Source organism: Mycobacterium sp. NPDC006124, assembly GCF_040614235.1.
Taxonomy (GTDB): domain Bacteria; phylum Actinomycetota; class Actinomycetes; order Mycobacteriales; family Mycobacteriaceae; genus Mycobacterium.
Genome location: NZ_JBEXUA010000006.1, coordinates 1 through 56,436 on the forward strand (window position 1 = coordinate 1; position 56,436 = coordinate 56,436).

Annotated in this window: 57 protein-coding genes and 1 tRNA gene (1 of these 58 only partly in view); 31 read left to right on the forward strand and 27 right to left on the reverse strand. The window is 68.5% G+C overall.

Going from position 1 to position 56,436, the window contains the following annotated elements; all coding sequences use genetic code 11:
- Nucleotides 1–118: hypothetical protein (locus tag ABZ195_RS13845; RefSeq protein ID WP_355219198.1), on the forward strand; the 118-nt coding region annotated here is incomplete at its 5' end.
- 559 nt (nt 119–677) lie between these two features.
- Here the strand turns inward: ABZ195_RS13845 and mobF are convergent.
- The 3 genes from mobF to ABZ195_RS13860 form a co-directional block, all read right to left on the reverse strand.
- Nucleotides 678–3,491: a MobF family relaxase gene (gene mobF / locus ABZ195_RS13850; protein ID WP_355219200.1), complete on the reverse strand. Its 2,814-nt coding sequence runs from the start codon at nt 3,489–3,491 to the stop codon at nt 678–680.
- 319 nt (nt 3,492–3,810) lie between these two features.
- Nucleotides 3,811–4,098 carry a HigA family addiction module antitoxin gene (locus ABZ195_RS13855; RefSeq protein ID WP_318972226.1) on the reverse strand — a complete coding sequence of 96 codons (288 nt, stop codon included), beginning with the start codon at nt 4,096–4,098 and terminating at the stop codon, nt 3,811–3,813.
- Between the two features lie 12 nt (nt 4,099–4,110).
- The gene (locus ABZ195_RS13860) at nt 4,111–4,392 is read right to left on the reverse strand and encodes a type II toxin-antitoxin system RelE/ParE family toxin (protein WP_355218572.1); all 282 of its coding nucleotides are present in this window, start codon (nt 4,390–4,392) and stop codon (nt 4,111–4,113) included.
- 153 nt (nt 4,393–4,545) lie between these two features.
- On the opposite strand from ABZ195_RS13860, the gene ABZ195_RS13865 reads away from it, so the two are divergent.
- The 4 genes from ABZ195_RS13865 to ABZ195_RS13880 all read left to right on the forward strand — a co-directional run bounded on the left by ABZ195_RS13865 (nt 4,546) and on the right by ABZ195_RS13880 (nt 7,123).
- Nucleotides 4,546–4,764: a helix-turn-helix domain-containing protein gene (locus ABZ195_RS13865; RefSeq protein ID WP_318972223.1), complete on the forward strand. Its 219-nt coding sequence runs from the start codon at nt 4,546–4,548 to the stop codon at nt 4,762–4,764.
- A gap of 32 nt (nt 4,765–4,796) precedes the next feature.
- Nucleotides 4,797–5,990 carry a tyrosine-type recombinase/integrase gene (locus tag ABZ195_RS13870; RefSeq protein WP_318972221.1) on the forward strand — a complete coding sequence of 398 codons (1,194 nt, stop codon included), beginning with the start codon at nt 4,797–4,799 and terminating at the stop codon, nt 5,988–5,990.
- A gap of 91 nt (nt 5,991–6,081) precedes the next feature.
- Nucleotides 6,082–6,747, forward strand: coding sequence for a DUF433 domain-containing protein (locus tag ABZ195_RS13875; RefSeq protein ID WP_355218575.1), 666 nt, complete (start codon nt 6,082–6,084; stop codon nt 6,745–6,747).
- Nucleotides 6,725–7,123: a hypothetical protein gene (locus ABZ195_RS13880; RefSeq protein ID WP_318972217.1), complete on the forward strand. Its 399-nt coding sequence runs from the start codon at nt 6,725–6,727 to the stop codon at nt 7,121–7,123. The genes ABZ195_RS13875 and ABZ195_RS13880 overlap by 23 nt, the downstream gene beginning before the upstream one ends.
- 159 nt (nt 7,124–7,282) lie before the next feature.
- Here ABZ195_RS13880 and ABZ195_RS13885 read toward each other — a convergent pair.
- A tRNA-Tyr gene (locus ABZ195_RS13885) sits at nt 7,283–7,365 on the reverse strand.
- Between the two features lie 103 nt (nt 7,366–7,468).
- Between ABZ195_RS13885 and ABZ195_RS13890 the strand changes: the two genes are divergently transcribed.
- Nucleotides 7,469–7,960 (forward strand): YajQ family cyclic di-GMP-binding protein, encoded by a 492-nt coding sequence (locus ABZ195_RS13890; RefSeq protein WP_355218577.1) that lies wholly within the window; start codon nt 7,469–7,471, stop codon nt 7,958–7,960.
- Nucleotides 7,961–8,033: 73 nt separating this feature from the next.
- Here ABZ195_RS13890 and ABZ195_RS13895 read toward each other — a convergent pair whose 3' ends face one another.
- Nucleotides 8,034–8,525, reverse strand: coding sequence for a hypothetical protein (locus ABZ195_RS13895; RefSeq protein ID WP_355218579.1), 492 nt, complete (start codon nt 8,523–8,525; stop codon nt 8,034–8,036).
- 211 nt (nt 8,526–8,736) lie between these two features.
- Here ABZ195_RS13895 and ABZ195_RS13900 point away from each other — a divergent pair, with 211 nt between their 5' ends.
- Nucleotides 8,737–9,762 carry an NAD(P)H-dependent glycerol-3-phosphate dehydrogenase gene (locus ABZ195_RS13900; protein WP_355218581.1) on the forward strand — a complete coding sequence of 342 codons (1,026 nt, stop codon included), beginning with the start codon at nt 8,737–8,739 and terminating at the stop codon, nt 9,760–9,762.
- 7 nt (nt 9,763–9,769) lie between these two features.
- Here ABZ195_RS13900 and ABZ195_RS13905 read toward each other — a convergent pair whose 3' ends face one another.
- The 3 genes from ABZ195_RS13905 to grcC1 all read right to left on the reverse strand — a co-directional run bounded on the left by ABZ195_RS13905 (nt 9,770) and on the right by grcC1 (nt 12,384).
- Nucleotides 9,770–10,312 (reverse strand): hypothetical protein, encoded by a 543-nt coding sequence (locus tag ABZ195_RS13905; RefSeq protein ID WP_355218583.1) that lies wholly within the window; start codon nt 10,310–10,312, stop codon nt 9,770–9,772.
- A gap of 103 nt (nt 10,313–10,415) precedes the next feature.
- Nucleotides 10,416–11,294: a zinc metalloprotease HtpX gene (gene htpX / locus ABZ195_RS13910; protein WP_355218585.1), complete on the reverse strand. Its 879-nt coding sequence runs from the start codon at nt 11,292–11,294 to the stop codon at nt 10,416–10,418.
- Nucleotides 11,295–11,376: 82 nt separating this feature from the next.
- Nucleotides 11,377–12,384, reverse strand: coding sequence for a nonaprenyl/(2E,6E)-farnesyl/geranylgeranyl diphosphat synthase (grcC1, locus tag ABZ195_RS13915; protein WP_355218587.1), 1,008 nt, complete (start codon nt 12,382–12,384; stop codon nt 11,377–11,379).
- Between the two features lie 21 nt (nt 12,385–12,405).
- Between grcC1 and menJ the strand changes: the two genes are divergently transcribed.
- On the forward strand, nt 12,406–13,626 hold the full coding sequence (menJ, locus tag ABZ195_RS13920) for a menaquinone reductase (protein WP_355218589.1): 1,221 nt from the start codon (nt 12,406–12,408) through the stop codon (nt 13,624–13,626).
- Between the two features lie 131 nt (nt 13,627–13,757).
- Nucleotides 13,758–16,520: an AAA family ATPase gene (locus tag ABZ195_RS13925; protein ID WP_355218591.1), complete on the forward strand. Its 2,763-nt coding sequence runs from the start codon at nt 13,758–13,760 to the stop codon at nt 16,518–16,520.
- A gap of 3 nt (nt 16,521–16,523) precedes the next feature.
- Here the strand turns inward: ABZ195_RS13925 and ABZ195_RS13930 are convergent, their stop codons facing one another.
- Entirely contained in the window at nt 16,524–17,210 is a 687-nt protein-coding gene (locus tag ABZ195_RS13930) for a demethylmenaquinone methyltransferase (protein ID WP_355218593.1), read from the reverse strand.
- 114 nt (nt 17,211–17,324) lie between these two features.
- On the opposite strand from ABZ195_RS13930, the gene ABZ195_RS13935 reads away from it, so the two are divergent.
- The gene (locus ABZ195_RS13935; RefSeq protein WP_355218595.1) at nt 17,325–18,149 is read left to right on the forward strand and encodes an SDR family oxidoreductase; all 825 of its coding nucleotides are present in this window, start codon (nt 17,325–17,327) and stop codon (nt 18,147–18,149) included.
- Between the two features lie 11 nt (nt 18,150–18,160).
- Here ABZ195_RS13935 and ABZ195_RS13940 read toward each other — a convergent pair whose 3' ends face one another.
- Nucleotides 18,161–19,471 carry a ClC family H(+)/Cl(-) exchange transporter gene (locus ABZ195_RS13940; RefSeq protein WP_355218597.1) on the reverse strand — a complete coding sequence of 437 codons (1,311 nt, stop codon included), beginning with the start codon at nt 19,469–19,471 and terminating at the stop codon, nt 18,161–18,163.
- Nucleotides 19,472–19,577: 106 nt separating this feature from the next.
- Complete coding sequence (locus ABZ195_RS13945; protein ID WP_355218599.1) at nt 19,578–20,705, reverse strand: glycosyltransferase family 1 protein; 1,128 nt, start codon at nt 20,703–20,705, stop codon at nt 19,578–19,580.
- Between the two features lie 88 nt (nt 20,706–20,793).
- Between ABZ195_RS13945 and ABZ195_RS13950 the strand changes: the two genes are divergently transcribed.
- Complete coding sequence (locus tag ABZ195_RS13950) at nt 20,794–21,501, forward strand: thioredoxin domain-containing protein (protein ID WP_355218601.1); 708 nt, start codon at nt 20,794–20,796, stop codon at nt 21,499–21,501.
- Here ABZ195_RS13950 and ABZ195_RS13955 read toward each other — a convergent pair.
- From ABZ195_RS13955 to ABZ195_RS13980, 6 genes are read right to left on the reverse strand one after another with little or no spacing between them, the layout of a single operon-like run.
- Nucleotides 21,462–22,010 carry a DUF3592 domain-containing protein gene (locus tag ABZ195_RS13955; RefSeq protein ID WP_355218603.1) on the reverse strand — a complete coding sequence of 183 codons (549 nt, stop codon included), beginning with the start codon at nt 22,008–22,010 and terminating at the stop codon, nt 21,462–21,464. The two genes, ABZ195_RS13950 and ABZ195_RS13955, sit on opposite strands and share 40 nt — an antisense overlap.
- Nucleotides 22,007–23,653, reverse strand: a complete 1,647-nt coding sequence (menD, locus tag ABZ195_RS13960) for a 2-succinyl-5-enolpyruvyl-6-hydroxy-3-cyclohexene-1-carboxylic-acid synthase (protein ID WP_355218606.1) — start codon at nt 23,651–23,653, stop codon at nt 22,007–22,009. The genes ABZ195_RS13955 and menD overlap by 4 nt, the downstream gene beginning before the upstream one ends.
- A gap of 12 nt (nt 23,654–23,665) precedes the next feature.
- On the reverse strand, nt 23,666–24,448 hold the full coding sequence (locus ABZ195_RS13965; protein WP_355218608.1) for an alpha/beta hydrolase: 783 nt from the start codon (nt 24,446–24,448) through the stop codon (nt 23,666–23,668).
- Between the two features lie 42 nt (nt 24,449–24,490).
- Nucleotides 24,491–25,453: an o-succinylbenzoate synthase gene (locus ABZ195_RS13970; RefSeq protein ID WP_355218610.1), complete on the reverse strand. Its 963-nt coding sequence runs from the start codon at nt 25,451–25,453 to the stop codon at nt 24,491–24,493.
- Nucleotides 25,450–26,694, reverse strand: coding sequence for an FAD-dependent oxidoreductase (locus tag ABZ195_RS13975; RefSeq protein WP_355218612.1), 1,245 nt, complete (start codon nt 26,692–26,694; stop codon nt 25,450–25,452). The genes ABZ195_RS13970 and ABZ195_RS13975 overlap by 4 nt, the downstream gene beginning before the upstream one ends.
- Nucleotides 26,695–26,702: 8 nt before the next feature.
- Nucleotides 26,703–27,317 carry a TetR family transcriptional regulator gene (locus ABZ195_RS13980; protein WP_355218614.1) on the reverse strand — a complete coding sequence of 205 codons (615 nt, stop codon included), beginning with the start codon at nt 27,315–27,317 and terminating at the stop codon, nt 26,703–26,705.
- A gap of 71 nt (nt 27,318–27,388) precedes the next feature.
- Here ABZ195_RS13980 and ABZ195_RS13985 point away from each other — a divergent pair, with 71 nt between their 5' ends.
- Nucleotides 27,389–28,210: a lysophospholipid acyltransferase family protein gene (locus ABZ195_RS13985; RefSeq protein ID WP_355218616.1), complete on the forward strand. Its 822-nt coding sequence runs from the start codon at nt 27,389–27,391 to the stop codon at nt 28,208–28,210.
- A gap of 5 nt (nt 28,211–28,215) precedes the next feature.
- Here ABZ195_RS13985 and ABZ195_RS13990 read toward each other — a convergent pair whose 3' ends face one another.
- The 3 genes from ABZ195_RS13990 to ABZ195_RS14000 form a co-directional block, all read right to left on the reverse strand.
- Nucleotides 28,216–29,778 (reverse strand): long-chain-fatty-acid--CoA ligase, encoded by a 1,563-nt coding sequence (locus ABZ195_RS13990; RefSeq protein WP_355218618.1) that lies wholly within the window; start codon nt 29,776–29,778, stop codon nt 28,216–28,218.
- 31 nt (nt 29,779–29,809) lie between these two features.
- On the reverse strand, nt 29,810–31,417 hold the full coding sequence (locus ABZ195_RS13995; protein WP_355218620.1) for an amidohydrolase: 1,608 nt from the start codon (nt 31,415–31,417) through the stop codon (nt 29,810–29,812).
- A 77-nt stretch (nt 31,418–31,494) separates the two neighbouring features.
- Complete coding sequence (locus ABZ195_RS14000; RefSeq protein WP_355218622.1) at nt 31,495–31,743, reverse strand: DUF3253 domain-containing protein; 249 nt, start codon at nt 31,741–31,743, stop codon at nt 31,495–31,497.
- Nucleotides 31,744–31,809: 66 nt separating this feature from the next.
- Between ABZ195_RS14000 and fadD8 the strand changes: the two genes are divergently transcribed.
- Nucleotides 31,810–33,411: a fatty-acid--CoA ligase FadD8 gene (gene fadD8, locus ABZ195_RS14005; RefSeq protein ID WP_355218624.1), complete on the forward strand. Its 1,602-nt coding sequence runs from the start codon at nt 31,810–31,812 to the stop codon at nt 33,409–33,411.
- On the opposite strand, the gene ABZ195_RS14010 is transcribed toward fadD8, so the two are convergent.
- Nucleotides 33,408–34,073 carry a FadR/GntR family transcriptional regulator gene (locus ABZ195_RS14010; protein WP_355218626.1) on the reverse strand — a complete coding sequence of 222 codons (666 nt, stop codon included), beginning with the start codon at nt 34,071–34,073 and terminating at the stop codon, nt 33,408–33,410. The genes fadD8 and ABZ195_RS14010 overlap by 4 nt on opposite strands.
- 86 nt (nt 34,074–34,159) lie before the next feature.
- Here ABZ195_RS14010 and ABZ195_RS14015 point away from each other — a divergent pair, with 86 nt between their 5' ends.
- From ABZ195_RS14015 to ABZ195_RS14060, 10 genes are all read left to right on the forward strand, one after another.
- Complete coding sequence (locus ABZ195_RS14015) at nt 34,160–35,374, forward strand: MFS transporter (RefSeq protein ID WP_355219202.1); 1,215 nt, start codon at nt 34,160–34,162, stop codon at nt 35,372–35,374.
- 102 nt (nt 35,375–35,476) lie between these two features.
- Nucleotides 35,477–36,157 carry an HAD family hydrolase gene (locus ABZ195_RS14020; protein ID WP_355219204.1) on the forward strand — a complete coding sequence of 227 codons (681 nt, stop codon included), beginning with the start codon at nt 35,477–35,479 and terminating at the stop codon, nt 36,155–36,157.
- Nucleotides 36,158–36,166: 9 nt separating this feature from the next.
- A complete protein-coding gene (locus ABZ195_RS14025) occupies nt 36,167–36,622 on the forward strand; it encodes a nitroreductase family deazaflavin-dependent oxidoreductase (protein WP_355218628.1) in 456 nt (151 codons plus the stop codon).
- Nucleotides 36,623–36,636: 14 nt separating this feature from the next.
- Entirely contained in the window at nt 36,637–37,551 is a 915-nt protein-coding gene (locus ABZ195_RS14030) for a 1,4-dihydroxy-2-naphthoyl-CoA synthase (protein WP_355218630.1), read from the forward strand.
- Between the two features lie 96 nt (nt 37,552–37,647).
- Nucleotides 37,648–39,732 (forward strand): thiamine pyrophosphate-dependent enzyme, encoded by a 2,085-nt coding sequence (locus ABZ195_RS14035; protein ID WP_355219206.1) that lies wholly within the window; start codon nt 37,648–37,650, stop codon nt 39,730–39,732.
- Between the two features lie 19 nt (nt 39,733–39,751).
- A complete protein-coding gene (locus ABZ195_RS14040) occupies nt 39,752–40,849 on the forward strand; it encodes a Zn-dependent alcohol dehydrogenase (RefSeq protein ID WP_355218632.1) in 1,098 nt (365 codons plus the stop codon).
- A 101-nt stretch (nt 40,850–40,950) separates the two neighbouring features.
- Nucleotides 40,951–41,400, forward strand: coding sequence for a hypothetical protein (locus ABZ195_RS14045; protein ID WP_355218634.1), 450 nt, complete (start codon nt 40,951–40,953; stop codon nt 41,398–41,400).
- The gene (locus ABZ195_RS14050) at nt 41,364–41,966 is read left to right on the forward strand and encodes a GNAT family N-acetyltransferase (RefSeq protein WP_355218636.1); all 603 of its coding nucleotides are present in this window, start codon (nt 41,364–41,366) and stop codon (nt 41,964–41,966) included. The genes ABZ195_RS14045 and ABZ195_RS14050 overlap by 37 nt, the downstream gene beginning before the upstream one ends.
- Nucleotides 41,963–42,835: an SDR family oxidoreductase gene (locus tag ABZ195_RS14055; RefSeq protein WP_355218638.1), complete on the forward strand. Its 873-nt coding sequence runs from the start codon at nt 41,963–41,965 to the stop codon at nt 42,833–42,835. The genes ABZ195_RS14050 and ABZ195_RS14055 overlap by 4 nt, the downstream gene beginning before the upstream one ends.
- Before the next feature lie 37 nt (nt 42,836–42,872).
- Nucleotides 42,873–43,358 (forward strand): VOC family protein, encoded by a 486-nt coding sequence (locus tag ABZ195_RS14060; RefSeq protein WP_355218640.1) that lies wholly within the window; start codon nt 42,873–42,875, stop codon nt 43,356–43,358.
- Nucleotides 43,359–43,424: 66 nt separating this feature from the next.
- Here the strand turns inward: ABZ195_RS14060 and ABZ195_RS14065 are convergent, their stop codons facing one another.
- Genes ABZ195_RS14065 through ABZ195_RS14075 form a run of 3 tightly spaced genes read right to left on the reverse strand, consistent with a single transcriptional unit; the run spans nt 43,425 to nt 45,293 of the window.
- Nucleotides 43,425–43,730, reverse strand: a complete 306-nt coding sequence (locus ABZ195_RS14065; RefSeq protein WP_355218642.1) for a DUF3349 domain-containing protein — start codon at nt 43,728–43,730, stop codon at nt 43,425–43,427.
- Nucleotides 43,731–43,741: 11 nt separating this feature from the next.
- Nucleotides 43,742–44,023: a hypothetical protein gene (locus ABZ195_RS14070; RefSeq protein WP_355218644.1), complete on the reverse strand. Its 282-nt coding sequence runs from the start codon at nt 44,021–44,023 to the stop codon at nt 43,742–43,744.
- Nucleotides 44,024–44,048: 25 nt separating this feature from the next.
- A complete protein-coding gene (locus tag ABZ195_RS14075; RefSeq protein WP_355218646.1) occupies nt 44,049–45,293 on the reverse strand; it encodes an inorganic phosphate transporter in 1,245 nt (414 codons plus the stop codon).
- Nucleotides 45,294–45,546: 253 nt separating this feature from the next.
- On the opposite strand from ABZ195_RS14075, the gene ABZ195_RS14080 reads away from it, so the two are divergent.
- The 5 genes from ABZ195_RS14080 (at nt 45,547) to ABZ195_RS14100 (ending at nt 49,094) form a co-directional block, all read left to right on the forward strand.
- Nucleotides 45,547–45,873, forward strand: a complete 327-nt coding sequence (locus tag ABZ195_RS14080) for a DUF3349 domain-containing protein (RefSeq protein WP_355218647.1) — start codon at nt 45,547–45,549, stop codon at nt 45,871–45,873.
- Between the two features lie 47 nt (nt 45,874–45,920).
- Complete coding sequence (gene menE / locus ABZ195_RS14085; RefSeq protein ID WP_355219208.1) at nt 45,921–47,018, forward strand: o-succinylbenzoate--CoA ligase; 1,098 nt, start codon at nt 45,921–45,923, stop codon at nt 47,016–47,018.
- Nucleotides 47,019–47,025: 7 nt separating this feature from the next.
- On the forward strand, nt 47,026–47,640 hold the full coding sequence (locus ABZ195_RS14090; protein ID WP_355218648.1) for a pyridoxamine 5'-phosphate oxidase family protein: 615 nt from the start codon (nt 47,026–47,028) through the stop codon (nt 47,638–47,640).
- 134 nt (nt 47,641–47,774) lie between these two features.
- Nucleotides 47,775–47,930 carry a DUF6131 family protein gene (locus ABZ195_RS14095; RefSeq protein ID WP_263996066.1) on the forward strand — a complete coding sequence of 52 codons (156 nt, stop codon included), beginning with the start codon at nt 47,775–47,777 and terminating at the stop codon, nt 47,928–47,930.
- A gap of 15 nt (nt 47,931–47,945) precedes the next feature.
- The gene (locus tag ABZ195_RS14100; protein ID WP_355218649.1) at nt 47,946–49,094 is read left to right on the forward strand and encodes an AI-2E family transporter; all 1,149 of its coding nucleotides are present in this window, start codon (nt 47,946–47,948) and stop codon (nt 49,092–49,094) included.
- Between the two features lie 34 nt (nt 49,095–49,128).
- Here the strand turns inward: ABZ195_RS14100 and ABZ195_RS14105 are convergent, their stop codons facing one another.
- Together ABZ195_RS14105 and ABZ195_RS14110 are read right to left on the reverse strand one after the other, a co-directional pair.
- Nucleotides 49,129–50,238, reverse strand: coding sequence for an acyl-CoA dehydrogenase family protein (locus tag ABZ195_RS14105; RefSeq protein ID WP_355218651.1), 1,110 nt, complete (start codon nt 50,236–50,238; stop codon nt 49,129–49,131).
- A gap of 7 nt (nt 50,239–50,245) precedes the next feature.
- Complete coding sequence (locus ABZ195_RS14110) at nt 50,246–51,421, reverse strand: acyl-CoA dehydrogenase family protein (protein WP_355218652.1); 1,176 nt, start codon at nt 51,419–51,421, stop codon at nt 50,246–50,248.
- A 190-nt stretch (nt 51,422–51,611) separates the two neighbouring features.
- Here ABZ195_RS14110 and ABZ195_RS14115 point away from each other — a divergent pair, with 190 nt between their 5' ends.
- The 3 genes from ABZ195_RS14115 to ABZ195_RS14125 are packed head-to-tail and all read left to right on the forward strand — an operon-like array spanning nt 51,612 to nt 55,913.
- Nucleotides 51,612–52,358 carry a beta-phosphoglucomutase family hydrolase gene (locus tag ABZ195_RS14115; RefSeq protein WP_355218654.1) on the forward strand — a complete coding sequence of 249 codons (747 nt, stop codon included), beginning with the start codon at nt 51,612–51,614 and terminating at the stop codon, nt 52,356–52,358.
- Nucleotides 52,355–54,715, forward strand: a complete 2,361-nt coding sequence (locus tag ABZ195_RS14120) for a glycoside hydrolase family 65 protein (RefSeq protein WP_355218656.1) — start codon at nt 52,355–52,357, stop codon at nt 54,713–54,715. The genes ABZ195_RS14115 and ABZ195_RS14120 overlap by 4 nt, the downstream gene beginning before the upstream one ends.
- Nucleotides 54,716–54,749: 34 nt before the next feature.
- On the forward strand, nt 54,750–55,913 hold the full coding sequence (locus ABZ195_RS14125) for an FAD-dependent oxidoreductase (protein WP_355218658.1): 1,164 nt from the start codon (nt 54,750–54,752) through the stop codon (nt 55,911–55,913).
- Between the two features lie 36 nt (nt 55,914–55,949).
- Here the strand turns inward: ABZ195_RS14125 and ABZ195_RS14130 are convergent, their stop codons facing one another.
- Nucleotides 55,950–56,436, reverse strand: partial view of a PhoU domain-containing protein gene (locus ABZ195_RS14130; RefSeq protein WP_355218659.1) — the 3' portion only. 173 nt of this gene lie beyond the right edge of the window; 487 of the gene's 660 nt are visible here — the last part of the coding sequence; its start codon lies beyond the right edge, outside the window — the gene reads right to left on this strand; its stop codon occupies nt 55,950–55,952.

Here is a 56,436-nt window from a genome sequence, read left to right on the forward strand (position 1 = left end):
CAGCGGCAAGATCATGCGACGCCTGCTCCGAGACGTCGCCGAAGGCCGCGAACTCGGCGACACCTCCACCCTCGTCGACCCCAGCGTCTTCGAAGTGATCAGATGCCGCCAAAGGTAGAATTTTCGGCTCGGCCGTCGAACCAAGTCCTGGTTCCGATCAAGTCATCAGCGCTCGCCACCTCAGCACTGTGCCGCGTACGCATCTGCATGTGCCGCAAAGACTCTCGGCTGTGCTCTACGGAAGGTCCTGGTTCGTCGAATTGCGTCTCAAACCATGCCCGCATGCAGACGCCAACTTTCGGCATGGACATGCGGACCGTCCTGTTGCGTTGACGCGAGACGGCAGTGCGGGGCACGCCTTGCCCGCGTTGGCCGTAGCCTCCGCGCCGGAAGAGATGGCGAGGAGTCCCACAATCTATTACGGTCGAAGTGTCGAGGAACGGTTTGCGCAATACCGATCGGAAGCTGAATCCGAATGCGCCCAGCAATCCGGGGCGGGCTCCCGGGCGTGCTTACGGGACTGATGGATAACGACTGTTATCCATCACCGGGGGTGCTCCGGTTGTAAAATACGACTATCAAGTGACTGTCTGCGCGGTCTCCCTGTAGCAACCGCCGCAGAGTGTGTTGCTGCTAGCTGAACACGCCATTGGCCGCTTGGTGGAACAGGTTGTCCCTCAGAGTTCGATCCCGCCGTCCCGGCTGTGGTTTCGGCTTCGGTCACTGGCGCGGAACCGTTCGCTTTCGTGCGCTCGTGCCATCGTCTCGTCCCATCCGTCGACGACGTCTTGCCATCGCGTGTGGACGATGTTGCGGTCCCTCAACTTCGCGCTCTGTCGGTCGAGCAGGCCTGCGACCATGTCCGGCAGAAGATGCCGCGGGGTGGCGGCGGCTACCTGGTGCGCGGTGACGGGCACGTCGTCATGGGCCTCGATGATGGAGCGCGCCAAAAGGCTGGCCTGAGCGCTGGTGCCGCGGTGCAGGACGTGCGGGCCGTCCGCGGGCGTGGATCCATACTCCTGTTCGATCGTGCGTTCGTAGAGATATGCAGTGTTGGCGTCGCGGGCGCGGGTCATGGCCACGTAGAGCATCGATCGTGTGGTGTTCTCCCCCAGGACGGCGTGGGTGGTGTCGGCGGTGACGCCTTGCGCAGAATGCACCGTGACGGCGTAACCGTGGCTGACATGCTCGGTCACGTAGTCGGCGTGAAATGCGGCGTAGGCACGGTCGGACAGTCGTTCGGCCGTAACCCGATTCGTACGGGGATCGACAGCTGCGACGCACCAGCGGTCACCGTTGCGCACCGGGTCCGCCGCCGCGCCGTGGTCATCGGCGCGTCGGACGTCGACGGTGGGATCGTTGCGCCGGGACAGGATCAGATCACCGACGGCGATGCGCTGCCCACGCACCGCGGTGACCGTGGGCGCGTCGTTGGGGATGGTGTCGTCGTGGATGCGGCGGTTCAGGGCGTCGGCCATCTCGGTAGTGTCGCAGAGCAGCAGCGCGTCCTTGCCGACCGCGACATCCTTCCGGTATCCGTCCAGGGCATCGGTGGCCATGGCGATCTGATCCCCGCACCGCAGCCGATCGTGGTTTCGGTACCAATCGACGGCCGTGCGGACCGCCGGCTCACCATCCCGCAACGCCAGCGAAGCAGTCCGCTCCTCCGGATCAGTCATCCGCCATACCTCCGAGAGGTGTCGGGTCCAGGGCAGATCCGTACACAGCTGGGCGAAAATCCCACCGCGGGCCTTCACCGGCGCCAACTGATGGGGATCACCGACCAGAACCGTCTTCACCCCCGCAGATGTGGTGGCGGTGAGGAGCCGGCATAGATCCTCGGTGCCCACCATTCCAGCTTCGTCCACCACCACCAACGTTCCGCGGTCGAACGTCAGGGCGCCGTTGCGAAGATCCTGTAGGGCCTTGGCGATGGTGAACCCTTCGTCGCCGGCGCCTTCGCGGACGGCGACGTCGACGGCCCGCCCGGTCGGGGCGAGTACTAAGACGTGGGCGTCGTGGCGGTGGTGCGCGGCGGCGCGCAGCGCGCGCAGCGAGGTGGTCTTGCCCGCGCCCGCCGGCGCGGACAACGGCTGCACCAACCATGGTGACCGACCAATGGCCTGCACCGCGGCCTTCTGATCCGCCGACAGACCGCGGGTGTCTTCCTCCTTCACCCACAGCTGTGTGCGGTCGTCCCGGGCGTCGGCCAGGTCCAGCACCGCGACTTCCTCGGCCAGGATCCGGGCCAGGGTGAACCGCTCGTAGCCCTCCCGTTGATGGCGTTGCCTGGGTGCGGTGAGGCGCATGCCGAGCTCGTCGACCGCGGCCTCCACCGCCTCCCGCGGCGACCGGTCCCCGTCCACCGGGAGTTGCGCGCCGACGATCTCCACCAGATCGGCCCGGGTGAACGCCGCCTTGCCGATCCGTTCCGCGGCGTCGGCCAAGCGCGCGCGATCCAGAGGAGCGCGCGCGGCGGCGCGGCGCTGTGCGCGCGCCTGCTCGAAGGAGGCGCGGTCCAGGCGCACCCCCCGCGCATCGGCCTGCCACTGCGCCAGCAGTTCTGGCCACGCGAGCTCTTCGGGCTTGGTCGGTCGGGTGGCCTTCTGCGCGGCGGCGAGCTGCGCCGCGCTCAGCGGCGCGTCCTGCACGCGCAGATGCCGCGCCGCCCATTCCCGCAACTGAGACGAGCGCCGCGACCACGCGGCGATCGACGCGCGGTCAATCCCGGCGACCTCGGCCATCCCGGTGTGCGGGTCCACCGGTTCCCACTCGAACCCCAACGACCTGTGCAGCTCCCGACGCAGAGTGGCCTGGTAGATCACCCCGGCGGCCTTGGCTTCGTGATAGAGCGACGTCCCGTCGATCGACACCAGGGCGCCGTCGGCGCGGGCTTGCCGGTTGGGAACGATGACGTGGGTGTGCAGGTGCGGGTCCCCGCAGCGGCTCGTCTCGTGCTGATAGGCCACCGCCACCAACCCGGGCAACTGCACCAAGTCCTTCTGTTCGGTCACCGGGTTGTGCATCCGGGTGTAGCCGGCGTGGGTGGCCAAGTACTCCATCGCTTCAGCGAGCGCAGTGGTGTGCGCGTAGGCGATCCCCTTCGCCACGACGTCATCGGCCTTCAGCGCTCGAATCACCGACACACTCTTCGGCGCGGCGAACGTCAGGTCATAACCGTGCACCCCCTGCGCTCCCAGAGCCCGGCCTCGGGCACCGCTCGGGGCGACCCCGTCGTCGAGCCAGCGCGCCACCACCCCGGCCTCAGCCCCACCCCCCGCGCGCTGGGTGTCCGAAAGCCCCACCAACCCGGCAGCAGAACGAGTGTCACCCGCGCACAACCATGTCGGTGTTCGGGTGTCGCGCTCGGAGTAGTACTCCCCCAACCCACCCCCGGCCCGCTGAAAGTCAGCGGTGGCGCGCTGCGCCGATGCGGCGGTGTCGAGATAGTAGGTGATCGACCACCGCTTCAACTTCGAGATCGTCAACACCGCAGCCACCAACCTCAGGTATCAAACCCCAAAGTCAGAACGACTGCCCCGCCGTCACTTTCGGCCACGCCCCAAAACGCAACCACCACCAGTATCGCACCTTGTGCAAATGTGCCACTGCAGTTTCTAGCTTGGAGTCGATGGCGGAAGAAGTACGGAGAGTGGTTGTGGGACAGATGTTTTAGATGAAGTAGGGAGGACATCGGTGGGGCAAGTGGGGACGGAGGGAGGCGTGCGAGATGAGTTGGAGCTAGGTGATGCCGAAGAGCGTGCGCCATCGACGCCGTTGCCGATTGGCGATTGGCGATTGGGCGAATGCTCAGGCGATGCGTTCGATCGCGCCGAGCGCGGTCGACAGCTTCTCTCGGGCGACCTCCGCGTCGTAATGCGCCTGCATGTTGACGAAGAACATGTCGGTCAGGCCGAGCGCTCGAGACAGCCGTAGAGCCGTATCGGCAGTAATTGCCCGCTTGCCGTGAACGATCTCGTTGATGCGACGAGCGGGCACGTCGATCGCCTTCGCGATCCGGTACTGCGTGATGCCCATCGGCTCGAGGAACTCCGTCATCAGAATCTCACCGGGGTGAGTGGGAGCGAAGTCGGCCATGCGCGTTCCTTTCTAGTGATAGTCAACGAGTTCGACATTGCAGGCGCCACTGACGCTCCACGTAAAGCAGAGGCGCCACTGGTCGTTCACGCGCACGCTGTACTGACCGGCGCGGTTACCGGATAATTTCTCCAGGCGATTGCCCGGAGGCACGCGAAGATCGTTGATGGTTTCAGCAGCGTTGATGAGAGTCAGTTTGTTGTAGGTGAGCTTGGCGAGCTCCGGGCTGAGCCTCTTGACGTAGCGCCGATGCCATATCGCCTCCGCGTCCTTGCCCCGGAACGAGCGGATCACCATCAGATAGTAACGCTTGCCAATACTAACGGCAAGCGTTACTATTGGAGCGTCTCGCGAAGATTGTGCAGTGCGCGTCAGACGACGGAATTACAGTGGTGGGACACCACTAGACCCGAGGTGATCGCATGACACACCCCCTTCGAGGTACCCATGGCTGGACCCGACTCCCCTGACGCCAGGCACGTCATTACGAGCCGGCTTCTCACGGTCGTTGAAGCTGCTGACGCGTTAAGGATCTCCCGATCCTCCGTCTATCGACTGTTCGACGCGGGCCAGCTCGCCTGGGTCCAAATCGGAACGTCCCGCAGAGTGGCATCGGCAGAGATCGATCGTTTCATCACCGCACACACCGAGGACGCGGCATCGTGACCGCGTCGCGCATCAACCAGTAGAAGCTTGTGATGGCCGAACGTCGACAACTCCCCCCGCAGATCAAGCGGGTGGAGCTCGCCCAACGCGATGGCGGAAGGCCTGCCATTCGCTACCAGCTCACTGTTGACGTCGGCGAGGCCGATGGCAAACGCAAACAGTTCCGGAAGCGCTACACCACAGAGAAAGAAGCCCGAGCGGCGCTGGACGCCGTCCGCGGCGAAGTGAGTCGCGGCACCTACGTCCATCCCACGAAGGTCACCCTCGCTGAAGCGTGCGAGGACTGGCTGGCGGCTAAGCACGGACTCAAGCCATCGACGTTGCACGGACACAGGGTGAACCTCGCCGCCGCAATGGCCGAAGTCGGCGAGATTCAGGTGCAGAAGTTGACCAAGCGTCACCTCGACGACTTGGTGACCAAGCTGCGCGCTGGCGGACTGTCCTCGCCCACAGGCAAGACCCGGAAGCCTTGGTCCCCGCGGTCGATCAACTACATGCTCGGACTCCTCACCGCGGTCTTGAAAGACCAGATGCGCCAGGGCCACGCGGTGCGGAACGTCGCGGAGCTCGTCGACCGAATCCCCGCCGACGCGAAGCCGGCGGAGACATTCACACCCGCGGAGCTCCAGACGGTTCTCAAGCACGTCGACGGGGACCGGTACGCGATCGCATGGCAGCTCGCACTTACGGGACTTCGGCGGGGCGAGGTCGCTGGCTTGCGTTGGAGTGACATCGATCTCGAGAACCGGACGCTGCAGATAGCGTCTACGCGATTGAGATTCGGCAAGCACCTCGTCGAGGACACACCGAAGTCACGGGCCGGGCGCCGAACGTTGCCGATACCCGACCACTTGGCGGCGACCCTGCGCTCAGCCCGTGCAATCCAGGCGGCCGACAGGCTCATGCTGGGTGAGGAGTACGAACCCAGCGGTTTCGTCGTTGTCAACGAGTGCGGCAGGGCGCTCAGCCCGCATGCGCTTACGTCGCGATGGGCGCGGATGCTCAAGGCCGCCGGCGTCCGCCACATCCGCTATCACGATGCCCGCCACACGTGCGGCACACTGATGCACCTCCGGGACGTACCCATTGCCGTCATCTCAGCCTGGCTAGGTCACTCCTCGAAGGCATTCACGATGCAGACATACGTGCATTCCCAGCCCGAGGCTCTCTCGGCAGCGGCGCAAAGCTTCTCGCGAGTCGTCGGCCACGATTCGGGCTGCGACTGAATCAACCGCAGTCCAAACCGGTTGTGAGACCCGTGATGCATACTTCTGTCTGGGGGAGCGACGAGCGCGATGCGGGAAGGTGGTGACCGCGATGACGGTGGACATTTTCGATGACCCCCTCTTCACACCGCGCGACGTGTCCGTTTTCCTCGATATCCCCCGCTCGACCGTCTATCACTGGCTCAGCGTTGGGTCTCGCGGCGGGGCACCCTTGGTTCACCATGTCCCGCCCGCGCGCAGAGGTGCTGCGTCGGTGCCGTTCGCCGCTCTCGTGGAGGCGTTTGTCTTGCGAGCCCTGAGGAACGAGTTGGGATTTACCAAACGTCAGATAGCAGACACAGTCGCGGACGTCCGGGACACGTTTGGCACCGACTTTGCCCTGGCGAGCAAGCGCATTGCCACCGACGGCATCGACATCTTCATCCATCACGCTGATGACCAATTCGCCCGTGTCGGCGATCACCAAGTCCTCATCCGTGAGATCGTCGGCGACTACCTTCGGTACATCACGTGGGCGGACGGGAGCGATTACGCGGCGCGGCTCGAGCTTCCCGGCTTCGGTAATGATGCGCAAGTCATCGTCGACCCGAGATTCGCGTGGGGGGACCCCGTCGTCGAGCGCAACAAGGTGCCGATCCGCGCGGTCCTCGATCTTTGGGCCGCCGGTGAGTCACTGTCCGTCGTCGCGGACGAGTACGGGTTGACAGTCCCAGAGGCTGAAGAGATCTGTCGCGTTGGACTCAAACGAGCCGCCTGAGTTCTTCCTCGACCGGAGTCTCGGCAAGCGCGTTGCGGCCGGGCTCATCGAGCTTGGGTGGCTGATCCACCTCGTCGTCGATCACTTCCCCGATGACGCCCAGGACACCGCCGACGAAGTGTGGATGCGATTTGGTCTTGATCGTGGGTGGTTCCCGCTCCATAAGGACGGCCGCATACGCAGCACCGACGCTGAGCGTCGACCACTCGTCGAGTTCGACGCCCCCATGTTCTATCTGGATAACCAGCAGCTCAAGATCTCCGAGATGATCCGGCGGTTTCACGCCGCTCAACGGCAGATTCACATCAAGGCTCGGTCGAGCGGGGCCGCTTGCTTCGCCGTTTCCGACAGCGGCATACGACGCACCTGGCCGTGAGCGTGGAACCCAAAGCCGCGATGGCGGCTTGCTCGACGTCGTCCTCACCAAGAAGAAGCTGGCTGGCGGACGCAGAGTTAGGCGCGACTTGTGACAATCCGTGACAATCCGCAGGCGTTCGAACAAAACAGCCCCCCTCGAAAGGGGGGCTGAGCTGTGTGGCAGGTACAGGATTCGAACCTGTGTAGGCGTTAGCCGACGGATTTACAGTCCGCTCCCATTGGCCGCTCGGGCAACCTGCCGGGATTTGCACCGCTCCGGGAGCCCCCGGTTTGGTGCGACTAGCACGGTACTACGAGGATGGTCCCAACACGAAAACGCACCAACACAGGAGGGAGCGAGTCCATGGCGGATTCCAGCTTCGACGTCGTCAGCAAGGCCGACCGTCAAGAGGTCGACAACGCGCTCAACCAAGCAGCCAAGGAGTTGTCCACCCGGTTCGACTTCCGCGGTACCGACACCACCATCGAGTGGCAGGGCGAGGAGGGCATCATCCTGGTCTCCTCCACCGAGGAGCGGGTCAAGGCCGCAGTCGACGTGTTCAAGGAGAAGCTGATCCGGCGCGACATCTCGATGAAGGCCTTCGACGCCGGCGAGCCGCAGCCGTCGGGCAAGACCTACAAGGTGATCGGCAGCATCAAGCAGGGCATCGACAGCGAGAACGCCAAGAAGATCACCAAGCTGATCCGCGACGAGGGGCCCAAGGGCGTCAAGGCGCAGATCCAGGGTGACGAGATCCGCATCAGCTCCAAGAAGCGCGACGACCTGCAGGCCGTGCAGTCGCTGCTGCGCAACGCCGACCTCGAGGTCGCCCTGCAGTTCGTGAACTACCGCTAGATCAACTCCGGACAGCACAGAGCCCGGAGACGGTGAACGTCTCCGGGCTCTGTGTTGGGCAGGTTCAAGTCGACTACTGCGACTCGGGGTCCGATCCACCGTTCTGGATCGCGCGTGTGAACTGTCCCGGAGCATTGGCGAGAGCACCAGCAATCGTCTGTGGCGCTGTAACGATCTGCTCGAGGCCACCCCCCGGCCCGAAGAATTGACCCGGAGCACCGGTGAGGCCGCACGTGTTCTGCGGCGACTTGGGCGGGCAGTTGACGCCTACCAGGTTCGCAGGCGTCTGCGCGCCCTTGGCGAACTCACCAGGTAGGGCGCCAACCGCGTCTGAGAACTGTTGCGGCGCCCCGGCCAGGCCACAGGTACCCGAGGGTGAATCGTCCGGGCAGTTTTGGCCAGCCAGTTGGCTTGGGGCCTTGGAGACGTTGTCCGCGATGGTGCACGGAATGGAGGTGAACCCGGGGGCACACGCTGCCGACGCGGGCGCGGCCAGCCCAGTGAACAGACCGGCGAAGACACCGGCGGCGGCGATGACCACAGCCGCGAAGAACTTTGAAATCACGTTTCTCCCCTATGTATGCGCAGCGAGCGCGTGAGCAGTGGCCATAGCATAGCGCCCTGAGAGCGTTCGTAGCGTCCCAATAATCAAGACGTTTCAACGGCAGTCTGGCAACCAGAATTGACGCTGCATTCAACGATCTTGACCGTGAAAGAAAAGCCTTGCGTCGTCAAAGCATTCACCCACCGACGCTCGCGGTTCTACCCTGATCGCCATGGCACCTGCGCAGCGCAAACCAAACGTCGTCGTCCTCGGAGGCGGCTCCTGGGGCACCACGGTGGCCTCCATTTGCGCCCGCCGCGGGCCGACCCTGCAGTGGGTTCGCTCTCAGCAAACCGCCGACGACATCAACGACAACCACCGGAATTCGCGATATCTCGGCGACGAGGTCGAACTCGCCGAGAGTCTGCGGGCCACCACCGACTTCGCCGAGGCCGCCAATCGCGCCGACGTCCTGGTGATGGGCGTGCCGTCGCACGGCTTCCGCGGGGTGCTGGAGGAGCTGGCCAAGGAACTGCGGCCCTGGGTGCCGGTCGTGTCCCTGGTCAAGGGTCTCGAGCAGGGCACCAACATGCGGATGAGCGAGATCGTCGACGAAGTGCTGCCCGGCCACCCGGCCGGAATCCTCGCCGGGCCCAACATCGCCCGCGAGGTCGCCGAGGGGTACGCCGCCGCCGCGGTGCTCGCCATGCCCGACCAGCACCTGGCCGCGAACCTCGGCAACCTCTTTCGCACCCAGCGGTTCCGGACGTACACCACCGACGACGTCGTCGGCGTGGAGATGGCCGGCGCGTTGAAGAACGTCTACGCGATCGCCGTCGGCATGGGTTACTCCCTGGGCATCGGGGAGAACACCCGCGCGATGGTGATGGCGCGCGCGGTCCGCGAGATGTCCAAGCTCGGCGAGGCCATGGGCGGGCACCGCGACACGTTCGCCGGGCTGGCCGGCATGGGCGACCTGATCGTCACCTGCACCAGTCAGCGCAGCCGCAACCGCCACGTCGGCGAACAGCTGGGGTCGGGCAAGACGATCGACGAGATCATCGCCTCGATGAACCAGGTCGCCGAGGGCGTCAAGGCCGCCAGCGTCGTCATGGAGTTCGCCGACAAGCACGGGCTCAACATGCCGATCGCGCGCGAGGTCGACCGCGTCATCAACCACGGGTCCACCGTCGAGGACGCCTACCGCGGCCTCGCGGCCGAGAAGCCGGGCCACGAGGTGCACGGCTCGGGGTTCTAGCGACCCGTCAGTTGAAGTACGGGTTGGCCGGTTGAGGCCGGTCGATCAGCGGATTGTTCGGGTCGACGGCGAAGCTGCCCGCCGGGCTGATGACGAAGCCGCCGCCGTCGTAGTTGTTGGTGCACGTCGTCGTCGTACCGTCCGTGCCGCACGTGACGTTGCGGAAGCTGATCTTCGAACCGGCCGGCAGGCGCTGCGGAAGCTTCTCGAAGACGTAGAGCGGCCGGTCGGAGTTGCTGAACCCGGCCGGACCGACTTGCTGAGCGGTGACCAGGTTGGCGCCGTTGGGGGCCCCCGGGATGGGTCCGTTGCACCCGTAGTTGCCGGAGTTGCGGTTGATGATGCAGGCGATGTCGCCCGGCACGGCGAAGCCGTAGAGCGACCCGTCCCCCAGCAGGAACTCCGAGGGCTTCACCGGGGCGTACCCCATCACGTTGGGGGCGGGTGGCGACGGGGGCGGCGCCGGTTCCGGGTCGGCGGCGGCCACGCCGGGCACGCCGAGGAGGGCGGTCCCCGCGGCCACCAGGCCGATCAGCAGTCTGCGTCGCACGCGCTCAGAGTAGAGCAGGCGTTGGCCGGGTGCGGGCTTACCAAACGGAGCGGTCGTCACACCCGGCTCATCGGCCGGTGCCCGCGAAACGTTAACCCGCGGGTCAGTACTGCCCGGGCCCTCGCCCGGCCATCTGCTCGAGGCGTGCGATGCGCTCCGCCATCGGCGGGTGCGTCGAGAACAACTTGCCGATCTTCTCCCCCGCCCGGAACGGGTTGGCGATCATCAGGTGAGCCTGGTCGGCCAGCTGGGTCTCGGGGGGCAGGGGCGCCAACTCGACCCCGCGGGAGATCTTGCGCAGCGCACTGGCCAACGCCAGCGGGTCGCCGGTCAGCTCCGCGCCGGACTGGTCGGCCTGGAACTCCCGGGACCGAGACACCGCCAGCTTGATGACGGTGGCCGCGATGGGTCCGAGTAGCGAAACGAGAAGGATCGCAAAGGGATTGGTGCCGCCTTCGCGGTTGCCGCCGAACATGCTCGCGAAGAACGCCAGGTTGGCCAGCGCGGTGATGACCGATGCCATCGCACCCGCCACGCACGAGATCAGGATGTCGCGGTTGTAGACGTGGGACAGTTCATGGCCGAGCACCGCCCGCAGCTCGCGCTCGTCGAGGATGTCCAGGATCCCGGTGGTGCAGCAGACCGCGGCGTTGCGCGGATTGCGTCCCGTCGCGAAGGCGTTCGGCGCCGCGGTGTCACTGATGTAGAGCCGCGGCATCGGCTGGTGCGCGGTCGTCGCCAGCTCCCGGACGATGCGGTACATCGCGGGTGCCTGGACTTCGTTGACCGGCTGGGCGTGCATCGCGCGCAGCGCCAGCTTGTCGCTGTTGAAGTAGACGTAGACGTTCATGCCGACCGCGAACAGCACGGCCAGGAACATGATCGACCTGCCGAACAGCGCGCCCACGAACACGATCAGGCCGGAGAAGACGACCAGCAAGAGAAACGTCTTGGCCCGGTTCGCGTGGGGATGCCAGGTCATTGGCCCTCCTCCTCAAACCACCGACTCACACCGTGGAAGTCGTTCGCCGGATCAACGCACGAGGACCGCCGTCTGGTTCCGCTCAGCCGTCGCGGTTGATCGTGTAGTCCACCAGGTTGGCCAGCGCGAGCCGACCGGGCACGTCGGGCAGTTCGGCCAGCTCGGCGCGTGCTTGGGCGGCGTAGGCGGCGACGGTCTCCTTGGCGCGCACGATGCCCCGTGACGAACGCAACAGAGCCAGCGCCTCGGCGACGTGGGCGTCGTCCTCGACGGGTCCGGTGAGCAGCTCCCGCAGCCGATCGGCGTCCGGCCCGGTCTCCCGCAGGGCATAGAGCACCGGCAGGGTGTGCACGCCCTCGCGGAGGTCGGTGCCCGGTACCTTGCCGGACTCGTCGGGATCGCTGTCGATGTCGATGATGTCGTCGGAGATCTGGAAGGCCGTGCCGACGATGCCGCCGAGTCGGCCCAAGCGCGCGATCTGCTCGTCGTCGGCGCCGGAGAAGGTCGCGCCGAACGTTCCCGACGCTGCGATCAGACATGCCGTCTTCTCGTAGACGACCTTGAGGTAGTGCTCCACGGAGTCCGCACCCTCGACCACGCCCCGCGTCTCGCGCATCTGGCCGGTGACCAGCTGGGCGAACGTGTCGGCGATGACCAGCACGGCGTCGGGACCGAGGCGGGCGACGAGTCGCGACGCGGTCGCGAAGAGGTAGTCGCCGGCCAGGATCGCGATGTTGTTGCCCCACCGGGCGTTGGCGCTGTCCGCGCCGCGGCGCACCTGAGCCTCGTCCATCACGTCGTCGTGGTAGAGCGTCGCGAGGTGAACCGCCTCGATGACGGCGCCGGCGACGGTGACCTCCCACGCGTCCGGGTTGGGTCCGAGTTGCGCCGACAGCACGGTGAACAACGGGCGGAACCGCTTGCCGCCGGCCTGAAAGAGGTGCTGCACGGCCTCGGCCATCAGCTCGTCGGCCTTGCCCAGCTCGGTGGCCATGAGTTCCTCGATGCGCGCCACCCCGTCGCGAACGCTGGCCGCGAAGATGGCATCCCCGAACTCCACGCCGGCGACCACGGTCGCTGGTGTCTTCATTGCTACAACATACTGGGAGGTGTGGTTCCCAAAAGTGACGTGGTGGTGATTGGCGCCGGACCTGCCGGTTCGGCGGCTGCGTCGTGGGCGGCGCGCAACGGCCGCGACGTGCTCGTCATCGACGGGCAACGGTTCCCCAGGGACAAGGCCTGCGGTGACGGTCTCACCCCGCGGGCGATCGCCGAACTCGAATCGCTGGGCCTCGGCCCGTGGTTGGACGGCCGGGTGCGCCACCGCGGACTGCGGATGTCGGGCTTCGGCGCCGACGTGGAGATCGAGTGGCCCGGGCCCTCGTTCCCGCCCACCGGCAGCGCCGTCCCCAGGACCGAGCTCGACGAACGCATCCGCCAGGTCGCCGTCGACGACGGGGCGGAGATGTTGCTCGGCGTCAAAGCCGTTGGCGTCGTTCATGATTCATCCGGCCGCGTGACGTCGGTGACGCTGGAGGACGGAACCTCGGTCGGCTGCCGGGAGTTGATCGTGGCCGACGGGGCACGCTCGACGCTGGGGCGTGTCCTCGGCCGGGAATGGCACAAGGAGACCGTCTACGGCGTCGCCATCCGCGGCTACATCGCCAGCCCACGCACCAACGAACCCTGGATCACCTCGCACCTGGAACTGCGCTCCCCCGCCGGTGAGGTGCTGCCCGGGTACGGCTGGATCTTCCCCCTCGGCAACGGGGAGGTGAACATCGGCGTGGGCGCCCTGGCCTCGGCCAAGCGGCCCGCCGACGCCGCTCTTCGCCCGCTCCTGTCGCACTACGCCGACCTACGGCGCGAGGAATGGGGCTTCACCGGCGACCCTCGGGCCGCGCTGTCGGCGTTGTTGCCGATGGGCGGCGCGGTGTCCGGCGTGGCCGGCCCGAACTGGATGCTGATCGGCGATGCGGCCGCCTGCGTCAACCCACTCAACGGCGAGGGCATCGACTACGGGCTCGAAACCGGCCGCCTGGCCGCGCAACTCCTCGGCACCGGAGACCTGACCCAGGCCTGGCCCGAGGAGTTGTACCGGCACTACGCGCGCGGCTTCTCGGTGGCGCGACGGCTCGCGTTGTTGCTGACCATTCCCCGCTTCCTCCCGACGGTCGGCCCGTTGGCGATGCGCTCGACGTACCTCATGGAGGTCGCCGTGCGGGTGATGGGCAACCTGGTCACCGACGAGGACGACGACTGGATCGCGCGGGCGTGGCGCACCGCCGGCGCCGGGTCGCGCCGGGTCGACGCCCGAAGGCCATTCTGCTGACCGTGGCGGGCGGCGTTTGCCAAGATTGACCCTGCGGGTATGAATGATCCGGGAGCGTGGAATAGACGACGACGTAAGCGGAGTTGGGTCTGCCGGGGTGGCGGTAGCCGGAGGTAACCGGCGACGGGGGGATGAGCGTGCGTCAACGGGTAAGCCGTGCGGCCGAATGGCGTGCGGTGACTGCTTTCCTCCACTCTGCTGCGACACGGCCATCAGTGCTCGTCATCGGCGGTGACGCGGGCATCGGCAAGACCACGCTGTGGCTCGACGCTCTCGACCACGCCCGAGCGGACGGTGCGCACGTCCTGTCGGCGCGAGGTGGCCAAGCCGAGGCCGGCCTGACCTATTCGGCGCTCGCCGACCTGCTCGAATCTGTCACTACCGACGTCCTCGACGCGCTACCCAGCCTCCAGCGAATCGCCGTCGACCGCGTGCTGTTGGCCGGCGACGGCGCAGGCCCGATCACCGACGAGCGCGTGGTCGCGTCGGCTCTACTGACGCTGCTGGACCGGCTCGCCGCGGACGCACCGGTGATCGTGGCCATCGACGACGTGCACTGGCTCGACTCATCGAGCCAAGCTGTCATCGCCTTCGCGACGCGTCGACTGCGTGGACGCGTCGGCGTGCTCGTCACCGAGCGCACCGATGCCGATGGTCGGCAGTCGACCGAATGGCTGAAGCTCAACCGGCTCGACGGCGTCGAGCGGGTAACCGTTGCGCCACTTGGCATCGGCGGGTTGCGACACGTGATCTCCAGCAAGTTGGGGCGCGCGTTCTCGCGGCCGACGATCGTCCGGATCAGCGAGCTCTCAGGCGGAAACCCGTTCTACGCCCTCGAACTGGCCCGGGCGATCGACGAACAGTCGGACATCGTCGATGCTCCATTGCCAGGGTCACTGACTGATCTGGTGCGCTCGCGGCTGAATCAGTTCAGCGACGACACCCAATACGTCCTCCTCGCGGCCGCGGGTCTTGGCGCCACGACGATCGATCTGCTTGCCAAGGTGATCGACGACTCCGCCGAACGCGTGATCGAGCTCATGGAGGCGCCCGAGACCGACGGCATCGTGCAGATCGCGGGAAACCGCGTGCGGTTCGCCCATCCCTTGCTGGCCCGCGGCGTCTACAGCCTGGCCGGCCCCGTCCGTCGTCGGCGGATGCACCGCGTGCTGGCCGACGTGCTCGAACAACCGGAGCTTCGCGCTAGGCATCTCGCGCTCGCGTCGTCAAGCAGCGACCCGTCGACGTTGCTCGCCCTCGACTCCGCCGCCGACGCCGCTCGGGAACGGGGTGCCCCGGCTGCCGCGGCCGAGCTCACCGACCTTGCCCTGAACCTCGGCGGGGACACGCCAGCACGCCGCGTACGCGCCGCCGAACATCACTTCCGCGGCGGCGAATCCCGACGCGCCGAGGAGCTGCTCACGCCGACGGTGGACTCGATACCGCCCGGCCCCTTGCGCGCTCGGGCATTGAATCTCTTTGCCGCCATTCGTATTTACGACGACAGTCTCCCCGAAGCCGCCGATCTCCTCGAGCGGGCGATCGCCGACGGGGAAGGAGACGAATTCCTCATCATCCGCAGTCTGATGTTGTCGTCCTTCACCTATCTCTACCGAGGGATGCTCGACGATTCCCTGAGTCGCGCCACGGAGGCCTTGGCGCATGCGCGGGCGCTGTCACGCCCCGATCAGGTAAGTCAGGCACTCGCCATGTCGGTCTTGGTCAAGTGCATGCGCGGGAACGGCGTCGACGAGGCGAGCATGCAGCGTGCGCTCGAACTCGAGGACCAGGACGACGACATTCCCCTCCAGTTCCGTGCCTGTGCCGTCAGATCCATTACCCACGCCTGGACCGGCGCCCTCGAGGCAGCTCGCAGTGAAGCCATCGACGTGTATCGACTATGCCTAGAACGAGGCGCGGAGAGCGACGTGATGGCAGTGGCCTCCCACATGGCCATGGCCGACGTGTGGCGTGGCGACTTCGGCTGCGCGATGAAGGTCGCGGACGAAGCCGTCGAACGGGCCGAGCACATCGACACTCGGCATGTTCGAGGTGTGGCCCTGGCGATACGCGCGATGGTGTTGGCGCACATGGGTGACGTGGCTGACGCGCGAACCGACGCCAGTACCGCTCTGACGATAGCGATCGAGTGCGACACCGCCCAGCTCGCCGTGAGAGCAATGACCGTCCTCGGCTTCATAGAAGTCTCGATGGCGAATTACCAAGCTGCGCTTGACATCATGCGACCACTGATCGACTCGTTCGGTCTGATGTCCGGCAGCGAGATCCGGACCTTGGAGCACATTCCCGACGTCGTCGAGGCCATGGTCAATGTGGGACGTATCGACGAGTGCGAGCCCTTGATCGAGAAGTTGGAGTCCGACGGCCGCCGCCTCGACCGCGCCTGGCTCCTGTTGACGGGAGCCAGATGTCGCGCGATGTGGTGCGCCGCTCGTGGAGATCTCGACGCGGCGATGACAGCCGCCGACGCCGCCATGACGGAAAGCCGGCGGCTCGCAATGCCGATGGAGCGGGCTCGCACGTTGCTGCTTCTCGGACAGTTGCAGCGTCGTCGGCGTTCGAAGCGGGCGGCGGCCGAAAGCTTCGGGGCGGCACTGCGCGAATTCGAGGGGCTAGGCGCAACGAAGTGGGCCGATAGAGCCCGCGACGAACTGCGTCAGATTCGGATCCCGACATCCACCCAGGTCGCCCTGACCCCGACCGAGCTCAAGATCGCCGAGCTGGCGACCTCGGGCCTGACGAATCGAGAAGTCGCCGCGACCCTCTTCATCAGCCTCAAGACCGTCGAAGCCAACCTGACGCAGATCTATCGCAAGTTCGGCATCAAGTCACGCGCCCAGTTGGCGGCCAAGCTCGCGGCCGGCGGGCTCTAGGGTCTACGGCTTGACGGCGGCATGCAGGGCGACGATCCCACCGGTCAGGTTGCGCCACCGCACCGCCGACCAGCCCGCGTCGGCGATTCGACGGGCCAGGGCCGCCTGATCCGGCCAGGCGCGGATCGACTCGGCCAGGTAGACGTAGGCGTCGGGATTGCTCGACACCGCGCGCGCCGCCGACGGCAGCGCCCGCATCAGGTACTCCTTGTAGACCGTGCCGAACAGCGGGTTCGTCGGGGTGGAGAACTCGCACACCACCAACCTGCCGCCGGGACGGGTCACGCGCGCCATCTCGCGCAGCCCCGCGACGTGGTCGACGACGTTGCGGATGCCGAAGCTGATGGTCACCGCGTCGAACGCCTCGTCGGCGAACGGCAACTTCGTCGCGTCTCCGGCCACCTTGGGCACCGGTCGCGCCGCACCCGCGGCGAGCATGCCGACCGAGAAGTCCGCCGCCACGCACCAGGCCCCGGACTCGGCCAGTTCCACCGTCGACACGGCCGTCCCCGCCGCCAGGTCGAGGACCGCGTCACCGGGACCGATCTGCAGCGCGGCCCTCGTCGCCCTGCGCCAGTACCTGTCCTGTCCCAACGACAGCACCGTGTTGGTGATGTCGTATCGGCGGGCGACGCCGTCGAACATCGACGCCACTTCGCGGGGGTTCTTCTCCAACGTCGCACGGCTCACCACACCGACGCTACCTGTGAATGCGCACGTCTCGGGAATGGGTAACCCGTCGAGGCGTTGGTATTGCCTTGAAGGCGACACGAGCAGACCGCAGGACCAGACGGAGGAGAAGACATGGCCGAGAAGGTGTGGTTCATCACCGGGACGTCGAGAGGCTTCGGCCGGGAGTGGACGGCGGCCGCCCTGGAGCGTGGCGACAAGGTCGCGGCCACCGCGCGCGACGTCTCCACGCTCGACGACCTCGCCGAGAAGTACGGCGAGGCATTGCTGCCCATTGCACTGGACGTGACCGACCGCGCGGCGGACTTCGCCGCGGTCAAGCAGGCCCATGACCACTTCGGGCGCCTCGACGTCGTCGTCAACAACGCGGGGTACGGGCAGTTCGGCTTCGTCGAGGAGCTCTCCGAGAAGGAGGCCCGCGACCAGATCGAAACGAACGTGTTCGGCGCGCTGTGGATCACCCAGGCGGCGTTGCCGTTCCTGCGCGCGCAGCGCAGCGGTCACATCGTGCAAGTCTCGTCGATCGGCGGCATCACCGCGTTCCAGAACGTCGGCATCTACCACGCCTCCAAGTGGGCGCTCGAGGGCTTCTCGCAGGCCTTGGCGCAGGAGGTGGAGTCGTTCGGCATCCACGTGACGCTCGTCGAGCCGGGCGGCTTCTCCACCGACTGGGCGGGTTCGTCGGCCAAGCGGTCCGAGGAGTTGCCCGACTACGCCGAGATCCACGAGGCGGCGCAGAAGGCGCGCGAGAAGCGGAACTCGGCCTCGGGTGACCCGAAGGCCTCAGCTGTCGCGATCCTGAAGGTCGTCGACGCGGATGAGCCGCCACTACGAGTGTTCTTCGGCAGCATGCCCATTCAGCTCGCCAAGGCCGACTACGAGAGCCGCATCAAGACCTGGGAGGAGTGGCAGCCGGTCGCCGAGCTCGCTCAGGGCTGATTGCGCGCCGTCTACGGCGGCTCGGGTGGCATGCGTTCGCGCAAGCTGTCGTAGATCGGCGGGGCCCTCAACAGCTCCGCCGTCAGCACCGCCGCCGCGGTCGCGGCCAACATCGGCACCAGTACCGAGGTGGTCGCGGTCATCTCCACGACCAGCACGAGGCCCGTCACCGGCGCTCGGACCGTCGCCCCGAAGAACGCCGACATCCCGACGATCGCCATCGGTACGGCCAGCGCCACGGGACCTTCCGGCCAGACCACGCCGACGCACCCGACGAACAGCACGCCCCACAGCGAGCCGACGGCCAGCAGCGGGGCGAACAGACCGCCGGGAACTGCCGCGGCATAGGACAGCGGGCCGGCAAGGAATCGGAGGGTGAGGAATCCGACGACGACGGAGAGTTCCATGCTCCGGCCGCCCAGGATCGACTGAGTCAGCGTGTCGCCACCGCCCGTGGCCAAGGGGTGCACGAACATGATGAGCCCGATCACGGCACCGATGACGGACGCCTTGCCCAGGGTCGGGATGCGGGGCAGCAGCTTCACGTGGTCGACGAAGGCCAGTACTAGACGGTTGTAGAACACCCCGAGGCATCCCGTCGCCACGCCGAACACCACGAACAGCGGGAGCCATTGCAGGCCAGGGGAATTCACCGTCGCAACGGCGAAGTCAGGGTGGTCACCGACGACGAGCCGCGCACAGCCCACCCCGGTGGCCGCGGCGAAGGCCGTTGCAAGGACGGTCTGCAACCGGAAGGACTTGGTCACTTCCTCGAGGGTGAACAGGACGCCACCGATCGGTGCGTTGAAGGCCACCGCGAGACCGGCGCCGCCCACGGCCGTCTGGAGCGTGCGGATCGTCGCGTCGCCGAGGCGGGCGCACCGCGCGGCGGCGGCGCCGATCGCGGCACCCATGTGTACGGTCGGGCCCTCCCGACCCAGAACCAGCCCGGAGCCGATGCCCAACACCCCGCCGACGAACTTGGCGGGCAGCAGCCGCAATCGAGGTGGCGAGGCATCCCCGCGGGACACCGCCTCGACGTGCTGGATGCCGCTGCCCGCCGCGAGCGGCATCCACCGCACGACCACCGCGGCGAGAGTGGCTCCGAGCGCCGTCGCCGCCATCGGGACCAGCCAGCCGGGTCCGGGCAAGCCATGAGCCCAGTCCGCGAGGTCGATTCGCAGTTCGTCGGCCCGTTGCAGACACCACCGGAAGGCGCCGCCGACGAATCCGATGGCCGCACCTGCGAGGGCGGCCACCACGCAGACGAGCACCGAACCCCGAACCTCGTCCGGCGCCGGGTCAGTCCTCGGCGTCGTCATCGCGTGCGTCACCCCGATCCGTGGGTCTGCCGGGGGGCGGACCCGTCCGCCGACGAGTCTTGCGCATGACCCGCCATCGCGGCGGATGCCACGCGAGACGGTGCGGTCAGGCGGCCTTGGCGCCGCGGCGGCCGAGCACCGCGTCGTAGTGGCCGAGGAGTTGGTCGCAGACCGCGGGCCAGGTGCGGGCCAGTACGCTGCGCCGCGCCGCCACCGAGTACCGCTGCCGCTGGGCCAGGAGGTGGTCCACGGCTGCAGGGAGCCGTGCCTCGAAGTCCGCGACCCCCAGCAGGAGACCGGTGTGCATGGGCGTCACCAGATCCCGAGGGCCGCCGGCGTCGGGGGCAACCACGGGAACCCCGGAGGCCATCGCCTCCTGGACGGCCTGACAGAAGGTCTCGTGCTCGCCGGCGTGCACGAAGACGTCCATGCTGGCGTAGGCGGCGGCCAGTTCCCGGCCGTAGCGGGCGCCGGTGAAGACGGCCGTCGGCATGAGCGATTCAAGGCTCTTGCGGTCGACGCCGTCACCGACGACGACCAACTGGAGATCGTCGCGTCGCGCCAGGACCGCAAGTCGTTCGACGTGCTTCTCGGGGGCCAACCGTCCGACGAAGCCGACGATTGGCTTGCCGCCGGGTGACCATTCGGCTCTCAGCTCGTCATCCCTGGCCGAGGGGACGAAGCCGCTGACGTCGACCCCGCGGCCCCAATGGTGAACTCGCGGAACGTTATGCGCGGTGAGGTTCTCGATCGCCGAGGTCGACGGTGCCAGCGTCCGGTCGGCCTTGGAATGCAGGTGACGCGTCCACGCCCACGCCGCGCGGGTCATGACGCCCGCGCCGTAACTCTCGGCGAAACCCGCGACGTCGGTCTGGAACACGGCCACCGTCGGCACGCCCAGATGCCGGGCGGCCAGCAGCCCGCCGTAACCGAGCAGCGCCGGCGACGCGAGGTGCACCACGTCGGGCTCGAAACCGCGCAGGACACCGACCATTCGGGGTCGCGGCACCCCAAGCGGCAGCGACGTGACCTTTGGGAACATCTTCGACGGCACCCGGTGGATTCGCACTCCGTCGTGGACCCGGTCGGCGGGCGGCTCGCCGTGCGGACTGTCCGGGGCGATGACGAGCACTTCGTGACCCGTCCTGCGGAGATGCTCCATCACCCGAAGTACCGAGTTGGTGACTCCGTTGACATTCGGGAGGAACGACTCCGCGACGATTGCAACGCGCACCCCAGAAGGCTGACAGCCGCGGTTGTACTGGAGGTTGCGTGTGGGGATACGACACGCGAAGACTGATGACGAGGCACATAATGCGGGAATGCACTCAAGGCACGTGGTCGTCGCGGTGGTGCTGAGCCTTGCCCTGGTGGTCAGCGGGTGCACGCGCGCGGTCTCGGGCACCCCCCTCGGCGATGCGAACCCGCCCCGGGTCGCGGTGACGGAGGACTCGTTCGGCATCCGCGCCGGGTCCGAGGACGCACCGGTGCAACTGGAGATCTTCACCGAACCGCAGTGCACCCACTGTGCCGATCTGCAGCACGACTTCGGCGACGAGATCGCCTACTACATCGGCACCGGCCAGCTGGCGATCACCTACCGGCCGATGACGTTCCTCGACACCCCGGGCACCGACGGACACTCCGCCCGGGTGGCCAACGCCCTGTTCGTCGCGGCCACCCCCGACGGGCGCGGCGACGGGGCGGAATTGGCCACCGGCAGGCAGTTCCAACGCTTCGTCGAGCAACTGTGGGCCCACCAGGAGCCCGGCGGCGTCGGACCCGACGACGCGGCGATCGCCGAGTTCGCCCGCGCGGCAGGCGTCCCCGACCACCAAGTGCGCCAGCTTCGGAGCGGCGCGACGGCGAAGAGCGCCGACGACCTCGCCACGATGGAGTCGACCAACTCCGCGTACCTCTACGAGGTGGATCCGGTGAACACCGGCACGCCAACGATCTTCGACCTGCACGCCGGGGAGAAGGTCGACCTCTACGACGACGACTGGCTCGCGACGCTGATGGGGTCCTGACGGTTCAGTCGCCGCTGCAGCAGCGCCAATCCGCTCAGCGCCGCCGCCGCGACCAGCCAGCCCACCACCGCGATCGACGCGGCCGGGATGATGGCCAGCGAGGAGTTGCGATCCTGCACCCGCACCAGATCGGGGTTGGCCCTGTCGTATTCGACGTAGATCCGCATGCCGGTGTCGAGTTCGGACGGGTAGAGCACGCCGAGTTCCGGGCGATAGGTGACGCGGTCGGGGGTGACGAATTCGATGGTCGAGCGGCGCGGTCCGGCGTCGAGCACCTCGGCGGCGGCCACCCCCATGTCACCCTCGATCTGGCGGTCGTCGCGCCAGGCGCCGAGCACCAGGAGCACCGACTGCAACGTCACCAGGCAGGCGACGATGACCACGCCGATTCGTACCCGGCGGATGACGCGCTCGGCCCGCGTCTCGCTCGGATCGCCGTACAGGTGCGGAATCAGGCTCTGCCGCAAGGACTTCAGCCATCGGACGAGCTGCTCGACCGTCGACCTCACAGGGCTTCTCGGATCGATGCGTGCAGCGCCCGCAGCGACGAGCGGTCGGCCTTCACCTCCAGCACGCGCAGGCCGTCGGCGCCGGTGTCGAGTTCCTCTGCGAGCCCGTCCAACTCGACCTGCCGGCACTCGACGTGGTAAGCGCGGCAGAGCGCCCCCACGTCGACGTCGTGCGGGGTGCCGAACACGCGCGAGGACACGTCGGAGAATCGTGGGTCGCCCTGCTCGAGCAGTTCGAAGATGCCGCCGCCGTTGTCGTTGGACACCACGATGGTCAGGCTCTTCGGGATCGGTTCGGTGGGGCCGATCAGCAGTCCGGAACTGTCGTGGACGAACGTCAGATCACCGATCAGGGCGACGGTGCGCGGCACCCGGGTGCCGTCTCCGGTCCGCTCGTGGGCCAGGGCGGCGCCGATCGCCGTCGAGACCGTGCCGTCGATGCCGGCGACACCACGGTTGGAGCGAACCTTGATGCCGTGGGCGTCCAACCCGACCAGCGCCGCGTCGCGCACCGGGTTGGACGCGCCGAGCACCAACTGGTCCCCCGGTCGCAGCCCGTCGGCGACGGCGGCCGCCACGTGTAATCCCGTCGTCAGCGGGTGGGTCTTGAGCTGCGTGCGCACCGTCGCGACGGCGTGGGCGTTGGCGTCGGCGCAGCGCCGTAGCCAGGATTCGTCGGGCCTGCCGGTGATCACCGCGCGGGTTCCGGTCGCCTGCGAATTGCCGGACACGTCCGGCCAGCGGGGGCCGGTGGTGAGGGCGAACACGGGCACCGACGAGTCTGCCAGCAGCGCCGACACCCCGCGGTGCAACGTGGGCCGGCCCGACATGATGACCTGCCGCGGCTTCAGCGACGGCAACGCCAACGGGTGCAGCGAGTTCTCGGCCGGGGGCGCGGTGGGCTCGGCCACGGTCGGCAACCCCGCCAAGTTCGGGTGCACGCCCGCTCCATGCCCGGCGATCACCACGGTGTCGGGTGTCACGTCGACGTCGAGTGGCTGGTCGAATGTCACGGGCGGGGTGTAGGTCCACGGTTTGCCGTCGGGCCTGCCCTCGGGGACGTAGTCGCCGCCGTCGGGCGGGCCGGGCACCAGCGGCTCGCGCAGCGGGATGTCGAACTGCACGGGTCCGGCGTTGGCGCTGCGAGAACCCTTGGCCGCCACCAAGACTCGACACGTCGCCGAGCGCCACTGAGCGTTGAGGGCCGCCATCGACTCGGTGGCGCCCTCGGCCAACCCGAGGCTGATGGTGGCGCGCACCTGGGTGCCGAAGTAGCCGAGTTGTTCCATCGTCTGGTTGGCGCCGGTGCCCAGCAGCTCATAGGGGCGGTTGGCGCTGAGGACCACCAGCGGTACGCGGGCGTAGTTGGCCTCCACCACCGCGGGTCCGAGGTTGGCCACGGCGGTGCCGGAGGTCATGGCCACGCACACCGGCGATCCGGAGGCGGCCAATCCGATCGCGAGGAATCCGGCGGTGCGCTCGTCGATGCGGACGTGAAGCCGGACCCGGCCGTCGCGGTCGGCGTCGTGCAGGGCGAACGCCAGCGGGGCGTTGCGTGAACCAGGGCACAGGACCACGTCGCGGACGCCGCCGCGAATCAACTCATCGACGACGATGCGCGCTTGGGTCGTCGACGGGTTCACTCTGACAGCCTGTCATACCCCCGCGCCGAAGAATTCGAGCATGGCGGCGTTGACGACGTCCGGACGCTCGATGAATCCGAGGTGCCCGGTATCGGGTATCTGCAGGTAGCGGCCGTTGGGCAGGGCGTCGGCGACTTCCCGGCCGAGGTGCGGCGGCAACACCACGTCGTCGGCGAAACCGATCACCAGCGCGGGCGCCGTAATGTTCCGGTAAGCAGGCAGCCGGTTGGTCTCCGGCCGGATCCTGAGCTGGCTGCGCAGACCCGGCGTCGACTTGGTCGGCCACATCGTGAACATCTCGATCCAGTCCCGCACCGCGCTCTCGTCGTTGAGCGTCTTGGGCGAGAAGCTCTCCAGCAGCCGCAGCTTCGCCTCGAACTTCGGCGGCAGCTCGACGCCGGTCTGCAGGAACTCGTATTCGGCGGCGCTGAAGAACTCGCGGGTGCGGTCTTCGCGGCCGCGGGTGGCCATCAACACCGCCGCCGAGACCAGGTCGGGCCGGGCCAGCATCAGCTCTTGGGCGACGAACGACCCCATCGAGACGCCCACGACGCGGACCGGGCCGGCGTCGAGCTTCTCGATCAGCTTGGCCGTGTCGAACACCACCTGCTCGGTGGTGAAGCCCTGCGCGTTCTCGGTGGCGCCGATCCCACGGTTGTCGAAGGTGACCACGCGATAGCCGGCCCGTTGAAAGACTGGCACCTGGTGCAGATGCCACGTCCGGCCCGCGCCGCCGCGCCCGGCAATGAACAGAACGGGCTCACCGGAGCCGCGGTCGTCGAAGGCCAAATTCACCCGGCCGACCCTACTTGGGGCGGTGGGCGGTCTCCCAACGGCTCAGGTCGGCAGCAACGGGTAGCACGCGCGGACCCGGTCGATCCACCACTGCCGCCGCTGCGGCGCGGCGGCCAGGGCCGACAGTCGGCCGGGGTCCGGCGCGACGGGCCCGACGGGCAGCCGGCCGTCCACCGGGCCGGTCGACTCGGTCACGTCCTCGACGAACAGCCCGCCGGTGCCCAGCCCGCACGCGTGGCGCAGGTCGGGCAGGCACGCCGCCGCCAGCAGACCCCGCGACATGCCGACGGCCGAGTCGAGCGCGCTGGACACCACGATCGGCACATCCACCTGGCGGGCGATGTCCAACAGCCGCGACACCCCGCCCAGCGGGGCGACCTTGACGACGGCGACGTCGGCCGCCTTCGCGCGCACGACGTGAAGCGGGTCCTCCGCCTTGCGAATGCTCTCGTCGGCCGCCACCGGCACGTCGACCCGGCCGCGCACCTCCGCCAATTCCGCGACGGTCGCGCAGGGTTGTTCGACGTACTCCAGCGGCCCGTTCGCGGTCAGGGCCTCGCACGCCGCCACCGCCTCGGCGACCGACCACCCGCCGTTGGCGTCGACCCGGACCACCGGCACCAGTTCGCGCACGGCGTCGACCCGGGCGACGTCTTCGGCGAGGGTCTGGCCTCGCTCGGCGACCTTGACCTTCGCGGTGCCCGCACCCGGGAATCGGGCCAACACCTCCGGCACCCGAGCCACCGGTACGGCGGGGACCGTGGCGTTGATCGGGATCCACTGACGCAGGGGCACGGGAGGTGTCACGTAGGCCGCCTCGATCGCCGACGCGAGCCAGTGGACCGCCTCGTCGGGTTCGTACTCACCGAAGGCGCCGAACTCGCCCCAGCCGGCCGGCCCGTCGACCAAGGCCACCTCGCGAACGTCGATGCCGCGGAATCGAACTCGCATCGGAAGCGACACCACGTGGAGGCGCTCGAGCAGTTCGTCCAGCGGCGGGGTCACGTGACGGTCTTCACGATCGCCTCCGCGGTGCGGCGCCCACTGACCAACGCGCCCTGGATGGAGGCGGTGTCACGGTGGTCGCCGCACACCCACATGCCGTCGGCGGTGCGCAGCGGCCGGCGGACGGTGAGCGGCGCCGACTGCTCGGGCAGCGCGTGCGGAACCACATGCCGGATCAGCGGTCGCCACCGCGTCCCGTTCGCGCCGAGCACGTCGGCGGCGTGGGTTCGGACGACGCCTTCCTCGGGTGCGATCCCGTCGCTGCCCATCAACGCCGACGCGGCGATCAGATGCTGACCTGGCGGCGCGTAACTGGGCGCGGCCAAGCTGATCACCGAGGTGTTGAGCACCGGCCCACGGGGCTCGCGACGGCCGTCGACCCACAGCATGGGCGGGCCGTCGGGCACCTCGTCGGCCGCCCACCAGTCGGTCACCACGCCGTGCATCGGGGGCGCCGCGACGCCGGCCAACCGGGCCGCGCCGACGGCGTCGGTGGCGACGACGACGTGCCGGGCCTGGATCCGGTGCGTGCCGTCGGAGACCTGCCAGCCGGCTCCGACCTTCGCGACGTCGGTGACGTTGCGTCCCAACGTGATCGAGTCACCAAGTGCTGCCGCGAGCTGGCGCGGCAGCGCCTGCATGCCCTCGGCGGGCAGGGCGGGCACCCCGAGCACGAACATCCGGACGAGCAGCAGCGCGAAGGCGTTCGAGGTGACGCCCCGGTCTTCGAGCAACACTCCGGCGAGGAACCGGTCGACGACACGACGGAGCTCGCCGCCGACGCCGGCCGCGTCCAGCGCCTCGCGCAGCGAGGTGTCCGCACCGGCCTTGAGGCGCCGGGGGCGCAGCGCACCGGCGGCCCACCGGGCCACCGCGACGACGTCTCGGGGGCCGAGCCCGCCGGCCGCCAGCATCGCGGGCACCTTCGTCGGCGAGCGCAGCGGATGCACCCATGTCGCACTGCCGGTCTCACGACGGATGGCGACGCCGGCCCCGAAGGGTTGCAGCCCCAACGCCGGCACGTCGACCGCGCCCTTCAGTTCGGGGTAGGCGGGGTTGAGCACCTGAAACCCGCGATCGCAGCGGAACCCGTCGACGACGTCGGTGCGGATGCGGCCGCCAACGGCATCGGAGGCCTCCCACACGCGAACGTCGCGGCCCGCCTCGCGCAGCATGGCCGCACAGCGCAGGCCGGCCAATCCTGCGCCGACGATCAGGACGTCGGTCTCGTCGACGCTCATGGGTCCACTCACCCCTCCGGTTGAAACATGGTCTTCATCAGCGCCGCGACGTGGGCGATGTCGGCAACGGGGCCGTCCTCGGCGGACGACGCCGTTCGCGCCGTCCACCGGTCGACGCCGGCTCGAAGGATGGTCAGGGCGAGCGAGGCGATGAGACCGGCCATCTCGTCGTCGTCAGGACGCCCGAGCCGCGCGGCGACCACCGTTGCCACGCGATGCCGGAACCCCTCCATCTGGGCCAGCATCGCGGCCAGGACACCCGGGTGCTCCTGCGCCACGGCCATGACGTCGTGAAGTTCGCCGCTGTTCGGGGCGTCTTCGGCCAGGGCGACGGCGAGGAAGTCGACGAGTTCGCCCAACAGCTCCGGGTACGGGACGACGCCGCCGGCGGTGAACGCGTCGACACCGGCGTCGTCGAGGTGGAAGGGACCGTGCACGACGGCGTCTTCCTTGGTGGGGAAGTAGTTGAAGAAGGTGCGAGGCGCGATGCCGGCCGCGCCGCTGATCGCCTCGACCGTCGCGGCGTCGAAGCCGTGCTCGCGGGCCAGTCGCAGGGCCGCGACGTGAATGTCACGCGCGGTCTCGCGGCGCCGTCGCGCTCGCAATCCCTCCACTGCCACCACCAGGTGATACTACATAGGGCGCAATTCTTGCAGTCTGTGCATCAGATGCAGACCATGCAGTATGTTGAGGTATGCCCCTCCTCGAAGTCTCCACCTATCAGCGGTTGATCGAAGGCATCGCCGATCGCGTCGACCCCATCGTCTCGGCGACCAAGCCCTACGTCGACGGGCTGGCGAATCTCCCGGCTGACGGCCGGTTCCTCCTCGTCGGCAATCACACGCAGGCCGGCACCGAAGCCGTGTTGATCCCATACGTCGTGCGGCGCCAGATCGGCATTCGGGTTCGGCCTCTGGCCGACCGTCGATTCGGCAACGTCAACGGTGTCGCCCGCGACCTCTTCGCCGCCGCGGGCGCGGTGATCGGGACCCCGGAAGCGGCACGCGAGCTGATGGAAGCCGGAGAGCCCATCCTGGTGTTCCCCGGCGGGGGACGCGAGATCAGCAAGGCGCGCGATCAGCTGTACACGCTGTTGTGGCAGGGCCGCTACGGATTCGCCCGGGTGGCCGTCGAGCACGACTATCCGATCGTTCCGGTCGCCATGGTGGGGGGCGACGACGCATACCACATCCTGACCAGCAGCGACGGTCGCTGGGCACGCTGGAGCAGACCGCTCGTCACTCGGCTGACCGGGCGATCGGACATGGCATTGCCCCTGATGCGCGGGATCGGGCCCACCATGATTCCGCGCCCGCAGCGCTCGTACCTGCGCTTCGGAGCGCCGATCGACACCACCCGACCCACGGGTGCGGTTGCCGAGAAGTGGATCGCGAGCGTCCGCGATCAGGTCAAGGTGCAACTCGAGGATCAGCTGGCCGCACTGCTGGAGATCCGCGAAGGCGACCCCTACCGGCAACTCGCGCCGTGGGCGCGCGGCGCGGCGGTCATGCCCTAGACCGTCTACACCTTGCGGCCGGCCTTCTCCCAATGTGGTTGGCGCAGATCCTTCTTCAGGATCTTGCCGGTGGGGTTGCGTGGCAATTCGTCGACGATGTCGACCGTGCGCGGGCACTTGTAGCCGGCCAGCCGCTCCTTGGCCCAGCTGATCAGCTCCTGGTCGGTCACCTCGCCCTCGAGTGACACGACGGCCTTGACGGACTCGCCCCACTTCTCGTCCGGTACGCCGATCACCGCGACCTCGGCGACGGCGGGGTGCTCGGCTAGCACGCGCTCAACCTCGATCGAGTAGACGTTCTCACCACCGGTGATGATCATGTCCTTGAGCCGGTCCTCGACGAAGATGTAACCGTCCTCGTCGACCCTGCCGATGTCGCCGGTGCGGAACCAGCCGTCCTCGGTGATGGCCTCCTTGGTGGCGTCGGGCTTGTTGTGGTAGCCCTTCATCAACTGCTTTGAGCGGAACCACAATTCGCCCTGCTTGCCCGGCTCGACGTCCTCGAGGCTGTCGGGGTCGACCACGCGCACCTCCGCGCCGGGAACCACGCGGCCGGCGCTGCCCATGCGCTCCTCGTCGCCGCTGCGGTGATCCTCGGGTGCGAGCAGGCTGATGACGCCGCCAACCTCGGTGAGCCCGTAGGCCTGGATGAAGTCGGTGTCGGGCCAGGCCTCGAGCGCCTTGCGCAACAGCGGCAGCGGCATTGGCGAAGCGCCGTAACCGTAGGTCTTCAACGCGGAGAACAACTTCACCGCGTCCTCGCCGGACTCCAGCACCTTGGCCAGCACCGCGGGCACCAGGAACGTCCGGTTGGCGCCGGAGAGGATGCCACCCGCCAACTGCGCGCCGTCGACGTCGCGGGTCATGTAACTGGCCACGCCGGTGTGCAGCCCCAACTGCATGTAGGACGACCCGCCGACGTGGAACAACGGCATGGCGACCAGATTCTTGTCACCCTCGTCGAGTTCCCAGCCGGCGAAGGCACTCTCGGTGTGCGCGATCAGGTTTGCCTGCGTCAGCGAGACGCCCTTGGGCCGGCCGGTGGTGCCCGAGGAGTACATGATGATGGCCACGTCGTCGGGTTCGACGTCGGGCGACCGGTCGACCGGGGTCGCCGCGGCCAGCATCGCCTCGTACTCGTCGCCATCCCCTCCAGTGGGAGTCACCTCCACGACCTTCTCCAGCTTGCTCAGCTTGTCGCGGATCTTGTCCACGTTCGGCTTCAGCTCGGCTCCGACGATCAGCACCTTGGCACCGGAATCGTTGAGCACGTAGTCCATCTCGTCGGCGGCGAGGCGAAAGTTGATGATCGCGGTGGCCGCCCCGATGGACGCCGCCGCCAAGGTGGTCTCCACGCAAGCGGGGTGGTTCTTGTCGAGGAACGCGACCACGTCACCGCGGCCGACGCCCAACTCGGTCAGCACGCCGGCCAGGTGGCGGATGCGGTCGTACCACTGAGACCACGTCCAGGTGCGGTCACCGAACGTGACGGCTTCGTCGTCGGGCTTGGTCTTGGCCCAGTGGGCGGTGCGTTCGTCGAGGAAGCGAGGCGTTGGCAACTCGGACATGTGCGCCAGCCTGCCATGAGGCGGCTGGCAGTCAGTCAGATTTCGAATAAACACGGCGTCCCGCCAGGTACGTGGCGAGGACCTCTAGGTCGGCGATGGTCTCCGGCGGCACGGCACGCGGATCGGCCGACAGCACCACCAGGTCGGCGTACTTGCCGACTTCCAGTGAGCCGATCACGTCGTCGGAGAACAGCTGCCAGGCCGCGTCCAACGTCTGCGCACGGATGGCCTGCTCGACGGTGATGCGTTGCTCGGGGCCAAGCACACGCCCACTGGGTGCCACGCGGGTGGCCGCCACGCTGATGTTGCGCAGCGGCTCCTCCGGCGTGACGGGTGGGTCGTTGTGCAGCGAGACGCGCATCCCAGTGGCGAGGGCGGAACCGACCGGCATCCAGCGCGCCGCGTGCTCCTCGCCGAACAGCCCGTCGGCCAGGACGTCGCCCCAGTAGTGGATCTGGTCGACGAAGATGCTGCACGTGACGCCCAGGTCGTGCGCCCGTCGCAGTTGCGCGTCGGTGATGGCGCCGACGTGCTCGAGGCGCAGCCGGTGGTCGTCGCGCGGATGTTCTTGCAGCGCATGGGAATACACGTCGAGGATGGTGTCCACCCCAACGTCGCCCTGAACGTGGCAGGCCATCTGCCACCCCAACGGGAAGTAGGCACCGACGATCTCGGTGAGCTGCTCGCGGGTGTAGTTGGCGTGTCCACAGGAGCCCGGCGTCACCCCGATGGACCGGGTCGCGGCGGTGTCCAGGTACGGGAACGAGAGGTCGATGTTGCCGATCCACGGCGACCCGTCGACCCATATCTTGATGCCGACCTGGCGCACCACGTCGTCGCCGTTGTCGAGCACCTCGGTGGTCGACATCGCCGGCGTGGACATCTCGTAGGTGCGCAACCGCACGGTCAACCGATCGCGCAGCGCGCCCAGCGCCGGACGGAACATCGGGTCGAACGCCATCTCCGAGCACGTCGTCAACCCCGCGCGGTTCAGTCGGCCGCACTCGGCGAGCAGCATCTCCGGGTAGCCCTCGCGGTCGACCGCCCCGCCGATCAGCGGGAACACCGCGCCCGTCTCCTCGGCGGTGCCGTCGAGATCGCCTGCGGCGTCGCGACCGTACTTGGCGCCCTTGGGGTCCGGGGTGTCGCGGGTCAAGCCCACCTGGCGAGCGGTCACCGAGTTGAAGTACGCCTTGTGGCCCGAGTTGTGCACGATCACCAGCGGCGTCCCGGGCGCCATCTCGTCGAGCCAGGCCAGTGTCGGCTCGGGCAGGCCGACCTGCAACAGGGGGTCCCAGCCGTTGAGGTAGGCCCCCGCCTCGCCGCGCACGTCGACCTCGTGGCGGATCGCGGCCACGACGTCGTCCGCACTGACCATGGTGACGGGTCGAATGTCGACGATGCGGTCGGCCAGCACCATCGCCTCCATCAGCGGGTGACCGTGCGCCTCGATCAAACCGGGCATCACGCAGCCGTCGCCGAGGTCGACGACGACGGTGTCGGGGCCGACCAGCGCCTCGACCTCGGCCCGGTCCCCGACGGCGACCACGCGCCCGTCGGCGACGGCGAGCGCCTCGGCCGTGGGCAGGGCGTCGTCGACGGTCAGGACGGTCCCGAAAAGAGCCAGGTCAGCAGGCATGCCGACATCCTCGCCTCCCACCGGCGATTCGTGGAGCGTTTTCGGCGGTGAGCGCCGAGAAGACTCCACGAATCGCGCTAGCGGATGCGGATGCGGATCCGGATCGGGCCGCGCCACGGTTCGTCGGGGTCGAGGACGGTGCCCTTCTGGCTGATCTCGACGTCGCCGTTGCGGGCCAAGTCGCGCGCGACGTCGCGGGCCTCGTCCATGAGGTCACGCCAGTCGTCGCCGCCGACCGCGCGGGCCGCGTCGGACGGACAAATCGTCTTGTCCGGTCCCCGGGTGCGCGCCAACTCCAGGATGGTGGTGCGGAGTCGTTGATTCACGTCCTCCAGTGAAGCCGATGCGGCGCCTCTTGCCAGGATTTCTGTAACACGTTCTAATCTGGACTCATGAGCGACGATCTGCTGCGCCATCCGATCCACTCCGGCCACCTCACCGTCGGCGCGCTCAAGCGCCACCGTGACAAGCCCGTGCTATTCCTCGGGGAGACCACCCTGACCGGCGGCGAGCTCGCCGACCGCATCAGCCAGTACGTTCAGGCGTTCGAGGCCCTCGGCGCGGGGTCGGGCGCCGTGGTCGGGCTGCTGGCCCTCAACCGTCCCGAGGTGCTGATGATCGTCGGCGCGGGACAGACGCAGGGGTATCGCCGCGTCGCACTACACCCTCTCGGTTCGCTGGACGATCACGCCTACGTGCTCACCGACGCCGGCGTCACGTCCCTGATCGTGGATCCGAATCCGATGTTCGTCGAGCGGGCCGTCGGACTGCTCGAGAAGGTGCCCTCGCTCAAGCAGGTGCTGACGATCGGTCCGGTGCCGGCCGATCTCTCCGACGTGGGCGTCGACCTGACCGCCGAGGCCGCGAAGTACCCGCCCCGACCGCTGGTCGCCGCGGACCTGGCGCCCGAGACCGTCACCGGGCTGGCCTACACCGGAGGTACCACCGGCAAGCCCAAGGGCGTCATGATGACCTCGCAGGCGACCACCACCATGTCGACGATTCAGCTCGCCGAGTGGGAATGGCCGGAGAATCCGAAATTCCTGATGTGCACGCCGCTCTCGCACGCCGGCGCCGCCTTCTTCCTGCCGACGATCGTCAAGGGCGGCGAGATGGTGGTGCTGTCGAAGTTCGACCCCGCCGAGGTGTTGCGCACCATCGAGGAGCAGAGGATCACGGCGACGATGCTGGTGCCGTCGATGATCTATGCGCTGATGGATCACCCGGACAGCCACACCCGGGACCTGTCGTCGCTGGAGACCGTGTACTACGGCGCCTCGGCGATGAATCCGGTGCGGCTCAAGGAGGCGATCAGCCGGTTCGGGCCGATCTTCGCGCAGTACTACGGGCAGTCCGAGGCTCCGATGGTCATCACGTACCTGGCCAAGGCCGAGCACGACGAGTTGCGACTGACGTCCTGTGGCCGCCCGACGCTGTTCGCCCGCACGGCACTGCTTGGCGAGGACGGCCAGCCGGTGGCCCAGGGCGAGGTCGGCGAGATCTGCGTGTCGGGACCGCTGCTCTCGGGCGGCTACCTGAACAAGCCGGAGGCGACGGCGGAGACCTTTCGCGACGGGTGGATGCACACCGGCGACCTGGCCCGCGAGGACGCCGACGGCTTCTGGTTCATCGTCGACCGCACCAAGGACATGATCGTCACCGGCGGGTTCAACGTGTTTCCGCGGGAGGTGGAGGACGTCGTCGCCGAACATCCGTCGGTGGCCCAGGTGTGCGTGATCGGCACTCCCGACGAGAAGTGGGGCGAGGCCGTCACCGCCGTGGTGGTGCTGCGCGCCGACGCGGCGTCCGACGAGGCCTCCGTCGCCGCGATGACCGCCGAGATTCAGGCCGCGGTCAAGGAGCGCAAGGGGTCGGTGCAGTCGCCCAAGCAGGTGATCGTCGTCGACTCGGTGCCGGTGACCGCGCTGGGCAAGCCCGACAAGAAGGCCGTCCGCGCCCAGTTCTGGGAGGGTGCGGAGCGCCGCGTCGGCTAGGACGGCAGGCCGTCGAGGATGCGGTCGATGAGCTCACCCGCCATGCGGGCGGCACCGTCGGCGTCCCCGGCTTCGACGAGGTCGAGCAGCGCGCCGTGGTCGACGATCTCGACGGGCGCCTCGTGGGTGGTCGCGACGCTGGCGGTGACGGCCTCGACGAGTCCGCGGTACAGCTCCGTCAACGTCGCGTTGTGCGAACTGCGGACCACCGCCAGGTGAAAGTCGGTGTCGGCGCGGGCGAAGTCGTCGGTGTCACCGGCCTCGAAGCAGGCGTCGCGGCGGGCCAGGAGCCCGCGAAGTTCGGCGACGTCGGCGTCGGTGTGGCGGGCTGCGGCGAGACGCGCGCCCTCGACCTCCAGGCCGCGGCGCACCTCCAAGACCTCTCGTAGCTCGGCGCCGTAGAGACGTCGCAGCGCGCCCGACACCTCGCTGGTCGCGCGGACGTAGGTGCCGTCGCCCTGGCGCACCTCCAGCAGACCGGCGTGCGCGAGCGCGCGGACCGCCTCTCGCACGGTGTTCCGCCCGACGCCGAGTGACTCGACGAGCACGGTCTCGTTGGGGATGCGTCCATCGACCGGCCACTCCCCACTTCCGACCAGCCGCCGCAACTGCTCGATCACCTGGTCGACCAGACCCGTTCGCCGGGCAGTGCTCAGGGGCAAGGCGACATCCTTTCAACCAATCATGGGATGTATGGCAGAGTAGCAGCGTGCGTGGCGACGAGCAGGGCGAAACTTCCGGACCCAAGGTGGCGGTCCAACTCGACCAGTCCACCGCCGCGGTTACCCCCGCCGGCGTCCCCGTCGTCGCCGGCGGCACGCTGCTCGCGGTCGCGGTCATCCTGGTGGCGCTGAACCTGCGCCCCGCCGTCACCAGCGTGGCGCCGCTACTCGGCGACATGCGTGCGGAGTTGGGCACGTCGGCGACCTGGGCCGGTCTGCTGACGACCATGCCCGGCCTGTGCTTCGCCGCCGCGGGGCTCACCGCGCCGCGGCTGTCGACCCGCTTCGGCCTGGGCCGCGTCATCTCCGGCGCGCTGGTAGTGCTGACCGCCGGTTTGGTGCTGCGCACCGTCGATGGGCCACACGTCGTGATCGGGGCGACGCTGCTGGCGTGTGCGGGCATCGCGCTGATCAACGTGCTCATCCCCGTCGTCATCAAGGGGTCGTTCCCCACCCGCGTCGGCCTGATGACCGGCATCTACACCGCCGCACTGCAGGGCGGCGGCGCCCTGGGCTCGGCCGTCACCCCCGGTCTGGAGGAACCGCTCGGCGGGTGGCGGGTGGCCCTGGCGGCGTGGGCGGCCGTCGCCTTCCTCGCACTGCTGGCGTGGCTGCCGGCCTCCCGCCGGCACCGTGGGTCGTGGGCGGCCTCGAGCGAACCCACCGTCGAACGCCGGTCGCTGCTGCGCAACCCGTTGGCCTGGACGGTGACGCTGTTCTTCGGCTGCCAGGCGTTCCTGGCCTACATCGTGATGGGTTGGCTGCCGCAGATCTTCATCGACAACGGCATTGGCAAGGTGCAGGCCGGGATCCTGGTCGGCCTGGTGTCGCTGATCGGCGTGCCCGTCGCATTGGTCATCTCCCCGCTGGCGGCCCGCTCGGCGAACCAGAGCGGGTGGATCGTCGGGCTCGGCGTCCTCGGCTTCGGCGGGGCGGTCGGTCTGCTGGTGGCCCCCGCCGCCGCACCGTGGGTGTGGAGCGTGCTGATCGGCATTGGCATGAGCGCGTTCTCGCTGGCGCTCACGGTCATCGCGCTGAGAGCCCGCAACGCCGAGGACACCGCCCAATTGTCCGGAATGGCCCAGGGTTTCGGCTATCTGTTCGCCGGGCTGGGGCCGTTCCTGTTCGGGCTGCTGCACGACGTCTCCGACGGCTGGACCATCCCGTTCGCGATGTTCCTGGTGGTCTACGTGGTCCAGGTCGTCGCGGGCGCCGCGGCGGGCCGCAGCCGCTACGTCTGACCCCGCTCGAGTGTGAAGAAATTCGCGAGATTCACCCGAGGTCTCGCACACGTCTTCACACTCGGCGCCGGTGACGGGTCAGGGCACAATGACGCCGTGACGATTCCACGCGCGGTGCTCTTCGACTTCTCGGGAACCCTGTTCCGGCTCGAGGAGGACGACAGCTGGTTCGCCGGCATCGAGGTCGACGAGCAGGCCGTCGACGGCCACGTCCAGGCCGAGCTGATGCGGCGGCTGACCGCCCCCACGGGCGCGTCGGTCGACATGGACGAACGAGCCCGGCGGGCCTGGACCAATCGCGACCTCGAACCCCACCTGCACCGCGAGGCCTACCTGCACGTGCTGCGGGAATCCGGGGTGGCCGACCACCACGCCGAACGGCTGTACGACAAGGTGGTCGACCCGGGTAGCTGGACGCCGTACCCGGACACCGCCGCCGTACTCGCGGGGCTGCACCGCCAGGGCGTCCGGACCGCGGTGGTGTCCAACATCGCCTTCGACATCAGACCCGCGTTCACCCGGCTCGGCATCGCCGACGACGTCGACGACTTCGTGCTGTCCTATGAGGTCGGGGCCGTGAAACCCACCGCCGAGATCTTCCAGACCGCCCTGTCACGGATCGGCGTCGCGGCACGGGACGCGCTCATGGTCGGGGACAGCGAGGAGGCCGACGGTGGTGCCGTCGCGGTGGGGTGCCGCTTCGCCCTCGTCGACCCGCTGCCCACCGCACGACGTCCCACCGGGCTGATCGACGCCGTCGAAGGCGCGGGGCTGGCGGTCTAGACTCGCGGCATGCCCAGGGACGAGGACATTCGCCCGCCGTGGTGGCTCAAGCCGATGAACAAGGTCATGATGGCCGCGATGCGGATGGGCCTGATGCGCGAGGGCCCGATCGTCCTGAACGTGGTGGGACGCAACTCCGGTGCCCCCCGGCCGACGCCGGTCACCCCGTTCACCGTGGACGGCAAGCGCTACGTCGTCGGCGGCTTCCCGAAGGCAGACTGGGTGAAGAACCTTCGCGCCGCCGGTGAGGCGACGCTGACCCAGGGCCGCACGGTCGAACCGGTGCGCGTCGTCGAACTCTCCGCCGACGAGGCCCGCCCCCTGCTGCGTCAGTTCCCGATCCTGGTCCCCACCGGCGTCAGCTTCATGCAGCGCTCCGGGCTGGTGACCGGACCCAACCCCGACGAGTTCGAAGCACTCGCCGGGCGTTGCGCGGTCTTCCGGTTCGACCCGGTCGCCCCCTAGCTACAGTCAACCGGGTGAGTGCTGACAACCCGTTCGACCCGACCGTGTGGCAGCCCGTCCAGGGCTTCGAGCTGACCGACATCACCTATCACCGACACGTCGTCGACGGGATCGCCAAGCCGACGGTGCGCATCGCGTTCGACCGTCCCGAGGTGCGCAACGCGTTCCGCCCCCACACCGTCGACGAGCTGTACCGCGTGCTCGACCACGCCAGGATGAGCAACGACGTCGGGGTCATCCTGCTGACGGGCAACGGCCCGTCGGCGAAGGATGGCGGTTGGGCGTTCTGTTCCGGTGGTGACCAACGCATCCGCGGCCGCACCGGGTACCAGTACGCGGCCGGGGAGACGGCCGACACCGTCGACCCCGCACAGGCCGGCCGACTGCACATCCTCGAGGTGCAGCGTCTGATCCGCTTCATGCCCAAGCCGGTGATCTGCTTGGTCAACGGCTGGGCCGCCGGCGGCGGGCACAGCCTGCACGCGGTGTGCGACCTGACGCTGGCCAGCCGCGAGCATGCCCGGTTCAAGCAGACCGACGCCGACGTCGGCAGCTTCGACGGCGGTTACGGCAGCGCCTACCTGGCCCGGCAGACCGGCCAGAAGTTCGCCCGCGAGATCTTCTTCCTGGGCAGGCCGTATACCGCCGAGCAGATGCACGCCATGGGGGCGGTCAACGAGGTCGTCGACCACGCCGAGCTGGAAACCGTTGCGCTGCAATGGGCCGAGGAGATCAACGGCAAGTCGCCGCAGGCCATCAGGATGCTCAAGTTCGCCTTCAATCTGCTCGACGACGGCCTGGTCGGTCAGCAGATCTTCGCCGGGGAGGCGACGCGACTGGCCTACATGACCGACGAGGCGGTCGAGGGTCGCGACGCGTTCCTGGAGAAGCGCGACCCGGACTGGTCGAACTTCCCGCGCCACTTCTAAGGCGACGTCGTGACCGAGAAGATCGACGAGTACGTCCTCGACGCGGTGGGCCGACTGCGCGCCGGGAAACGGCGAGTCGACTTCGACGCACCGATCGTGGCGACCTCGCCGTTGACGGTGCAGGACGTCCTGGACCTGTTCGACTCGCAACTCGGCAGCCGCCACCTCGACCTGGCGGCGCGCTGGCTGCGGTCCCGCGGCGTGGGCTTCTACACGATCGGCTCGTCCGGCCACGAGGGCAATGCCGCCGTCGCCGCAGCCCTGAGACACACCGATCCCGCTCTGCTGCACTACCGTTCGGGTGCGTTCTTCCTGCAGCGGGCCCGCCAGATCTTAGGAATTTCAACAGGCAGCGATCCGCTGCGCGACGTACTGCTCGGGCTCTGCGCGGCGACCGACGACCCGATCAGCGGCGGCCGCCACAAGGTCTTCGGTCGCCGCGACCTCGACGTCATCCCGCAGACCTCGACCATCGCGTCGCACCTGCCGCGCGCGGTCGGGGTGGCCTTCTCGGTCGGTCGGGCCGCCAAGCTGGGAGTCGACACGCCGTGGCCGCGGGACGCCGTCACGGTGTGCAGCCTCGGCGACGCGTCGGCGAACCACTCGACGGCCGTCGGTGCCGTGAACACCGCGACTCACGCTGCCTACCAAGGCCTTCCACTGCCTCTGCTGTTCGTGTGCGAAGACAACGGCATCGGCATCAGCACCAAGACTCCGAGCGGGTGGATCGCCGCGAACTTCGGCACCCGGATCGGTCTGGAGTACTTCGCCGCCAACGGGTCCGACGTCGTCGACGCCCACGCCGTGGCCACCCGGGCCGTCGCGTGGGTGCGCAAGCACCGCAAGCCCGCGTTCCTGCACCTGCGCACCGTGCGGCTGATGGGCCACGCGGGCTCCGACGTCGAGGCGGCCTATCGCACCCCGGCCGAGATCACCGCAGACTACGACCGAGACCCCGTGCTGCGGACCGCGACGCTGCTGGTCGAACAGGCCGGCGTGCCGCCCGCCGAGATCCTCGATCTGTACGAGGCCAAGCGCGCTATGGTGATCGGGATCGCCGAGGAGGTCGCCGAACTGCCTCAGTTGAGCAGCGCGGCGGCGGTGATGCGCCCGCTGCGCGAGGGCCTGGCCGAGGCCGTCGCGTCGACGCCCGGCCCCGGCGAGGGCGGCGACCGGAGCCCGCTGACGTTCGCCCAGTCGGTCAACCGGGCGCTGGCCGAGGTGTTGGCCGACCACCCGGGGGCATTGGTCTTCGGCGAGGACGTCGCCCGCAAGGGTGGCGTGTACGGCGTCACCCGGGGGCTCGCCCAGAAGTTCGGTCCGGCAAGGGTATTCGACACCCTGCTCGACGAACAAGCCATCCTGGGACTGGCGCTCGGCGCCGGTGTGGCGGGTCTGCTGCCGATCCCCGAGATTCAGTACCTGGCCTACCTGCACAACGCCGCCGACCAGATCCGCGGCGAGGGCGCCACCCTGCAGTTCTTCTCCGACCGCCAGTACTGCAACCCGATGGTCGTGCGCGTCGCCGGCTACGGCTATCAGAAGGGTTTCGGGGGGCACTTCCACAACGACAACGCCATCGCGGCGTTGCGTGACATCCCGGGCATCGTGATCGCCTCCCCCTCTCGCCCGGACGACGCCGCCGCCATGATGCGGACCTGCGCCGCGGCGGCACGCACGGCGGGCACCGTGTGCGTCTACCTGGAACCCATTGCGCTGTACCACGTTCGAGACCTCTACGAGAGCGGTGACGATCAGTGGCTGGCCCCGTATCCGACCGACGCCGTCCCGATCGGGAGTGCCCGCACCTACGGCGACGGCACCGACCTGACGATCGTGACCTTCGGCAACGGGGTTCCGATGAGTCTGCGGGTCGCCCGCCGTCTCCAGGACGACGGCATCGCCACCCGTGTCGTCGACGTGCGTTGGCTGGCACCACTTCCCGTGGCCGACATCCTGCGCGAGGCCACTGCGACGGGCCGCACCCTGGTGGTCGACGAGACGAGGGCCACCGGCGGCGTCTCCGAGGGAGTGCTGACCGCCCTGGTCGACCACGGCTACCCCGGCGCGATGGCGAGAGTGGCCAGCGAGGACAGCTTCATCCCCCTCGGCGACGCCGCGCTGACGGTGCTGCTGTCGGAGGAGACCATCGAGGCCGCGGCCCGAAAGCTCACCTCCTGAGCATGTCTACGATCACACTGTGAAAGCCATCGTCTTCCGTGATCCCGACACCGCCATCGAGGTCGCCGACGTCGACCTCACCGCCCCCAAGGCCGGCGAGGTTCGGGTCAAGATCGCCGCGGCCGGCGTCTGTCACTCCGACCTACACGTCAAGCGCGGCGAGTGGGATGCTCCGGCTCCGTTGGTGATGGGTCACGAGGGCTCCGGCGTCGTCGTGGAACTCGGTGAGGGCGTCGACTCGCTGGCCGTCGGCGACCACGTGGTGCTCAGCTGGGTGCCGCCCTGCGGGCAATGCCGGTACTGCCGGGCGGGCCACGAGGCACGCTGCCAGCTGGCCGCGACCGTCGTCGCCCCCAAGGGCGTCCTCTACGACGGCACCTCCCGTCTGTCGAAGGACGGCGAGTCGATCCACCACTACCTCGGCGTCTCCTCGTTCGCCGAGGAGGTCGTCGTCCCCTCCTCCGGTGCGATCAAGGTGCGCGACGACGCACCGCTGGACGTGATCGCCGTCGTCGGCTGTGCGGTGGCCACCGGCGTCGGGGCCGTCCTGAACACCGCCGCCGTGGAACCCGGGTCGACGCTGGTCGTGATCGGTTGCGGCGGGGTGGGCCTCAACGTCGTGCAGGGCGCCCGGCTCGCCGGCGCCGAACGCATCGTCGCCATCGACGTACTCCCCGGAAAGACCGAACTGGCACTGCAATTCGGCGCCACGGACCGCATCGACGCGAGCCGCGGGGACGCCGTCGAGCAGCTGTTCGAATTGCTCCCCGACGGCGTCGACTACGCCTTCGACGCGATCGGCCGTACGTCGACCACAGAAGAGGCCATCCAGATGCTTGGCCTCGGTGGTGCCGCGGTGATCGTCGGCTTGCCGCCCACCGGCGCCAAGGCGTCCTTCGAGCCGCTGGTTCTGGCCGAAGCCGATCAGCGCATCCTGGGTTCGAACTACGGATCGGTCCGTCCGTCGATCGACATCCCCGCACTGGTGGACCGATACATGGACGGCCAACTCCTGCTGGATCCTCTGATCTCGGGCCACCGGCCGCTGGCCGAGGCCGCCGAGGCGTTGGCCGACCTCGAGACCGGTGAAGCGTTGCGAACCCTGCTGATTCCCTGATCGAGGCGTCGACTAGCCGAGAGCCCTAGGGTTGGGCGCGCTAACGTTCGACGGGCGATCGTCAGCGCGCCGAATTCGCGAGGGGGCAAGTCATCGAAGCCATGGTCACCAGATGGGCGATTGGCGCCCTGGGTGTGCTGGCCGTCGCCGTGGCCCTCGTTCTCCCCTGGTACTCCGCGCAGGCCACGAGCGGCTCGGCCGCCATGGCGGGCTGGGGAGCCTGGACCATCAGCGGTGACGTCGACGCCGGATTGCGGCCGCTGCCCCTGGGGGCGTTGGTCCTGCCGTCGGCGGGGCTGATGGTCTACGGCGCCGTCCGCAGCGCGTTCGGTCTCGCCGTCGGCGGCGCCATGGCCACCTTCGCGGTGGCCGTCCTGCCCTTCCTCGTGATGCGTGCCGTCGACCGGCACGTGCCGGGCAGCGGCGCGGTGGCCGTCGAGGTGGCGGCGGCGCCACTCGCGCTGCTCGGCGTCGGTTTCGTCGGCACGGTCGTCTGCTGGATCGGCTACGCCCGATGCGTCCTGCGGCCGTCACCGCGGCAGGACGCGTGAACACGCTCGGCGCGCTGCGCATCGACGCGGGAGTCGTGGTGTTGCGCAAGGCCCGCGACGACGATCGCCGCTCGATCATCGACCACCTCGTCGACCCCGACGTGCACGCACACCTCGGCGGCCCGCAGCCCCGCCGCACCGTCACCCGAGACCTCGACGAGGCCGGGGTGGCCGCCGCGACCAACTCGGCCGGCTCCTACGTCATCGCCGACGCGCAGACCGACGCGTTCATCGGCACGGTGTCGTTGACGCGTCGCGGTCTGCACCATCCCGGCCACCTCGGACCGTCCGGCGAGGAATTGGAGCTGGCGTACACGCTCGACCGCCGGTACTGGGGGCGCGGTCTGGCCTACCGGGCCGCCAGCGCGCTGCTGCGCACCGCGGCCGCCGAGATGCGCGACGAACCGGTCATCGTCGTCACTCAGAGCGCCAACGTCCGCTCCCTGAATCTGGCCCGCCGGCTCGGATTCGTCCCCGCCATGACGTTCGAGGAGTTCGGCGAGGAGCAGACGCTGGCGGTCGCGAGTCTCGGCCAGTTCGCCGGCGACCTAAGCTCTGGGCCGTGAGCAAGAGCCCCCTTCGCCGTTTCGCCGACACCCTGCTACTCGCGAGCATGCGCCCGCCGCTGGCCGCCCAGCTGCTCGGACCACGCCAGCAGGTCGACCCGGCGGGCAAGCGGATCCTGGTGACCGGCGCCTCGTCGGGAATCGGCGCCGCCGGTGCGGTCAAGCTCGCCGCCGCGGGTGCCCGCGTGATCGTGGTCGCCCGCCGCCAGGATCTGCTCGACGAGGTCGTCACGCGGATCGAGTCGACCGGTGGCGACGCGACCGCAATCTCGTGCGACCTGTCCGACCTCGACGCCGTGGACGCCCTGGTGGCCGACGTCGACGAGCGTTTCGGCGGGGTGGACGTGCTGGTCAACAATGCGGGCCGGTCGATTCGTCGGCCGCTGGCCGAGTCGTTGGAGCGCTGGCACGACGTCGAGCGGACGATGGCGCTGAACTACTACTCGCCGCTGCGACTGATCCGCGGCTTCGCCCCCGGCATGCGACTGCGCGGCGACGGGCACATCGTGAACGTCTCGACCTGGGGCGTGCTCAACGAGTCGTCGCCGCTGTTCGCCGTCTACAACGCCTCCAAGGCGGCGTTGACCGCCGTCAGCCGCGTCGTGGAGACCGAGTGGGCCGTCGACGGCGTCCACTCGACCACGCTGTTCTACCCGCTGGTGAAGACGCCGATGATCGCCCCCACCCGGGCCTACGACGGGCTACCGGGGTTGTCGGCCGAGGAGGCCGCCGACTGGATGGTCACCGCCGTGCGGCGCCGGCCGGTGCGCATCGCCCCTCGGATGGCCGTCACCGCGCACGCGGTGAACAGCTTCGCCCCCGCCGCGGTGGACGCGGTGATGAAGCGGCAGCGGGTACAGCCCACGTAGAGCCGCGGGGTCGCCCGCTCGTGTTAGAACGGCAGGCATGGAGATCCTGGCGAGTCGCGTCCTGTTCCGGCCCGCCGACTACCGGAGGTCGCTCGCGTTCTACCGAGACGACATCGGACTGGCCATCGCGCGTGAATACGGTGCGGGCACGGTGTTCTATGCGGGTCAGTCGCTGATCGAACTCGCCGGCCACGGCGGGCAGGAGCGAAGCGACCCGGGGAACGGCCACGGCGGGCAGGAGCGAAGCAACCCGGGGAACGGCCACGGCGGGCAGGAGCGAAGCAACCCGGGGAATGGGCACGGCGGGCAGCGAAGCGCAGGCGCCGGTGCGCTGTGGCTACAGGTGCGCGACGTCTACGCCTCCCAGGCCGAACTCGAGGGACGGGGGGTGACGATCGCCAGGGCGGCCACCGAGGAACCGTGGGGCCTGCACGAGATGCACGTCATCGATCCCGACGGCGTCACCCTGATCTTCGTGCAGATCCCCTCGACCCACCCGCTACGCCGCGACGTCCGAAACTGAGACGTCCGAAACTGAGACGTCCCCCCGACTCCAGGGAGTCGAGGGGACGTGCCGTCCGACGATGGATCAGCGAGACGTGGCCGCCAGCGGCCAGCCGACGGAGGCCAGTCGCGACGCGACCTGGTGAATCTCCTCGGGGTTGGGTTCCTTGTCGATGACGCCCTGGACCGCGGCGTGGATCTCGGCCTCGGTCACGTTCTCGCCGTCGTTCGAGCGCAAGATCGACTGAGCGGCCTTGACGACCTCGTCCTCGGTCAGCGACCGCTTCAGCAGCGCCAGCAGCGGAAAGTAGTCCTTGGGTGGGACACCCTCCGGGTAGCCGGCGTTCAGCCAGGTGACGACGTTCTCGAGCAGGCCCTTGTTCTCGGTCATGTTCAGTCAGCTCACTTAGGGAGGAAGGGGACGGGGTTGAATCCGAAGTGGTGGATGATCGTGGCCTTGGTGATGTAGAGGATGGCGATCACGATCACCGCGGCGACGACGGTGAACAGGAGCAACCCGGCGAACTTCAGCGCCGGGTTGGGCGCGGCGGTGGTGCCGTCGGTCTGGACTCCGCCGGAGCCCTTCGAGAAGGCCACCAGCCCCACCGCGAACACCGCGGGAAGGCCGGCGCCGAGGACGAGTCCGACGGCGAGCACCTTGAGAATCGCTTCTACGTAAGTCATGTCAGTTCTCTCACTGGTTCCGGGATCAGACCGACGCGGTGGGCTGCGAGACGCTGCCCTTGCGCTCGTCGACGGGCACGACGGAGTTGGTGGTGTCGTCCCACTCGGCGTTGACGTTGTTGGAGTCGACCTTCTGCTGCTGGGCGCGCCAGTACATGTAGCCCGACAGTCCGACCAGGATGACGAAGATGACACCGTCGCCGGCCAGGTTCGAGCCCGAGGCGGACTTGATCGCATCCGAGAGCCAGAACGACAGCGCGCCGACGATCGCGGCGGACGGAAGCGTGATCAGCCAGGCGGCGGCCATCCGGCCCGCGACCTTCCAGCGGACCTGGGCGCCGGGCTTGCCGACACCGCTACCGAGGATCGAGCCCGTGGCGACGTGCGTGGTGGACAGGGCCATGCCGGCGGCGCTGGAGCTCAGGATGATCGCGGCCGAGGACGCCTCCGCGGCCAGGCCCTGCGGCGACTCGATCTCGACGAGACCCTTGCCGAGCGTGCGGATGACGCGCCAGCCACCGATGTAGGTGCCCAGGCCGATGGCCAGCGCGCAGGACGCGATGACCCAGAACGGCAGGCCGTCCTTCTTCACGTCGCCGGTCAGGTGGCCGGTGGTGATGAGCGCCAGGGCGATGACGCCCATCGTCTTCTGCGCGTCGTTGGTGCCGTGCGACAGGGCGACGAGCGAGGCGGTGGCGATCTGACCCCAGCGGAAGCCGTCCTCGCGACGCTTCTTGGCGACCTTGCGGGTGAGGCGGTAGACCATCCAGGTGCCGCACGCGGCGACGAGGCCCGCGATGAAGGGGGCCGCCAGCGCGGGCAGGATCACCTTGGCGAAGACGCCGCTCCAGTTGACGCCGGCCATGCCGAGCGCCGCGAGACCGGCGCCGATGAGACCGCCGAAGAGAGCGTGCGAGGAGCTCGACGGGATGCCGAAGAGCCAGGTGAGCAGGTTCCAGAGGATGCCGCCGATGAGACCGGCGAAGATGATGGTCAGGCCGGTCGACGGGTCGATGCCCGTGATGAGCGACCCCGTCTTGCCGTCCTGGATCTTGAGGACCGAGGTGGTCACCGTGACCGCGACCTCGACGGAGAGGAACGCGCCGACGAGGTTCAGCACACCCGCGAGGATGACCGCCGTCTTCGGCTTCAGGGCGTTGGTGGCGATCGAGGTCGCCATGGCGTTCCCCGTGTCGTGGAAGCCGTTGGTGAAGTCGAACGCCAACGCGGTGGCGATCAACAGCACCAAGATGATCATGGTTGTGTCCATGGGTCAGATTGTGAGGCTTCTCAGGTTGTTTTGACCAGCCGGTCTCCGGCTGAATCACACGCCTCACCTGGGACTTTGCCAGGCCCTAAAAGCTGTTCACCCACTGTTCACCCAAAGGGTGGGGCGCGTTAGCCTCCAGCGCCGAAAACTTCCACGCGGTGCGCCGTGGAGCGACAATCGTCGTGGGGCGCATCTACCATCGGAGCATCGCCGCGGCCGTGACCTTGCCGCGACCACTAGGGGAAGTCGACTCGTGAACGCATTCCTTTCCAAGATCGTCGCGTGGATCACCGCGGGCTACCCCGAGGGCGTGCCCGGACCCGACCGCGTGCCACTCATGTCCCTGCTCAACCGTCGGCTGTCCAACGACGAGGTGAAGGCCGTGGCGCAGGACCTCATGAACCGCGGCGAGTTCGACCACATCGACATCGGCGTACTCATCACCCAGATGACCGACGAGCTTCCGCAGGAGGACGACGTGGAGCGGGTGCGTTCCCGGCTGGCCGCCAAGGGCTGGCCGCTCGACGACCCCCGCGACAGCGACGCCGCGGTCACCGACGACGGCGAGGGTTCCGCATAGCCTCCCTGCGCGCAGTCGTCATTCCGGCGATCCCCTCACCCGAGCCGCTGCTCGCGGTCCTCGAGGGCGTCCTCGACGGTCGCGAGCCCGCGATCCTGCCGGTGCCGCCCGACGTTCGGTCGGCGGAGGCGTTGACGTCGTCGCTCGGAATCGGCGAGGAGATCGACGACGACGTCGCGCTCGTGGTGTCCACGTCCGGGACGACCGGGGTTCCCAAGGGCGCCATGCTCACCGCGTCGGCGCTGATCGCGAGCGCCTCGGCCACCCACGACCGCATCGGCGGTCCCGGCACGTGGCTGCTGGCCCTGCCTGCCCACCATGTCGCCGGACTGCAGGTGATGGTCCGCAGCTTGTTGGCGGGCACGGTGCCGGTGGCCGTCGACCCGAGCTTGGACGTCGCCGAATTGCCCTCTGCCGTCCAGGCATTGGGATCGGGGCCCCGCTATACCTCCTTGGTGGCGGTGCAACTGGCCAAAGCGCTCGCCGATCCGGCGGCCACCGCGGCGCTGGCCGAACTCGACGCCGTCCTCATCGGCGGCGGACCGATGCCGGTGGCCGTCGGAGAGGCGGCTGCGGCCGCGGGCATCCGGGTGGTGCGCACCTACGGCATGAGCGAGACCGCCGGTGGCTGCGTCTACGACGGCATGCCGCTGGACGGCGTGCGGTTGCGAATCGACGACGGCCGCGTCATCCTCGGCGGTGCCACCCTGGCCAAGGGGTACCGGCATCCGACGGATCCCGATCCGTTCGCCGAGCCAGGCTGGTTCCGCACCGACGACGTTGGCGCCGTTGACGATTCGGGCCGACTCCGCATCCTGGGACGGGCCGACGACGCCATCGGCACCGGCGGCCTCACCGTCCTGCCGCCGTTGGTCGAGGCGGCTTTGGCCACCCATCCCGCCATCTCGGACTGCGCGGTGTTCGGCGTCACCGACGAACGGCTGGGCCAGCGCGTCGTCGCGGCCATCGTCCTCGCCGAGAACGGCGCTGCCCCGTCCGTGGCAGATCTGCGTACCCACGTCGAACGGACCCTGGACGGCACCGCAGCTCCTAGAGAGGTGCACGTCGTCGACGCCTTGCCGCGGCGGGGCATCGGCAAGTTGGACCGAAGGGAGCTCCGAAAACGGTTCGACACCGGTGGATGATGGGTTCATGACCCGAGAAGTCACCACCGAGGAGGATCTGCGCGCGATCGTCGGTCATCCGCTACCTGCCACCGCGAACAAGGTGAAGGACCGGCTGTCGGAGGCGCAGTGCGACTGGCTCGCCCATTCGCCACTCGGCTTCGTCGCCACCACCGACGCCGAGGGACGGGTGGACGTCTCACCCAAGGGCGATCCGCCCGGCTTCGTACACGTCGTCGACGACACCACGATCGCCATTCCCGAGCGGCCGGGCAACCGTCGCGTCGACGGTTTCGTCAACGTGTTGCAGAGGCCGCGCGTCGGCACGGTGTTCCTCATCCCCGGCAGGGGGGACACGCTCAGGATCAACGGCACCGCGCGCATCCTGTCCGACGCGGACTACTTCGACGCGATGACCGTCGACGGCAAGCGGCCCATCCTTGCGCTGGAGATCGACGTGGACGAGGTGTTCTTCCATTGCGCAAAGGCGTTCCTGCGGTCGGACGCCTGGAAGCCGGAGACATGGGATCCCACCGCCGTGCCGAGCGTGGCGCAGCTGGCCAAGGCGATCAAGCCGGAGATGAGCGATCAACAGCTAGAGGAGTACTACGCGGAGGAAAACGTCCGCAAGATCCTGTACTAGCAAGGCCGCGACCGGCGCAAAGCCGACGCATAGTTCTTCATTGGAAATTGGTGAGACTCAGCGGGTTTGGATTTGACGAATGAGGCAATTCCTTTCTCCGACAGTTTCACCCGCTACTACTGATCGGACTGATCATGATCGTCCTCGGCATCATCCTCCTCGTCGCCGGCTATTTGCTGCCGCTGCCCCTTCTGGTCACCATTGGCTGGATTCTGCTGGTCATCGGCATCATCCTGTTCATTCTGGGTGCCGTCGGCCGTCCGGTCGGTGGTCGAAAAGTCTGGTTCTAGCGCAGTAACGCCGTCGTGCCCCCCGCTGCGGACCACGCCGACCACTGGGTCAGCCCCTTCGTGCGTGCGTCCGCGGCGTGGGCATGGCGCCTGCTCCTCCTCGCCGGTGCCGCCTACGTCGTCTTCGAATTCCTGGTGTTCTTCGGAGTAGTCGTCGTACCGGTCGCCTTGGCCCTGATTCTCACCGCCCTGCTGGCACCCGCCGTCGACTATCTGGACGGCAAGGGAGCGGCCCGCGGCGGCGCGGTAGCCTTCGTCTTGGTCTTCGGTCTCGCCGTGTTCGGCGGGATCCTCTCCTTCGTCGTCAACCAATTCGTCGAAGGCGCACCGCAACTCGTCGACCAGGTGACCCGAAGCATCGAGGGAGCCCGCGACTGGCTAATCAACGGCCCGGCCGCCCTAAGCCGCGATCAGCTCAACCTCGCCGTCGGCACGTTCACCGACGCGTTGCGCACCCACCAGGCGCAGCTGACCACCGGCGCCCTGTCCACCGCCGGCACCATCGTCGAGATCCTCGCCGGTGCGTTCCTGTTGCTCTTCGCGGTCATCTTCTTCCTCCTCGGCGGCCGCAACATATGGAATTTCGTCACCCGCGTCGTGCCGGTGGAACACCGGGCCCGCGTGCACGAGGCGGGCGCGGCCGGCTTCCACTCCCTCGCCGGATACGCCCGGGCCACCTCCCTGGTCGCCCTCGTCGACGCGGTGGCCATCGGCAGCGGGCTGGCCATCATGGGCATTCCCCTGGCGCTCCCACTGGCCTCGCTGATCTTCCTCGGCGCGTTCATCCCCGTCGTGGGTGCGCTGGCCACCGGCTTCCTCGCCGTCATCGTGGCGCTGCTGGCAAAGGGATTCGTGTACGCGCTCATCACCCTCGGCCTCATCGTCGCGGTCATGCAACTCGAGGCTCACGTGCTGCAGCCGCTGGTGATGGGACGGGCCGTCTCCATTCATCCGCTGGCAGTGGTCCTCGGACTCACCGCAGGCGGCGTGCTCGCCGGCATCATCGGTGCGCTTCTCGCCGTGCCCGCCATCGCATTCCTCAACAGCTTCGTGCGGGTGCTGACTGCTGACGACCCCGGCGCCCGCACGCAGGCGCTCAGGGAACAGGACGGGCCGCTCGTCGACGCCCAGGCCGACGACGAACCCCATCCCAGCCCGGCCTGATCGCCAGAGCCACACCGTTCCTAGAGAGACACTCCTAGAGAGACACCGTGCCGTAGTCGTCCAGCCCGCGGGTGAGGATCCGCAAGTGGTCGTCGGCCGAACCCAGCGTCTGGCTGATCGCGGTGAGCCGGGCGGCGTAGTGCCCCACCGGATATTCGGCGGTGACGCCGATGCCGCCGTGCAACTGGATCGCCTCCTGAGCGATGTGACGACCCGATCGGCAGACTTGCAGCATGGCCCGCGCAGCGATCACGGGGTCGGGGTTCCCGTCGGCAATCGACATCGCGGCGTAGAGGCTCATGCTGCGGGCGAGTTCCAGGGACACGTACATGTCCGCCGCACGATGGGTCAGCGTCTGGAAGGTGCTCAGCGGGACCCCGAACTGCTTGCGGGTGGTCAGATACTCGGTGGTCAGCCGCAAGGCCTCGGCCATCGCGCCGACGGCTTCGGCGCAGAGCGCCGACTGATGCCGGATGAGGGCGCCGTGCAGACCCTGACTGGCGTCCCCACCGGCGCCAAGCGCCTCCGCGGGGGCAGAGGGGAACTCGACGGACGCTCCCCGCTGTCCGTCGAACGTGCGAAACGCGCTGCGGCTCACCGCATCCGCGTTCACCACGAACAAGCCGACGCCACCGTCGTCCGGCAGCGACGCGCTGACGACGAACACGTCGGCGGCGTCACCGGCGAGCACCGGATTCTTCCGGCCGGTCACCGTCCACGAATCACCTTGGCGCTCAGCGCGAGTCATCACGCGGGTCGAGACACCGCGCATGCCCGGCTCATGGTGTGCCAACGCCAACAGCGTCTGGCCCTCGGCCACCGCGTCCAGCAGCTTGGCGTGCCGGTCGTCGCCTAGTTCGGCGATGATGCCGCCAGGGATCAGCGCGGCCGCGGCGACGGGCTCGGGCGCGAGACGCCGGCCGATCTCGGTGAGCACCACCGTCAATTCGACCTGCCCCGCCTCGTCGGGGTCGAACCCGAGGCCGAGGATTCCCATCTCGGCCAGCTGGCCCCAGACATCGCGGCTCCAGCCCTGTTCGGTCTCGGTGACCTTGAGGCGCTTCTCGACGTCGTAGTTGCGCTCGAGCACCTCGCTGGTGATGTTGCGCAGCAGTTCCTGCTCGTCGGTCAAGTCGAAGTTCATGGCGTCCTCACAGTCCCAGAATGGTCGAGGCGACGATCGAGCGTTGCACCTCGTTCGTGCCGCCGTAGATCGACACCTTGCGGTAGTTCAGGTACTTCGGGGCGGCGAGCTGAGCCCACGGTGGCGAGCCGATGCCGTCCCCGGCGTCGAACGGGAGCGCGTCGGGCCCGGCGACGTCGACCAGCAACTCCGTCACCGCCTGCTGCAGCTGGCTGCCCTTGAGCTTGAGGATCGACGACGCCGGGTTGGGCTTGCCGTCGGCTTCCGAACCGCTGACCCGCAGCTGCGTGAGCTCCAGCGCCAGCAGCTCGTTCTCGATCTCGGCCACGCGGGCGGCGAACAACGGATCCTGCAGCAGCGTCCCGTCCTCGGTCACCGTCTGCGCGGCGTGCTCCTTGACCTGCGCCAGCCACACCTTCGTCGTGCCGATCCGCGCGATGCCGGTGCGCTCGTTGCTCAGCAGGAACTTGGCGTAGGTCCAGCCGCTGTTCTCCTCGCCGACGAGCTGGTTGGCGGGCACCCGGACGTCTTCGAAGAAGACCTCGTTGACCTCGTAACCCCCGTCGATCAGCTTGATCGGCCGCAGTGTGATGCCCGGGGTCGACATCTCGGCCAGCAGGAACGAGATGCCGGCTTGGCGCTTCGGGGCGTTGGGGTCGGTGCGGGCCAGAAGGAAGATCCAGTCCGCGTACTGCCCGAGCGTGGTCCACGTCTTCTGACCGTTGATGACGTAGGAGTCGCCGTCGCGGACGGCCGTGGTGCGCACCGACGCGAGATCTGAACCCGCCTCGGGCTCGGAGAACCCCTGGCACCACCAGATGTCCACGTTGGCCGTCGCCGGAAGGAAGCGCTCCTTGAGTTCCTGGGAGCCGAACCGGGCGATCACCGGCCCGACCATGCTGGCGTTGAACGCCAGCGGTTCCGGCACGCACGCCAGCCGCATCTCGTCGGACCAGATCTGCCGCTGCAACGGCGTCCAGTCCTTGCCACCCCATTCGACGGGCCAGTTGGGCACGGCCAAGCCGTGCTCGTTCAGGATCCGCTGCGAGGTCACCACGTCGTCGGGCATCTTGAGCTCGCCGGCGCGGGCCCGGGCGCGGATGTCCTCCGAAATCTTGGTGGTGAAGAAATCCCGCAACTCGTCGCGGAATGCGGCCTCGTCGTCACTGAGCGCCAACTTCATAGTCCAACCTCCGATTCTCTGGTACCGCCGTGACCCACTCCCCGGCAAGGTTATGCCTTCGGTCGGCGGCCCGATCCTGGGGTATTCGGTGCCGGACCGCCGATGGTGGGGACTTTGCCGGAAATGGGTATGCACGACCGCGGCGGGCGCCGGTCGAGCGCCCGGCGACGACGAGCGAAGAAGGTGCCACGTGTTAGGCCTGCCCGACGGTGTCCACGCCTGCCTCTTCGACCTGGACGGGGTGTTGACCGACACCGCGAGCGTGCACCGCACGGCGTGGAAGGCCATGTTCGACGACTTCCTGAAGTCGCGGGCCGAGGCCGACGGATCGGAGTTCACGCCCTTCGACGCCGACACCGACTACCTGCGCTACGTCGACGGCAAGACCCGGGCCGACGGGGTGCGGTCCTTCCTGGAGAGTCGCGGCATCAACCTGCCCGAGGGCGACCCGGACGACGGCGAGACCGGGGCCGAGACCGTCAACGGTCTTGGCAACCGCAAGAACGCCGCGTTCCTCGAGACCATGAAGACGGACGGCGTAAAGGTGTTCGAGGGCTCGCGGCGCTACCTCGAAGCCGTTGCCGACCAAGGTCTTCCGGTTGCGGTGGTGTCATCGTCGGCCAACACCCGCGAGGTGCTCGAGCTGACCGGGCTGGCGAAATTCGTCGACCAGCGCGTCGACGGCGTGACCATTCGGGAGGAGCACATCGCCGGCAAGCCGGCGCCGGACTCCTATCTGGCGGGCGCCCGGCGTCTGGGCGTGGATCCCTCGGCGGCGGCGGTGTTCGAAGACGCCCTCTCCGGCGTGGAGGCCGGGCGCGCGGGCCACTTCGGTTTCGTCGTCGGCGTCGACCGCGTCGGACAGGCCGAGGCGCTGCGCGAACACGGCGCCGACGTCGTCGTCACCGATCTCGCCGACCTGCTCTCGGCCCAATGAGTCCGGACCCCATCTACCCGGTCGAGCCGTGGCGTCTGCGGGAGACCACCCTGGACCTCGACGTCCTCGCCCAGTCCGAATCGCTGTTCGCCCTGTCCAACGGCCACATCGGGATGCGCGGCAACTTAGACGAGGGCGAACCGCACGGCACGCCGGGGACCTACATCAACTCGTTCTTCGAGATCAGACCGCTGCCCTACGCCGAGGCAGGTTTCGGCTATCCAGAGGAGGGCCAGACCCTCGTCGACGTGACCAACGGCAAGATCCTGCGCCTCATGGTCGACGACGAGCCACTCGACGTCCGATACGGCGAACTGCACCATCACGAACGGGTTCTCGACTTTCGCGCCGGCACGCTGACCCGTACCGTCCGGTGGCGCTCACCGGCGGGCCGCCTGGTCGACGTGACCGCAACCAGGCTGGTGTCCCTGGCTCAGCGCGGGGTCGCCGCCATCGAGTACGTCGTCGAGGCCGTCGACGAATTCACCAGGATCACACTGCAATCGGAGCTGGTGGCCAATGAGGATCAGCCCGAGACCTCGGAGGACCCGCGAGCGGCGGCCCTGCTGGAGAAGCCCCTGCAGGCCGTGTCGCACGACTGCGACGGCGAGCGGGCCGTGCTCATCCACCGCACCCGGCTGAGCGAACTGACCATGGCCGCCGCCATGGATCACGACGTCGAGGTGCCCGGCCGGGTCGAGGTGAACACCGAGTGCTGGGACGACGTGGCCCGCACCACGGTGATCTGCGGGTTACGCCCCGGTCAGAAGCTTCGCGTCGTGAAGTACCTGGCCTACGGCTGGTCCAGCCTGCGTTCGCGGCCGGCGCTGCACGACCAGGTGGCCGGGGCGCTCACCGGCGCGCGGTACACCGGGTGGCAGGGCCTCCTCGACGCTCAGCGCACGTACCTCGACGACTTCTGGGACGACGCCGACGTCGAGGTGGAGGGCGACCCCGAGATCCAGCAGGCGGTGCGCTTCGGGTTGTTCCACGTGCTTCAGGCCAGCGCCCGGGCCGAGCGGCGGGCCATCGCGGGCAAGGGCCTCACCGGCACCGGCTACGACGGCCACGCGTTCTGGGACACCGAGGGTTTCGTGCTGCCCGTGCTGACCTACACCCACCCCCACGCCGCCGCCGACGCCCTGCGCTGGCGAGCCTCGACCCTGGACCTGGCCCGGGCGCGGGCCGCCGAACTCGACCTGGCCGGTGCCAGCTTTCCGTGGCGGACCATCCGCGGGCAGGAGTGCTCGGCGTACTGGCCGGCCGGCACCGCGGCCTGGCACGTCAACGCGGACATCGCCATCGCCTTCGAGCGTTACCGCGTGGTCACCGGGGACGAGTCGCTGGAGGCCGACTGTGGTCTCGAGGTGCTCATCGAGACCGCCCGGCTGTGGGTCTCCCTGGGCCACCACGACCGCCACGGCCGATGGCACCTCGACGGCGTCACGGGACCCGACGAGTACACCGCGGTCGTGCGGGACAACGTCTTCACCAACCTGATGGCAGCGGACAACCTGCGCATCGCCGCGGATGCCTGCGCACGCCACTCCGAACGCGCCAGGACCCTGGGCGTCACCACCGAGGAGACCGCGGCTTGGCGGGACGCGGCCGACGCCGTGCACGTGCCCGTCGATGCGGGCCTCGGTGTGCACCAGCAGTGCGAGGGCTTCACCACGTTGCGCGAGTGGGACTTTCACGACAACACGGCGTATCCGCTGCTGCTGCACGAGTCCTACGTGCGGCTCTACCCGGCCCAGGTGATCAAACAGGCCGACCTGGTCCTGGCCATGCATTGGCAGAGTCACGCCTTCACCCGGGAGCAGAAGGCTCGCAACGTCGACTACTACGAGCCGCGGATGGTGCGCGACTCGTCGCTGTCCGCGTCGACCCAGGCCGTGCTGTGCGCCGAGGTGGGACATCTCGAACTGGCCCACGACTACGCCTACGAGGCGGCGCTGATCGACCTGCGCAACCTGCACGACAACACCAGCGACGGCCTGCACATGGCCTCACTCGCCGGAGGCTGGACGGCGCTGGTCGCCGGGTTCGGTGGACTGCGCGACGACGCCCGCGTGCTGGAACTCGACCCGCACCTGCCCGAGCAGATCACCCGGCTGCGATTCCGCATCCGTTGGCGCGGCCTGCGGGTCACGGTCGACGCCAACCACGGGGACGTGGTCTACGGCCTGGAAGCCTGTGACGGGCGCGACGACGCGCGGTTGACCATCCGGCACGCCGGAACCGAGCTCGAGCTGAGCACCGACGCACCGGTCACGGTGCGGCTGCACGCGCTCACCCCGTTGCTGCCCGAGCCTGCGCAGCCCGCGGGCCGCCGGCCACATCGTCGCCAGCGATGAGTGTGCCGACGCGCAGAGCGGGTAAGGGATCGCGGTGAGCACACCGGGTTTGGTCGTCGTCGGAAGTGGCCCAGCGGGTATCAGCGCGGTCGAGTCGTATCGCCGCAATGGCGGGGACGGAACGGTCCTCGTGTGCAGTGCCGATCCGGACCTGCCCTACCTGCGGCCTCCCCTGAGCAAGGAGTTCCTGCGCGGCGAACTCGACGAGACCGATGACGCCGACGACCTGTTCCTGCATCCACCGGAGTGGTTCGTCGAGCGCAACGTCGACCTTCGCCACGGCAGGCCGGTGACCGACCTCGACGTCGTCGCCCACACCGTCACCGTGGACGGGGAACGAATTCCGTACTCCGCGTTGATCCTTGCCTGTGGCGCCGGGCCGTCGCCGTTACCGGTCTCCGGTGGCGAGCGAGCGCTGCTGCTGCGTGCATTGGCCGATGCGCGGCGCATTCGGGACGGCGCCGCCGAGGCTCGCTCGGCCGTGGTGATCGGCGCCGGCTTCATCGGGTGCGAGGCCGCGGCGTCCTTGGCGATGCGCGGCGTGGCCGTGACGCTGGTGGCCCCCGACCAGGTGCCGCAGGAGAAGCGCCTCGGCGTCGAGGCCGGACGTCGACTGCTCGACCTGGTGACCGCGACGGGTGTGCGATACGTCGGCGGCACGTCGGTGACGGCCGTCGACGAGTCCGGTGTGCGACTCGAGGACGGCGTGTCCGTCGACAGCGATCTCGTAATCGCCGCCACCGGCGTCTCACCGCACGGCGACGTGGCCTCGGCCGCCGGCCTGAATGTGCGGGACGGACGCATCGTCGTCGGTGCGGACATGCGGACCTCGGCGCCCGACGTCTTCGCCGTCGGCGACGTCGCGTTCGCCTTCAACACCGCCGCCGGCCGGCACGTGGCGGTCGAGCACTGGCAGGACGCGGTCGACCACGGCGAGGTCGCCGGCGCCCAGGCGGCGGGTGCGACCGCTACATGGCATGCCGTGCCGGGGTTCTGGTCGACGATCGGCGACGCGACGGTCAAGCACCACGCCTGGGGCGACGGGTACGACCACAGCCGGGTCGTCGACCACGACGAGGGCTTCACGGTCTGGTACGAAGCCGACGGGAAGACCGTGGGCGTTCTGACGTGCAACGCCGACGACGACTACGACCTCGGCGAGAAGTTGATCGCCGAGGGTCGGCCCGCGCCGGCGTAGCGAGCTCGAATACCGTTGGCGGCGGCCGGTTTCGGGTCAGACCGCCAGGTTGCGGGCGAGCGGCTCGCCGCTGGTCTGGAACACCATGCGCCGCGCGATCTCGTCGGCGTGGTCGGCGAACCGACCGTAGAACCGTCCGAGCAGGACGACGTCGGAGGCGACCACCGGCCCATGGGTCCACCGCGAACTCATCACCTCGGCGAACAACTCCCGGTGCATCGTCTCCATCAGACGGTCCTCGGATCGCACCCGGTCGGCCTGGGAGCAGTCTCCGGTGATCAGGATGTCGCGACAGTAATCGGCGAGACGCATTGCGGTGGAACCCATCTCGTCGAACCGGGTATGCAGCTGCGGCGGTGCCGCCGAGTCGGGGTGGCGGCGTAGACCGACCTTGGCGACGTGGGAGGCGAGGCCGCCCATCCGGTCCGCGTCGGCGGCGACGTGGATCGCGGTCACCACCCGGCGGAGGTCGCCGGCCACCGGGGCCTGCTTCGCCAGGATGGCCAGCGTGCGACGTTCCACG

Excerpts from the sequence above, each read along its gene's own strand:
- ABZ195_RS13855 (WP_318972226.1), bottom strand. The coding sequence starts at position 4,098 with ATGGCCGACTTCGCTCCCACTCACCCCGGTGAGATTCTGATGACGGAG.
- ABZ195_RS13865 (WP_318972223.1), top strand. The coding sequence starts at position 4,546 with ATGGCTGGACCCGACTCCCCTGACGCCAGGCACGTCATTACGAGCCGG.
- ABZ195_RS13870 (WP_318972221.1), top strand. The coding sequence starts at position 4,797 with ATGGCCGAACGTCGACAACTCCCCCCGCAGATCAAGCGGGTGGAGCTC.
- ABZ195_RS13875 (WP_355218575.1), top strand. The coding sequence starts at position 6,082 with ATGACGGTGGACATTTTCGATGACCCCCTCTTCACACCGCGCGACGTG.
- ABZ195_RS13890 (WP_355218577.1), top strand. The coding sequence starts at position 7,469 with ATGGCGGATTCCAGCTTCGACGTCGTCAGCAAGGCCGACCGTCAAGAG.
- ABZ195_RS13900 (WP_355218581.1), top strand. The coding sequence starts at position 8,737 with ATGGCACCTGCGCAGCGCAAACCAAACGTCGTCGTCCTCGGAGGCGGC.
- htpX (WP_355218585.1), bottom strand. The coding sequence starts at position 11,294 with ATGACCTGGCATCCCCACGCGAACCGGGCCAAGACGTTTCTCTTGCTG.
- grcC1 (WP_355218587.1), bottom strand. The coding sequence starts at position 12,384 with ATGAAGACACCAGCGACCGTGGTCGCCGGCGTGGAGTTCGGGGATGCC.
- ABZ195_RS13925 (WP_355218591.1), top strand. The coding sequence starts at position 13,758 with ATGAGCGTGCGTCAACGGGTAAGCCGTGCGGCCGAATGGCGTGCGGTG.
- ABZ195_RS13935 (WP_355218595.1), top strand. The coding sequence starts at position 17,325 with ATGGCCGAGAAGGTGTGGTTCATCACCGGGACGTCGAGAGGCTTCGGC.
- ABZ195_RS13940 (WP_355218597.1), bottom strand. The coding sequence starts at position 19,471 with ATGACGACGCCGAGGACTGACCCGGCGCCGGACGAGGTTCGGGGTTCG.
- ABZ195_RS13950 (WP_355218601.1), top strand. The coding sequence starts at position 20,794 with ATGCACTCAAGGCACGTGGTCGTCGCGGTGGTGCTGAGCCTTGCCCTG.
- ABZ195_RS13975 (WP_355218612.1), bottom strand. The coding sequence starts at position 26,694 with ATGAGCGTCGACGAGACCGACGTCCTGATCGTCGGCGCAGGATTGGCC.
- ABZ195_RS13985 (WP_355218616.1), top strand. The coding sequence starts at position 27,389 with ATGCCCCTCCTCGAAGTCTCCACCTATCAGCGGTTGATCGAAGGCATC.
- ABZ195_RS13990 (WP_355218618.1), bottom strand. The coding sequence starts at position 29,778 with ATGTCCGAGTTGCCAACGCCTCGCTTCCTCGACGAACGCACCGCCCAC.
- ABZ195_RS13995 (WP_355218620.1), bottom strand. The coding sequence starts at position 31,417 with ATGCCTGCTGACCTGGCTCTTTTCGGGACCGTCCTGACCGTCGACGAC.
- fadD8 (WP_355218624.1), top strand. The coding sequence starts at position 31,810 with ATGAGCGACGATCTGCTGCGCCATCCGATCCACTCCGGCCACCTCACC.
- ABZ195_RS14025 (WP_355218628.1), top strand. The coding sequence starts at position 36,167 with ATGCCCAGGGACGAGGACATTCGCCCGCCGTGGTGGCTCAAGCCGATG.
- ABZ195_RS14045 (WP_355218634.1), top strand. The coding sequence starts at position 40,951 with ATGGTCACCAGATGGGCGATTGGCGCCCTGGGTGTGCTGGCCGTCGCC.
- ABZ195_RS14050 (WP_355218636.1), top strand. The coding sequence starts at position 41,364 with ATGCGTCCTGCGGCCGTCACCGCGGCAGGACGCGTGAACACGCTCGGC.
- ABZ195_RS14060 (WP_355218640.1), top strand. The coding sequence starts at position 42,873 with ATGGAGATCCTGGCGAGTCGCGTCCTGTTCCGGCCCGCCGACTACCGG.
- ABZ195_RS14065 (WP_355218642.1), bottom strand. The coding sequence starts at position 43,730 with ATGACCGAGAACAAGGGCCTGCTCGAGAACGTCGTCACCTGGCTGAAC.
- ABZ195_RS14070 (WP_355218644.1), bottom strand. The coding sequence starts at position 44,023 with ATGACTTACGTAGAAGCGATTCTCAAGGTGCTCGCCGTCGGACTCGTC.
- ABZ195_RS14075 (WP_355218646.1), bottom strand. The coding sequence starts at position 45,293 with ATGGACACAACCATGATCATCTTGGTGCTGTTGATCGCCACCGCGTTG.
- ABZ195_RS14090 (WP_355218648.1), top strand. The coding sequence starts at position 47,026 with ATGACCCGAGAAGTCACCACCGAGGAGGATCTGCGCGCGATCGTCGGT.
- ABZ195_RS14095 (WP_263996066.1), top strand. The coding sequence starts at position 47,775 with ATGATCGTCCTCGGCATCATCCTCCTCGTCGCCGGCTATTTGCTGCCG.
- ABZ195_RS14105 (WP_355218651.1), bottom strand. The coding sequence starts at position 50,238 with ATGAACTTCGACTTGACCGACGAGCAGGAACTGCTGCGCAACATCACC.
- ABZ195_RS14110 (WP_355218652.1), bottom strand. The coding sequence starts at position 51,421 with ATGAAGTTGGCGCTCAGTGACGACGAGGCCGCATTCCGCGACGAGTTG.
- ABZ195_RS14120 (WP_355218656.1), top strand. The coding sequence starts at position 52,355 with ATGAGTCCGGACCCCATCTACCCGGTCGAGCCGTGGCGTCTGCGGGAG.